This is a genomic window from Microbacterium paludicola (genome assembly GCF_039529675.1).
Lineage (GTDB): Bacteria > Actinomycetota > Actinomycetes > Actinomycetales > Microbacteriaceae > Microbacterium > Microbacterium paludicola.
Map to the genome: position 1 here is coordinate 223057 of NZ_BAAANG010000001.1, position 56540 is coordinate 279596.

A 56540-nucleotide genomic window follows, 5' to 3' on the forward strand; every position below is an offset into this window, starting at 1 on the left:
CGAGCCCGGTCGCCGGCGCACGCGCTATGCGCGCGCACTTCAGACGGTGCGCACGGCCTACGACGAGACCTTCGCGCAGCGCGCCCCGCGAGAGGAGGTGCCCGCGTGAACGACAAGTCGACCACCCCCGCCGAGGCGCCGCCCCTCTCCGACCTGCCGTTCTTCCGCGGCGCGCCGGGCGACGCCCAGAACGATGGCGCCCAGGCGGATGGCGCCCAGACCGAAGCTGCCCCCGCGCAGCCGGCGCAGTCCGCCGGCGCCGCGAACCTCGCCAGGGCGGCCGAGCACCTCACCCGTGCGGGACAGCGCAGCTCGCGCCGCTCCCCCGACGCTGCGGCCCCGGCGGCGGCCCCGGCACCGGCACCCGCGGCGGGCGAGCCGGCGTCCGACACCAACCCCATCCGCGTGCAGACAGTGCCGGCCGGCTCGGAGTGGCTCGCGTTCGCGCCGCATGAGCTGCTGCCGTCGACCCGGACCGTCGAGCCCGGTCCGCCCGGTGAGCCCTCGGCGTTGGCACGGCCCGGGACGTCCGAGGGCTGGAAGGGCTCGCTCGAGGAGCGCAGCCGCCTCCCGTGGGACGAGATCGACGCGATCACGGACGAGGTGTCGCGCGCTCTGTCGCAGCGTCTGACGGACGAGCCCAACCTCCCCGAGCCGCAGCGCGTGGCGATCGCGACCGAGCACATCGACGACCTCATCCGCACCCGGGTGGACGCGCAGACGCGTGCGGGCGACGGCGTCCACTCCCGCTGGCCCGCCCGCTTCCAGCAGGCGATCCGGCAGGCGGTGCTCGATGCGATCTTCCGCCTCGGCCGGCTTCAGCCGCTCGTCGACGAGGACGGCGTCGAGAACATCCACATCAACGGCTTCGACGACGTCTGGCTCTCCTATGCCGACGGCCGGGTCGTGCGCCACGAGTATCCGGTCGCGGAATCGGATGAGGACCTCACCCGTCACATCAACATGCTCGCCACGCGGTCGGGTGAGGGCGCGCGCAGCTTCACGTCGGCCAGCCCGCGGCTTCACCTCGACCTGCCCGGAGGCGCGCGCCTCGCGGCCGTCGCCGCCCCCGTCGCGGTGCGACCGACCATCGTGCTGCGCATCCACCGCCTCGTCGACGTCACGCTCGACGACCTCGTCGAGCGCGACACGATCACGCGCGACGCGGCCGACTTCCTGGCGGCGGCGGTGCGCGCGGGCGTCTCGATCGTCACCAGCGGGTTCCCCGGCGCGGGGAAGACCACGCTGCTGCGCGCGCTCGCCGACTGCATCCCTGCCGACGAGAAGCTCGTCACGATCGAGATGGAGCGCGAGCTCTACCTCGACAAGATCCCGCACCGGCACCCGCGCGTCACGTCGCTCGAGTACCGGCCCGGCGGCGGCGAGCCGCTTCCGGATGGTCGCCTTCCCGGCGAGATCACGCTCGAGGACCTCGTGTACGACACGCTGCGCCTCGACACCCAGCGCTTCGTCGTGGGCGAGGTCCGCGGTCCCGAGATCTACGCCATGATGCAGGCGATGCAGTCGGGTGTCGGCTCGCTGTCGACCCTTCACGCGGCAAGCGCCGACGACTCGATCGACCGCATGTCGGCGCTTATGCTCTCGCGCGGGCACAACTCGACGCCGACGTACGCGTACCGGATGATCGAGCAGAACATCCGGCTCGTGGTGCAGATCGCGAAGATGACGGATCCGGTCACGAAGCGTCCGCGCCGCGCGGTCACGGAGATCGCCGAGATCCTGCCCGGAGAATCGTCGAACGACGGCCGCCCCGTCGCGTCGCCGGTCTTCCGGTTCGACAAGCGCCTGCGGCATCTCGTGCGCGACACGCTTCCCTCGCCGCAGCTGATGGAGACCCTTCACGACGTCGGCTACGACGGTGCCGGGCTGAGGGGCGGCGAGTGACATGCCCCTGGTGATCCTGGCGCTGCTTGTCGCGATGGGAGGCGCGGTGATCGTGCTGCTCGCGATCGCCCTCCCTCCGCGCGCCGCCGCGGCCCGCCGCCGGACACTTCCCACCTTCACGCTGAGCCCCGCCCGGCGCATCCAGCTGCTCGTGGGCGCGGGCATCGGCCTGGTGGCGGCGCTGTTCACCGGCTGGGTCATCCTGATCGTCATCGTGCCGCTCGCTGTGATCGGCGTGCCGTGGCTGCTGAGCGCGCAGGGCGACGACCTCACGATCGCGCGCCTCGACGCTCTTGAGTCGTGGACGCGCAGCCTCGCCGGTCTGACTGTTGCCGGCGCGGGCCTCGAGCGCACGATCAGCGCGTCGCGCGCGAGCTGCCCGGCGGCGATCAAGCCCGAGGTGACGCGGCTCGTGGCGCGGCTGAACTCGCGTATGGCCACTGACGAGGCCCTGCGCCTGTTCGCCGACGAACTCGACGACGAGACCGGCGACCTCGTCGTCGCCCACCTGCTGCTGAAGGCCGAGCTGCGCGGCCCGGGTCTCGCGACGGCCCTCGAGGACCTCGCCGAGAGCATCCTCTCGGAGGTGCGCGCTCGCCGGCAGATCGAGACCGAGCGCTCGGGCCCCCGCAACGAGGTGCGCATGGTCGTGTACATCACGATCGGCGTGCTCGCGCTGCTGTTCGTCGCGCGCGACTACTCGGCCCCCTACAGCACCCCCCTGGGTCAGCTGCTGCTGGCGCTGTACGTGGCGCTCGACATCCTGCTGCTGTTCGCGCTGAAGCGCGTCGCGCGCAGCAAGCCGGGCCCGCGCATCCTCGTGCCGAGCGAGAGGGGAGCGCGCTGATGCCCCCGTGGATGATGCTGCTTCCCGGAGTGCTCGCGGGCGCGGGGCTCGCCCTTGTCGTGGCCGCCCTCGTGCCTGCCGCCCCCTCGCTGGGCGCGGCGCTCGAGCGGCTGAGCGGCCGGGGAATCGCGTCGGAAGTCGGAGGTCCGACCGCGGCGACGCTCAACGAGCAGATCGGCGCGCGCGCCATCCGGCAGCTCTCCGGCCTGCCCGGCTTCCGCCTCCCGCTCGTCGATCTCAAGCTGATCGGGCTCAGCACAAACCGCTACATGACCCAGAAGGTGCTCATGGCGGGCGTGTTCCTGGTCGCCCCGTTGGCGATCGGGTTCGTGTTCCAGGCGCTCGGTCTCGGCGCGTTCTACATCCCCGCGCTGTTCGGCCTGCCGCTTGCCATCGCCGGATGGTTCGTGCCGAACCTCATCGTGCGCGGCCAGGCCGCCGAGGCAAGGGCGGAGTTCTCGCGCGCGGTCGCCGTGTACCTCGAGCTGGTGGCGAGCGAGCGCAACCGCGGCGCCTCGCCGAGCCGCGCGCTCGAGTCGGCGGCGCGCGTCGGGCGCAGCTGGGTGTTCGTGCGTCTCAGCCAGGAGCTCGCCCAGGCCCGCTACGCCGGCATCGCGGCCTGGGATGCGCTCGAGCGGTTGAGCATCGAGATCGATGTGCCTGACCTCACCGAGCTCGCCCGACGGATGCGCCTCTCCGGCGAGGAGGGCGCATCCGTCTACGAGACCCTCCGCGCGCAGGGAAAGAGCCTGCGAAACCGCCTGCTCAACGAGCGCCAGGAGCAGGCGAACAAGTCGACGACGGCGATGGTCATCCCGATGGCGGCCACCGGCTTCGTCTTCCTGCTGCTCATCGGCACACCTTTTGTGCTCGACGCATTCCTGTCATCCTGATCTGTTCGCCCTATTCCGCCCACACGATCCATCCACACGATCCATCCACACGATCCATCCACACGATCCATCCACACGATCCATCCATACGAGGAGAGAACATGAGCACCATCAGCCGCGAGACGCGCAGCGCCCTGCGCGGTCGCATCCGCACCCTGTTCGCCGAATCCGAGCGCGGCGCCGTCACTCTTGAGCAGGTGCTCTGGGCGGCAGGCATCGGCATCGTCGCGGTGGCGGTCATCGCCGGCATCGTCGCGATCATCAACAGCTTCGCCGCGCAGATCCCCACCGGGCTCTGACGCGGGCCGATGCAGCGCCGGGCGCTCTTCGGCGACCGGATCCGCCTGCGCGGATCCGGTGATCGGAGCGCCCGAGAACGGGGAGTGGTGACGCTGGAGAACGTCATCATCTACCCGGCGATCCTGCTGTTCTTCGCGATCGCGCTGCACGTCGGCATCCAGTTCCATAACTCGAACGTCACGCAGGCGGCCGCGACGATCGCCCTGAACACTGCCCGCGTGGTCGGCGGCACGGGCGGCGCCGGAGAGGCCGCCGCACGCGACTATCTCGCCGGCACGCCGATGGACAGCGCGGCGATCCAGGTCGAGCGCGGGCCGGAGGTGACGACGGCCACCGTCAGCGGCGTGTCGACGAGCTTCGTGTCGTGGCTCGGCCAGCGGGTCGAACATCGCGTCTCGGCACCCACGGAACGGTGGATCGACTGATGCTCGCCCGCATTCGCCGCCTGCTGTCCCGCCCCGAGCGGGGCACGTCGACGCTCGAGGCCGCCGCGTGGGGCGTGCCGATGGCGCTGTTCCTCGTGCTGATGGGCGCCTCGGTGCGCATGATGACCGCCGAGCAGGCGGTGCAGAGCGCGGCGGCCTCCGCGGCCCGCGCCGCGTCGTTCGAGAGCACCGATGCCGCGGCCGTCGACGCCGCGCGCGCCTTCGCGCACACTTCCCTGCAGCAGTCGGGCGTCGAGTGCGCCGGCATGAACGTCACGGTCGAAGCGGTCGGTCTCCAGGCGGCGATCGGGACGATCGGTCGCGTCACCGCGCACGTGTCGTGCACCGTCGACCTCGCCCGCGCCGCGCTTGTCGGGCTGCCGGGGTCGCGCGAGCTGCGGGCGAGCGTGACCGTGCCCGTCGACGCCTTCAGGGAACGAGGTTGAGATGATCCGGATCCGCGAACGTCTCCGCGACGCCGCCGAGCGCGGCAACGTGACGATGCTGATGGTGGTGCTGATGATCGGCATCATCCCCCTGCTCGGGCTCGGCATCGACGGCGCCGCCAACGCCAACGCGCACACCCAGGCGTACGCGGTCGCGCAGGCCGCGGCGCGTGCCGGTGCCAACGTGCTCGAGGCGGCTGGCGCGATCGACAGCGGCAGCGTGCGCCTCGGCGACGCGGCGGCCGCTCAGGCGCGCAGCTACATGGATGCCGCCGGGTATGGCGGCTCCGCCGTCCGCGAGGGCGACAGCCTGCACGTGAGCGTCGAGAAGTGCCAGCCGACGCAGTTCCTGTCGGCGATCGGCATCGGCTGCCTGCCGGTGAGCGCGTCGGCGAGCGCGGACCTGGTGAGCCGATGAGGAAGATGAGGATGATGATGCAGACGATGGTGACTGCGACCCGGGGAGAGCCGCGGCAGCTGACGGCATCGGCCGCGTTCCCACGCTTGTTCGCGGTGATCGCGGCGCTTGTTCTCCTGATCGCCGTGCTGATGCCGGCAATGCCGGCGTCTGCCGCGGATCGGGGGGTCGTCTCCGCTTCTGCCGGAAACGGCCAGGGCAACGGGAACGGCGGCTGCTCAGGTCGCACCTGCGAGGTGGGCAACGAGGACGACGGAACCGGGGGCGGCCAGAACGACGGTGACCAGGACCAGGGGGGCGATTCCCAGGGCACGGACACTCCTGTGAAGCCCACGTGCACCCATAACGGCAAGGAGATTCCCTGCACCGTCGACGGCTGGAGCTGGTACTCTCCCCGCGACTGCTACATCACGCCCGTCGATCCGCAGCCGGCGGAGGGGGAGATGCCCGAGGGGTGGCACCCGCCGATGATCGATCCGTCGGGTGAGGGGCCCGGCACGTGGTACAACTGCGGCTCGATGTACTGCGAGCCACTTCACCTGCTGATCGGCCCGTGCGCGCCCGGATTTGTGTGGATCGCCGACGGCGAGCCGACCATCGACCCCGCGCAGGCGGCGGCCGCCGTGATGGCGAGGATGACCGTCAATCCGATCGAGATCGGCATGGCCCCGCGCAAGAACCCCGAGTGGGGGCACCGCCGTACACACGTGGGCGTGCCGGTGTGGATGTGGGTGGACAACCCTGGGCAGGGTACGTCGCAGACTTGGAGCGTTGCGGATTCCGAGGGCGGACTGCCCGTGAACGCCACCATGCGGGTCACGTCGTTCCAGTGGAACATGGGCGACGGCACGACAGTCACCTGCGGAACGGCCGGTCAGCCGTATCAGGCGGGATTCGGATGGCGGGAGTCGCCCGACTGCGGTCATGTCTACTCGCGCACCAGCGCGGATCAGCCGGACGACCGCTTCACAGTCACCGAGACGACCAACTGGGTGTTCGACTGGCAGGCGGGCGGGCAGTCGGGATCCATCCCGCTCACGACCACCTCGACGACGCAGGTGGAGGTCAACGAACTGCAGACGGTGAACACCTCGCCCGAGGGGTGAGCGGGAGGAGAGTCGATGAACAAGCGAGCGATGACGGTCTCGACGGTGCTGCTCGGCGCGGTGATGCTCGGCGGTTGCAGCGGCGAGCCGGCCGCCGGGCCCTCCGCCACACCAGACGCCTCGACGCCAACGCCGACCCCGACTGCTGTCGCGAGCGAGGAAGGCGCGATCGCCGCGGCGAACGACACCGCGCAGGAGTTCTTCCGGATCTGGGACGAGGTGACGCTCAGCGAGGACCCCACTGACGTGTCTCCGCTGGAGGAGGTCGCGCGGGATGCTGCCATCGACACGGTCCAGAACATCCAGAACTCGGAGGCTGAGGCGGGGTACACGGTGGTCGAGGGAGGAACCACGTGGTCGCTGCTGGACGGGCAGAGCTTCGCCTCTTCCTCGACGTTCGGCGGCGAGGAAGTGCCCTTCGGTGCGGTGACGCTGGTCGGCTGCGCCGACTACAGCGACACCGTCGCGAAAGACGCCGCGGGCAAGGAGGTGCCGCCGCTCGGTCCCTGGAAGGACCAGCTCACGCTCGCGTACTGGCCAGATGAGGAGCGCTGGTACGTCACCGCCTTCGACACCCTGCAGGACGAGTCGGACGAATGCGCCGGCTGAGCGTGCGTGAGGCCTGACCCCGGGCCGTCGTGCCCATCGCCAGGCGGGCGCGAGAGTCCTAGGGTCGACAGACAGGACGCATCCGAGACCAGGGCCCGCGTGGCTCATGGGGGGATAAGGAGAACAGGATGATCCGGATCGTGAAGGCGCTGCTCGCGCTGATTCTCACGGCGGTGCTGCTCGTCGGCATCCCGGCCGCGCTCGTGTTCCTCGCGGGCAACCCGATCCCGTCGTGGGACGAACTCGTGCGGGCGATGACGCTGCCCGACTACAGCGGGTCGTTCCTGCTCGGCACCGTGCTGCCGCTCGTCGGCTGGATCGCCTGGGCGACGTTCGCGATCGGGTTCCTCATCGAGATCCCGAACCAGCTCGCCGAGCTCGGAGCCGCGGGTCGCTCGCGGCGGCCGATCCGGATCGCGGGCCTCGGCTGGCAGCAGAAGGCGGCCGGCGTGCTGATCGCGACGATCCTCGCCGTCGGCGTGGCGCCGACCGCGGCGATCGCGGCGGACTCCCCCACCTCCTCGTCGAGCTCTTCGTCCAGCTCTGCGTCGGCGACCCAGGCGGCCGCGCCGCAGACGGTGGTGAAGAACCTGGTCAAGAAGGAGCAGGTCAACACGCTCGAGCAGCGCACGATCGTCAGCGGCGACACCCTGTGGGACATCGCGGAGGAGGAGCTCGGGGACGGCGCCCGCTACCCCGAGATCCACGCCGCATCGCAGGGGATCGATGATCCGGATCTGATCTTCCCGGGACAGACCGTCAACGTCCCGACGGTGAAGACCGTCACGACCGTGACCCAGATCGCCGTGCCCGTGGGCAACAGCAATGCTGGCGCGGGGACGGCGGAGAACGGCGGGGCGACCGGATCGGACGCCGGATCCGCCGACGCGGGAGCGGCCGCCGATCAGGGTGGAGGCGCGGGCGGTGAAGAGGTCGCGGCGGCCGCGGCCGCCGGCGGTGTCGGCGGCGTGCTCGCGGCCGGTCTCGTGGGGCTGCTCGCCGTGCGCCGTGCCCGCCGTCGGGCAGGATCCCTCGGAGCCTCCGCGGCGCCGCTGTCGGCGGCAGCCGTCGACTACGAGCGGCGGCTGGAGGAGGCCGCCGACCTCGCCGGCGCCACCGCGATCGACACCGTGCTCGGCCACCTCGCGGCGTGGGCGTCGCAGACCGGTGCGCCGCTTCCGGCCGTGTACGTGGCGCGCGCGGACGCCGATGCGCTGACCCTGTACCTCACCGAGCCCGCCGGCCTGCCGGCGCCGTACACGCGCGCGGACGACGCCGGTCTCGTGTGGTCGATCGGCCTCGGCCCCGCCGGCCTCGGCGAGCTTCCCGCGCTCGGGCGTGGGCTGCCGGCGCCGTACCCCGCCCTGGCGGGCATCGGGCGCGACGCGGCGGGCGGCATCCTGTTCGCCGACCTCGAGCGCCTCGGATCCCTCGCTCTCGTGTGCGCGAACGAGACGCTGCGCGAGAGCGTGCTGACCGCGCTGCTGCTGGAGGTCGCCCTCAACCCGTGGTCGGAGCAGCTGCGCGTGACGGTCGTCGGCGACGACGTCACCGTGCCCCGGGAGCTGTCCTCGCGCCACACCCGCTTCGTCGACACGGCGGCGGACGCGCTGCACGGGGTGGACGCCCTCGCCGCTGCGGCCGACGCGGGGCTCGCGCGGCTCGGTGTGCCGACGCTCAGCGCCGCACGTGTGCGTCCCGGGGGCGCCGAGGCGTGGGCCCCGGAGCTCATGCTCTTCAGCGAGCCGCTCAGCGACGCGCAGCGCGCGGCGATCCTGAACACGCGCGCCCGGTATGCCACCGCGCCGGTCTCGATCGTCGTGGACGAGGCGCATCCGGGATGGCGGATGGTCGTCGACGACGTGTCCAGCGCCCGGCTCGAGCTGCCGGGGACGCCGGTGTCGATCCCGTTCCACCCGCAGCTGCTGGGGGCGCGCGAGCGCACGGCCCTCGCCGAACTCCTCGCCGCGGCGACCGTCGACGAGGGCGACGACCTCGACACGCTTCCCGTGTCGATCGACTCCGCCCCGACCGCGATGGCCGCGCGGGCATCCGACAACGGCGACGACCGCCCCGCGGTGCTTGTGCTCGGACCGGTGCAGCTGCGCGGTGTGCGGGGCGTGCCGCCGATCAATCAGGCGACCGGACGCCCGTCGGGAACCGCGATGGCGCAGGCGCTCGAGCTCGCCGCGCTGCTCGTGACCTGGCCGGGTCAGCCCGCCGAGCGCGTCGCCGACCTGCTGATGCCGCACATCGAGGACGAGGCGACGCGGATGGCGCTGCTGCGCACCCGCGTGAACGACCTGCGTCAGTGGATGGGGACGGCCGACGACGGCACCCCGTACGTGCCCTACGCGGGCGACAGGATGAGCCTTCACCCCGACGTCGTCACCGATCTGACCGCGGTCGCGGCCGTGAACCGCTCCGACGGCGAGGGAGTGCATCCGGCCGCCGCCGAGCAGGTCCTCTCCCAGGTGCGCGGCACGCCGTTCACCGGACCCGCGGGCGTCTACGGGTGGGCGAGCGCGACGCGCGTCGACGAGGTGCTCGCGAGCCTCAGCGGCCGCGCCGCCGCCGCGAGTTGACAGCCCTCCGGGCGACTCCAGCCCGGCTCGGCACCGCCATCGGGGCGGCGGCGGTCGTCGGGGCCGCGCTCGGGCTCGCCGGCGGTGCCGTTCAGTGGATCGCGCTCGCCGCGTTCGTGCTCGTGGGCATCGCGCTCGCCGTGGTGGACGCGCGGGAGCAGCGGCTGCCCGACCTGCTGACCTTGCCGCTTGCGGCCTTCCTGGCAGCGCTGGTGTGGGTTGCGGCGATCGTGGGGAGCGACATCGCGATCGCGCTCGTCGCGACGCTGACGGCGGTGGGCTTCGCGCTGATCCTCTTCCTGCTGGGCCTTGCGGGAGGGCTCGGGCTCGGCGACGTGAAGCTCGGCCTCTCGATCGGCCTTCTCCTCGGCCTCGTCGCCTGGCATCTGCCGCTGATCGCCCTGCTTGCCGCGTGCATCCTCGCGCTCCCGCAGGCGATCGCGGGGCTGATCCGTCGGCGACGTCGCCCCGACGCCCCGGGCCACCTCGCGTTCGGCCCGTACCTCGTGGGCGGGACGGTGCTCGTGATGGCCGGGGTGCTCGTGTCGGCGCTGCAGGACTGATCGGGCCGCGGCGTCAGAACGGCGCGGGGCCGCCTCCTCCGATGTAGAGGATCGGGGTCGGGCCGTATGTGTAGTCGTATCCGGCGGGACTGTGGATGCGTGTGCCGCCGTGGGCGAGCTGCTCGAACCCCCATGGTGCGTGGTGCTTCATCGTGTGGTGGCCCTCGCAGATCGGCCAGAGATTCGTCACATCGGTGGGGCCGCCGCGGGAGTACGGGACGACGTGGTCGATGTCGCAGTGCTTGGCCTTGGTCTCGCATCCCGGGACCCGGCAGGTCTTGTCCCGGGCGAGGAGGAACCTGCGCTGCGCTGCGGTCGGCGTGTAGTGATCGACGGTGAGCAGCGCCCCGGTGTCGGGATCGAGGAACAGTCGCTCCCAGCCCGCCGTGCCGGCGGCGAGGCGGCGAGCCGTGTCCGGGTCGATCGGGCCGCTTCCGCCGAGGAGGGCGGGTGCGTCATCCAGGCCCGTCAGCGTGGCGACGGGGATCACGATCTCCACCGTCGCGGTGATCGCCTTGTCGAGGTCATGCCCCGATGGCTCGGCGGTGAGGAGGAGGTCGAGGGCGATGTCCGCGCGGAGCTGGGCGAGGTGTCGATCGTCGGTGTACTTCACGTACGCCGGGTCTTCCGGCGCCGGTTCGATGCCGTCAAGAGCCCGGGTGACGGCGCGGCGGTCGCGCTTCACGGCCTGCCCGCAGCCGGTGAGCCGGTCGTAGGCGGCGTGGATCGGCACGGCGGGACCGACGATCGTGAGCATCGCCTGCCCGTCCGGCAGGTCATCGAGCGAGACCGCTCGATCGGCCCGGGCCCTCTCATGCCGTTCGGCGAGGCTCACCGGGTGGTGCTGCTCGGCGATCTGCCGCGCGGCCGCCTTCGTGCGCTGCGGGGTGGTGTGCTCGGCGACACGGGCCGCGTCCGCTTCGTAAGCGCCGCGCGCGTCGTCGTCTCGGAGATCCGCTCCCGCCGCGGCGATCTCGCGGGCGTGGCGCTCGGTGATCCGGCCCGCCCGCAGGGCTGCATGCGTGGCGGGGAATCGCTCCACCAGTTCGTGGGCGCGGTCCATCCGCGACTGCATCGCCCGCGGCGACTCCCGAAGCGCGAGAGCGAGCTCGACGGCCATCGAGCGCACCGGAAACGCATGGGCGCTGCCGTGCGGATCGCGGGCGACCTGATCCAGGGCGATCCCCATCACCCCGGACAGCAGCTGCGCCTCCTGCGCGTCGAGCGCCGCTCGCGCTGCGCGGAGCGACGTCAGCTGCTCGATCGCGGCACGGGTGCGCGAGCGTTCAGCGGGGGTGAACCCCCAGCTGACGTCGTCTGAATCCGTGAACCGCGGCATGCCTCCATCATCCCAGAGACCTCGGACATTCGTTCGAAAGTCGGGCGGCTGTAGAGAACGCGCGGCGTCCCGGTGTCACCCGGTGAACAGCGGCATCACCGAGGTGATCGTCTGGACCAGCGCGTAGACGAGCGGCACTCCGACGATGAGCCACGAGACAACCAGGCGGACGGTCTGCGACGCGGGTGCACCCGATCCTGTGGTGTTCTGCTCGCTCACTTGGTCACCTCCTCCGCGACCGGCGCGGTCGCCTTCTGCGGCTCGTGGAACCTCGTTGCCACCGGGCGCACAAGCAGGTTCGCCACGAACCCGATCGCGAGCACGGCGACCATCGTCAGCAGCGCCGGCTGGTAGTCGACCGCCACCAGCTCGCCCGGCTTGCCCCGCGCGTCGAGGAATCCGTTGATGATCAGCGGACCCGCGATTCCGGCCGCCGACCACGCCGTGAGCAGCCGGCCGTGGATCGCGCCCACCTGGAATGTGCCGAACAGGTCGCGAAGGTAGGCCGGGATCGTCGCGAACCCGCCGCCGTAGAACGACAGGATGATCGCCGCGAGGGCCACGAACAGCAGCGTGCTCGAGGCACCCACGAGCGCGAGCAGCGTGTACAGGATGACGCCGACGCCGAGGTAGATCATGTAGATCGGCTTGCGCCCGATGTAGTCGCTCGTCGACGACCAGACGAACCGCCCCGCCATGTTGAACAGCGACAGCAGGGCGACGAACCCGGCGGCCGTCGTCGCGGTCACGAGCGAGGCCTCCCCGTCGCGGAAGAAGTCCTGGATCATCGGGCTCGCCTGCTCCAGGATGCCGATGCCGGCGGTGACGTTGCAGAACAGGACGATCCACAGCAGCCAGAACTGCCGCGTCTTGATCGCGTTGCGCGCCGACACGTTCGCCGTCGTGACAAGCGGCTTGCTCTTGACGGACGCGGGATCCCAGCCGGCCGGCTTCCAGTCGGGCGCCGGAGTGCGGACGTTGAAGACGCCCAGCATCATGACGAGGAAGTACGCGATGCCGAGCGTCAGGAACAGCAGCGCGACGGTCGATCCGGAGGCGACCGACGTCGAGTCGGACGGGTCGTAGGCGGGGTCGTACAGCGCCATCAGCTGCCGCGAGATCGGCGAGGCGACGAGCGCGCCGCCGCCGAAGCCCATGATCGCCATGCCGGTCGCGAGCCCCGGCCGGTCGGGGAACCACTTGATCAGCGTCGACACCGGCGAGATGTAGCCGATGCCGAGGCCGATGCCGCCGATGACGCCGTACCCGAGATACACGAGCCACAGCTGCGACGTCGCGATGCCGAGCGCGCCGATCAGGAAGCCCGCTGCCCAGAAGCAGGCCGACGTGAACATCGCCTTGCGGGGGCCGACCTTCTCGACCCAGGTGCCGAGCACCGCTGCCGACACCCCGAGCATGACGATGGCGATCGAGAAGATGATCCCGATCGCCGTGAGTGTGGTGTCGAAGTGGGCGACGAGCGCGTTCTTGTAGACGCTCGTCGCGTACGCCTGCCCGATGCAGAGATGGATGGCGAGAGCGGCCGGCGGGATGAGCCACCGGCTGTAGCCGGGCGGTGCGATCGTGTGCTGCCTGTCGAGGAACGACACAAGTACTCCCTTGTACTCCGGGCGACATGACGCTCCCCCGCGCCGGCCGCGATGCCCGGAAAGCTATCGGCGGTCTGCAGTCCCCACCATGGGTCGGACGACTCCCGTCCCGGTCAGTGGGAGATCGGGGGAGCGTCAGCGGCCGAGGAGGCGGCGGACGAGGCCGGTCGCCGTGCGCAGCTCCGGCGCGCGGACGACCGCCAGGATCGCGACGTAGACCACGAGCGAGACCAGGCCGATCACACACACGCCCAGGGCTCCCTGGACCGGCCCGGAGGTCATCCATCCGCTCTCGGCTCCGGCCAGGAGGTAGATGCCCCATCCGGCGACACCCGCAGGGATCGCGGCGAACGTGAAGCGCGCGAGCGCCCAGAGATTCGTGCCCATGCCGAGAGAGCCGAGCCGGCGGTGCAGCAGCCAGCTGGCGAGGACCACCTGGGCCAGGCTCGACAGCGACTGGGCGGCCGCCACGGCGGCGGCGAGAAGCTCCTGCGGCACGAACAGCGGCATGAGCAGGGCAAGACCGATCGCGATGGCGGCCTGGAAGACCGTGAAGAGGAACGGAGTTCGGGTGTCGCCGTAGGCGTAGAACGTGCGCTGCACCACGAACTGAACTGCGAGCGGCACGAGGCCGATGAGGAATCCGATCAGAACGCGGCTGGCGTCGACGGCGAGTTCGGCGTCGTCGGTGAAGATTCGAGCCGCCGGCACGGCGGCGGCGATCACGGCCACCGCGGCGATCACCACGAAGAGGCCGAGTGTGCGCACGCTGCGGCCGATGTCGGCGCGCACCTCGTCATCGCGACCGGCGGCCGCATGCTCGCTGAGCTGTGTGAAATACGGGGTACCGATGGACATCACGATGACCGAGTACGGGAGCATGAAGACGAGCCAGGCGTTGCCCCACACGGTTGCTGCCGGGCCCTCACCGGACGCGCCTGAGATGACGCCCTGCTGGACAGCTGAGACGCCCATCCCGATCAGCAGCATCGCGAATGTCCAGCCGGCGAGGTTCCGGATGGCCCCCAGCCCCATGCCACGCCATCGGAAGTCGATATGCAGCTTCAGTCCCGTGCGTCGCCAGAAGACGAGCAGGATCACGGTCTGGGCGACGATGCCGAATGTGACCAGACCGCCGAGTGCTGAGATCATCGCCGGATCCCACTCGTCCACGGGACGGCGGCCGCCGCCGAACACCCCGATGAACACAGCGAACCCGGCGATCGACACGAGGTTGTTGGTGATCGGCGCCCACGCATATGGGCCGAAGATCCGACGCGCGTTCAGTGTTTCGCCCAGCAGCGCGAACATCCCGTAGAAGAAGATCTGCGGGAGGCACCAGAGCGCGAACGTCGTGGCGAGGGCATGCTGTGCGCCGTCGTACTGGGCGGCGAAAGCCGACACGAGCAGCGGTGCGCACAGCATCGAGACCGCCGTGGTGGCGAGGAGGATCACGGATGCGAGCGTGAACAGCTTGGACAGATGAGTCCGCCCGCCGTCCTTCTCCGCAGACCACTTGACCACCTGCGGCACGATCACCGCGGTGAGCACACCGGCCGAGATCACCTGGAACACGTAGTTCGGCAACTGATTCGCGGTCGCGAACGCGTCGGCGCCACGTCCCGAGCCGCCGATGGCCAGCACCAGCACCATGTTGCGGACGAGCCCCGTGACGCGGGAGACGAGCGTTCCGGCGGCGATCATCGCGCTCGCGCGTCCGAGGCTATGCATCCGGGTGCTTCTCCGTCTTCTGGGGATCCGTGACCGAATCGTCGGTGCCATCCGCGGCATCCTGCGCTTCCGGATCCGTCTCGGCGGCGGCCGCGGTCGTGCGACGGCGGCGGAGGATCGTGCGGACGATGCCGGTGCCGATGAGGCCCACGACGAGGACGACGAGGATGCCGATCCCGATGCGCTCCCAGTCGGCGCGCACCGCGACCTCGACGGTCTGGCGCGGTCCGATCACCTCGCCCGTCGGGCTGAGGAGGGTCAGCTCGATGTCGACGTTGCCGCTTCCCACACGCGCCTCGACGGGCATCTGCACGGTCGTGCTGCTGGAGGGCTGGATGGTCACCGTCTTCTCATCGGCGACGTCGAGTCGGAGATCCTGCGGGTCGGCGTGCAGCGTGACCGTGACCGGATACGGCAGGTCGTTGCGCACCCACACGGGCAGATCGGCACCCGCGCTGACGAGGTTGACCGGCGTCGGATCCTGGATGCCGACGGCGTTGGCTCGCTCGCGGGTGCGCTGGCGGAAGGCGCCGAGCGCATCCTGCCACTCATCCGCCCGCTGCTCCCAGCCGACCCCGAGCGCCTGCAGCGCCTCGGCCCGCACGAGCCCCGTCAGGACGTCGGGCGTCTCGAGCACGGTTGCCGTGTGGGCGACGCGCTGCTCGGAGTCGCCGAGCTCCTTCACGAACGTGGTGCGCACGTCGCTCGGGGCGTTCTCGGCCGGCGCGATCCGACGGCGCTGCGCGTCGAGCAGGTCGGACAGGCTCTGTGCCTCGACCGCCGAGCTCAGCGTCACGACGTCGAGCGCCTCGTCCAGCTGCGCCTCGAGGTCGACGGGCGCCTCACCGGTCGTCTCGTCCGCGGCGGCCGCGAGGGCGGGGGTGGCGCGGTCGAGGGCGACGAGCACGGGCGCCCCGCCCACGTCGCGTCCCGCGAACCAGAGCTCCGCGGCGGCCGCAGCGGCGGCCGTGGCGCGCTCGCCCTCGTCGCGGGCCTTCGCGACCTCGTCGAGAGCCGCGGAGGCCGATCCGTCGTACACGAGGGCCGCTCCCCCGCCGGCGGTGACCCCGGCGGCGGCGACGCCGGCGAGGTCCGCCCCCTGCGCGGTCGCGGTGGAGGGCGTGAGCGTCACTGCCTCGGGGTCGGCGGCGTGGAGGCCGTCGATGACCGCCGCGGTCGCGTGTCCCGGGACCGGCCAGTACACAGACCCCGGGTCGTCGCCGATGTCGAGCAGATCGTCGAGGTCGAGCCCGTCCTGGTCGTCGTCGCCGGTGCTCGCGGGCGACTCGGTCGGTGTGGGCGTGGGATCCGGCTCGGCCGGCTCGGGCGGCAGATAGCCCTCGAGGGACAGGGGCTGCAGCGGCGCCGTCAGCCCGGCCTGCAGCTGCGCCGCGACATCCGCGTCACCGAACTGCAGGGCGAAGCGGTCGTTCGGGGCGAGCATAAGGCGATCGAGCCACTGCACCGCGCTGACGGGCGCCGTCTCGCCGAGGGCCCGGATCGCCGCCGGGATCGCCGGATCGATCGCGAGGATCGCCTCGGAGCCCGCCGCGGCGTCGAGCTGGGCAGTGAGCACGCCGTCGGTGCCGGTGAGCTGGGCAAGGCGGTCGGCGTCGAGCAGGCCGCGGTCGGCGACCGGGGCGGTGATCGGCATCACGAGCCCGACCGGCTGCGCGGCGGCCTGCGGCACGACCACCACGGTGTCGGCCGAGGCCTCGCCGTACTGCGCGCGCAGCGGGTAGACGCCGGGCTGCAGCCCCGCGAGCGCCGTGTGGTCGGCCGCGACGGTGATGCCGACCGTGTCGGTCTCGCCCGGGGCGATGTCGTCGGCGGGGCCGCTGCCGACGGGCGTGAGCTCGACCTCGGGGTCGGGGCCCTCCAGCCAGTCGTGCAGCGCGTCGCGGTCGGCGAGCGGCGTGCGACCGAGCTGCAGCCGTGCGCTCGACCCCTCGAGCGGCTCGTCCGCGGGGTTGGTGATCGTGAGCGTCGCGGTCAGCGAGGATCCGGTCTGCAGCACTCCGCGTGACGCCGCCGCAACCGTGAGCTGCGGGGGCTCCTCCTCGGCGACGGCGGCGTGCACCGGCGTCGCATACGACAGACCGAGGAGCACGGCGAACGCCGCAGCGGGGAGAGGGGCGTGGAGGCGGCGCCTGCTGCGCGCGGCCCGGCCCCGGGGAAGGTCCGTCGTCATGGTGAGCTGTGATCGCGGGTGCGCCGGAAGGCCCAGGCCACGGATCCACTCGATTCTACGGAGGCGCCTGTGGATCGACCGACAGGGGCACGGCCCCGTCGCCGGATCGCCCGCGTCGCTCAGGCGCTCTCGCGCACGACGAGCCGGGCCGGGATGACGGTCCGTGCCCCCGGCTCTCCGCCCGCGACGCGGTCGAGCAGCAGCGCGACGGCGCGGGCGCCGAGGGCATCGAAGTCCTGCGCGACCGTGGTCAGGGGCGGCTGGAACTCGGCCGCGTCGACCACGTCGTCGAAGCCGATGACGGCGACATCTGCGCGCCCCGCCTCGCGCAGCGCGCGCAGCAGGCCGAGGGCCATCTGGTCGTTCGCGGCGAACACGGCCGTGACGGCGGGATCGGCCGCGAGGGCGCGTCCGTGCGCGAATCCCGCGGCGGAGGTCCAATCGCCCCGCACGGGCGCGGGAAGCGCGGTGCCGGGCTGCGCCTCGCGCCAGCCGCGCTCGCGCTCGTCGGCGGCGTAGGAGCCGGTGGGACCGGCGAGGTGATGGACGATCGCGTGTCCGCCCGCGCGGAGGTGGCCGACGGCGGCGGCCGCTCCCCCGGCATGGTCGGACGAGATCGCCGTCAGCCCCGGCGCGGGCGCGGCATCCACCGCGACCAGAGGGAAGGCCGGCGCGGCGGCCGCCTGCACCGTGGGAGTCGCCTCGTTGAGCGCGATCACGCCGTCGACGCCGTGGTCGGCGAGGGAGGCGTAGGCCGCGTCGAGGGCCTCGGTGGTGTCGTCGCGGAGCGGCAGCACGAGCACCGCGTGGTCGCGCGCCGCGCCCGCGGTGACGACGGCCTCGAGCATTCGCGCGTTGCCGACCGAGGCGAGGGTGCGCACGAGCACGCCGATCGTGTGCGTGCGGCCCGTCCGCAGGGCGCGGGCGGCGCGGTTCGGGCGGTAGCCGAGCTCGCTCATCGCGGCCTCGACGCGCGCACGGGTCGCCGGATCGACGCGGGCCGAGCCGTTCGTCACGCGCGAGACCGTCTGCCCCGACACCCCTGCGAGACGGGCGACATCCGCCGCCGAGACACTGCGCGCCATCCTTGAACTCCGATCATGTGTTGCGGATGCAGCACCCGCAGGTCCTATCATGCATGTTGACGTCAACACGCGTCACTGCGACCAAAGGAATCCGATGACGTTCTCCGCGAACCCGCCCGCAGGGGCTCCCGTGCCCGAGGCGGTCGAGCTGGGCGCCGGCGTCGTGCGCCGCACCGCGCGGCTCGCCGACGGCCGCGAGCTGCTCTACTTCGACGACCCCGGCACGACGCTGCCGCCCGAGAGGCGCGTCGACGAGCGCGACCTCGCGCCGCGTCCCGAGACCGCGACGATGCGGCGCGACGTGCTGACGGGCGACTGGATCTCGCTCGCCACGTCCCGGCAGGGGCGCGTTGTGATGCCGCCTGCCGATCTGGATCCGCTCGCTCCGCAGTCGCCGACCAACCCGTCCGAGCCTCCGAGCAACTACGACGTCGCGGTGTTCGAGAACCGCTCGCCGTCGTTCGGCCCCGCTCTCGACGAGGCGACCGGCGACGCCCCCGCCGCCGTCGATCCCGCCCGCGGACTCGACGACCTCGACGCGCCGGGCCTCGGCCGCACCCGCTCGTCGGTCGGCCGGTGCGAGGTCGTCTGCTTCAGCCCCGAGCGCACCGGCTCGTTCGGCACCCAGACCGTCACCCGCGCCCGCACCGTGATCGAGGCGTGGGCCGATCGCACCGCGGCGCTCTCGGCGCTGCCGGGAGTGCGGCAGGTGTTCGTGTTCGAGAACCGGGGCGCCGAGATCGGCGTCACCCTGCAGCACCCGCACGGCCAGATCTACGCCTACCCGTATGTGACGCCGCGCACGCAGACCCTGCTGGCGTCGATCGAGCGGGAGGGCGCCGACCTGTTCGAGTGCATCATCGAGTTCGAGTCGGCGGGCCCGCGGGTGCTGCTCGAGGGCGAGCACTGGATCGCCTACGTGCCGTTCGCCGCGCGCTGGCCGATCGAGGTGCACATGGCGCCGCGCCGGCACGTGCCCGACTTCGCGGCGCTGTCGACGGCCGAGCGCGACGAGCTCGCACCCCTCTACCTGCGCCTGCTGCGCGGGGTCGACGCGATGTACCGCACCGACTCGAACATCGCGTTCGCCGGCGGCACGCCGTACATCGCCGCCTGGCACCAGGCCCCCGTCGAGATCGGGCGCGACACCGCTCGTCTCCACCTGCAGCTGACGTCGCCGCGCCGCGGGGCGGACAAGCTCAAGTTCCTCGCCGGATCCGAGGCCGCCATGGGCGCCTGGATCGGCGACATCCCGCCGGAGCAGTCGGCGGACAGACTGCGCGAGGCCCTCGCCACGATCACGGAGGATCCGGCATGGGATTCACTGAACCAGCGGAGCGGGTCGGAGTGACCGCGCTGAACGACGCCGAGGCGCTGTTCGCCACCCTGACCGGCCGCGGCGCCGAGGGGGTCTGGTCGTCGGCCGGGCGCGCGAACCTCATCGGCGAGCACACCGACTACAACGAGGGCTTCGTGCTGCCGTTCGCGATCCAGCACCGCACGTATGCGGCCGCCGGAATGCATGCCGACCTGGCGATCCGCGTCGTCTCGACGTTCTCGCCCGACCCCGTCGAGGTCGCGCTCGCCGAGCTCGAGACGCTGTTCTCCCGGACGCCCGGCGCCGCCGTGGCGAGTGGCACGGTGCCCGAGTGGGCGGCATATCCGCTCGGCGTCGCCTGGGCGGCGCTGGCGGCATCCGGCCGATCGGCGGCGGACGTGCCCGGCGTGGACATCGCCATCGCCTCGAACGTTCCGGTGGGGGCGGGTCTGTCGTCCTCCGCCGCCATCGAGGGCTCCGTCGCGGCCGCCCTCAACGACCTCTGGCAGCTCGGCCTGTCGCCGCTGGACATGGCGAAGGTGGGCCGTCGCGCCGAGAACGAGGCCGTGGGGGCGCCGACGGGGATCATGGACCAGGTCTCGTCGATCCTCGGACGGGCCGACGCCGCGACCTTCCTTGACTGCCGCACGCTCGAGACGCGCTCGGTCGACCTCGGGCTCGAGCGCGAGGGGCTGATGCTACTCGCGATCGACACGAAGGTCGAGCACGCGCACGCAAGCGGCGGCTACCGCGATCGCCGCGCCGCCTGCGAGCGCGGAGCGGCGGCCCTCGGGGTGCCGTCCCTGCGCGACCTGACGGAGGCGGATCTGGATCGCGCGCGCGACATCCTGGACGACGTCACCTTCCGCCGCGTGCGTCACATCGTGACCGAGAACCAGCGGGTGCTCGACACGGTCGACGCCCTCGCCTCCGGCGGGCCGCGCGCGATCGGCGACCTGCTCGTGGCGTCCCATGCGTCGATGCGCGACGACTTCGAGATCTCGGTGCCCGAGCTCGACACCGCGGTCGACGCGGCGCTCGCGGCGGGTGCCATCGGCGCGCGCATGACCGGCGGCGGCTTCGGCGGCTCGGCGGTCGCGCTCGTGGAGGCGGATGCGGTGCACGCGGTCGCCGACGCCGCTGCCCGCGCCTTCGCCGACCGCGGCTATGCGGCCCCGCACGCCTTCACGGTCGTTCCCTCGGAGGGCGTGCGCCGCGACGCGTGATCCGGCGCGTTTCGACTCCTCGCTGACGCTCGTCGCTCAACGAACAGGATGGGTTGAACCCTCTTCCGGTCGTTGAGCGAGCGAGGAACGAGCGAGTCGAAACGCCCCGAAACGCCCGTACACAGAAGGGGACCCGGACGGATCCGGGTCCCTGTGTCGTGCGTGAATGCGTCAGGCGGTCAGCTCGGGCGTGACCTCCTGGGCGCCGCCGACCGAGCGCTGCACCTCGATCTTGCGCGGCTTCGCCTTCTCGCTGATGGGGATGAGCACGCTCAGCACGCCGTTGTCGTACGTCGCCGAGATGCCGGCCGTGTCGATCCCCTGACCGAGGTTGAGCTGGCGCAGGAACGAGCCGGTCGAGCGCTCGCGGGTGATCCACTTCACTCCCTCGGCGCTGCGAGCGGTGCGCTCGGCGCGGATCGTCAGCAGCTGGCCGTCCACGTCGATGTCGACGCTGCCCGGATCGATGCCCGGAAGGTCGGCGCTCAGCACGTAGTGGTCGCCGTCGCGGTAGAGGTCCATCGGCATCAGCCGCGGACCCTGACGGTCGAACAGCTGCTCGGCCATGCGGTCGAACTCACGGAACGGGTCGAAGAACATCGCCATGGTGATCCTCCTCTGTCTGTTCGTGGCGCTTCAGACCTGGAGTCTTGAGGACTCGATATATGAATTAGCACTCTCGGGGTGAGAGTGCCAGAAGTGTGGCTGAGAGGAGATTAAGAAGTCGCCGAGAATGGAGGCGTGATGCCCCACCCCGATGCCGCGCTCTGCGCCGCGCTCGCCGCCGACCTGCAGGCCGCACGTTTCCGCTCCGAGGCGCTGCGCGCCGCGTGGGGCGTCGAGGCCGACGACGCGATCGGGCGCGGGCTGCGCGTGCCAGCCCTCCGCGGCCTCGGCGAACGACGGGATGCGCTGGCCACCCTCGGGCGGCTGCTCGTGCTCGGCGTCGCCCAGCCGCGCGCGGCCGTCGACGCCGCCCTGCCGACGCTCGGCGCCGACGGGCTCGAGCGGCTCGGTCTTGCCGAGGTCGGGGAGGAGGTCGTCCCGCGCGCGATCATCCGGCCCCAGTCGTACCTCGACACCGAGGGCACGGGCGAATGGTGGCTGGCGAGCGACCTGGACGAGATCGCCACGGGCGGCGGCGCCCTCGCCGAGGATCACGTGCTCGGCGTCGGCGGCGCCTCGCTCACCCTCGCCGGCCTCCAGCTGCCCACACCGGCGGGCTGCGTGCTCGACCTCGGCACCGGATGCGGCATCCAGGCCCTGCGCGCGCGGAGATACGCCGGATCCGTCGTCGCCACCGACCTGTCGGAGCGCGCCCTCGCCTTCACCCGCCTGAACGCCCTGCTCAACCGCGACGAGGGGATCGAGACCCGGCTCGGCAGCCTGTTCGAGCCCGTGGCGGGAGAGACCTTCGACCGGATCGTCACCAACCCGCCGTTCGTCATCACGCCGCGCGCGCAGGGAGTTCCCGGCTACGAGTACCGCGACGGCGGGATGGTCGGCGACGCGCTCGTCGAGCAGGTCGTCCGCGGCGTCGGCACGCACCTCGCGCCCGGCGGCGTCGCGCAGCTGCTCGGCAACTGGGAGACCCGCGGCGGCGTCGACGGCCTCGACCGGGTGCGCGAGTGGGTGGCATCCTCGCCCGTGCCGCTCGACGCGTGGATCATCGAACGCGAGCAGCTGGACCCCATCCAGTACGCCGAGATGTGGATCCGCGACGGCGGCACCGCTCCCGGATCGCCTCGCCACGACGAGCTGCTCGGCGCATGGCTCGACGACTTCGCCGAACGGGGCGTGACCTCGGTGGGCTTCGGCTACGTGCTGCTGCGGCGCCCTGAGGGCGCTCCCACGCTCGCCCGGTACCAGCGCGTGTCGCAGCCCATCCCGTCGGAGGGCGGGCTCGGCGCGCACCTCGCGCAGGCGCTGGAGGCGCACGACCGGCTCGCGCGGATGGACGACGACGCGCTCGCCGCCGCGACGCTGCGCACCGCCGCCGACGTCACCGAGGCGAGGCACCACCTGCCGGGCATCGGAGACCCGCAGGTCATCGAGCTGCGCCAGGGAGCCGGCTTCGGCCGCGCCATCCAGGCCGACCCCGGTCTCGCCGCCCTCGTCGGCGCGTGCGATGGCGACCTCGCTGTGGGCCCTCTCATCGCGGCGATCGCCGACCTCCTCGAGGCAGACGGCCCCGCGCTCCGCGCGGAGCTGCTCCCCCGTGTGCGCGAGCTGGTGGTGGACGGGTTCCTGAGTTTCTTTTAAGAAGCGGCTCGCACGCGCTCGGGCGACGCTCCGCGCCGCCGCTCGGCGAGCGAGGCACCGTCGCTGGCGCTCCGTTGCGGCAGCGCTTCGCGCTGCGGGGTCGCTTCGCTCCACGCTCACGTCGTTCGCACAGGGGTACAAGCGTTTGCCCAACCCCGGTTATCGAGCGAGCGGAGCGAGTCGAGATGACGGCTCGCACGGGCGGGCGGGTTGGGGTCGGTCGCTTCGGCTCGCAAGCTCGCTCAGCAACCGGTGGGGGGCACAGCGCTCCACCCAACCGCGGTTATCGAGCGAGCCTGCGAGTCGAGATGACCGGCTCGCACGGATGGATGGCTTGGGGCGGGTCGCTTCGGCTCGCTGGCGCTCGCTCAGCAACCGGTGGGGGTACAGGTGCGGCGTGTGCAGCTCAACGCGCCGCGTTCGACGCGTTCGCCGCACTTTTGCGCGCACGACCCTGGTTATCGAGCGAGCGGAGCGAGTCGAGATGACCGGCTCGCACGGGCGGGCGGCTTGGGGTCGGTCGCTTCGGCTCGCAAGCTCGCTCAGCAACCGGTGGGGGTAGAGGTGCGGCGTGTGCACCTTTCGCGCCGTCGTTCGGTGCGTTCGCCGCACCTTTGCGCGCACACAACCCCGGTTATCGAGCGAGCTTGCGAGTCGAGATGACGGCTCGCACGGGCGGGCGGCTTGGGGTCGGTCGCTTCGGCTCGCAAGCTCGCTCAGCAAGCGGTGGGGGTGCTTTCCTCTTCAGCCGAGGGCGACGAGGGCGACGGCCACCGCGCAGGCGGCGAGGCCGACGGCCTGGCCGCGGTGGATGCGCTCGTGCAGCACGAGCGCGGCGAGGATGACGGTCGCCGCCGGATAGAGCGACGCGATCACCGCGACGACCGTGAGCAGGCCCTGCTGCGCCGCGAGCAGGAAGAGCGTGAGTGCGATCGCGCCGAGCACACCGGGGATGAGCGCGAGCCCCGCGCGCCGCGGGGGAAGGCCGAGCGGCGCGCGCACGAGCAGCAGGATCCCCAGCAGGGCCACGACCGCCACGACCATGCTCGCGGCGTTCGGCCATAGGCCCGCCTCGTCGCGCACCTGGCCGATCGCGGCGAAGTACGCGCCGAATCCGGCGCCCGCGAGCATCCCGTCGCGCACCGACGCCCCGGCCGCGGCGCGCGATCCGCTCTCCGGATCCGGGGAGCGCGCGACGAGCCAGATCGCCACGAGGCCCACGGCGATCCCGATCCAGACGAGCGGCGCGGGCCGCTCCCCCGTGGCGACGCCGACGACGATCGGCACGGCCGCGCTGACGACGGCCGAGATCGGCGCGACGACGCCCATCCGCCCGCTCGCGAGCCCGCGGTACAGGAACGCGGTGCCGAGCGCCGATCCGACGCCCGCGACGGCGGCCCAGACCAGGTCCATGCCGGACGGGCGCCCGCCGATCCACAGGGCGAGCAGCCCGGCCGCCGCGAGTGCGCCGAGCTGCCCCCAGAACGCGATCGTCCACGCGCTGTGTCGCTTGGCGAACAGGCCCCCGAAGAAGTCGGAGACGCCGTAGGCGAGCGCCGAGGCGAGCGCGAGCAGGACCGCCGTCACGGCCGCAGCATCGACTTGATCGCGCGGCGCTCGTCCATCGCGGCGTATGCCTCGGCGACCTCGGCCATCGGCACGGTGAGGTCGAACACCCGTCCGGGCTCGATCGCGCCCGACAGCACCTCGGGCAGCAGCTCGTCGATGTAGTTGCGCACCGGCGCCACGCCGCCGCGCACGCCCACATTCGTGGAGAACATCGTGCGCACGGGCAGCTCGGGGCCGCCGTTCGGCACACCGACGAAGCCGACCTGACCGCCGGGGCGGGCCGAGCGGAGCGCCTGATCCATCGACTCCTTCGTGCCGACGCACTCGAGCACGGCGTCCGGCCCGATGCCACCGAAGAGGTCCTTCACCGCGGCCACGCCCTCATCCCCTCGTGCGGCGATGACGTCAGTCGCGCCGAACGCGCGGGCGAGGTTCTGCCGCGGCTCGTGACGCGACATCGCGACGATCCGCTCGGCCCCCAGGCGCGACGCCGCCAGCACTCCGCTGAGGCCGACCGCCCCATCGCCGACCACAACGACGGTCGATCCGGCGCGGACGCCCGCCGACACTGCCGCGTGGTGGCCCGTGAGGAAGACGTCCGACAGCGTCAGCAGGCTCGGGATGAGCGCCTCGTCGGGCATCCCGCCGGGCACGACCGTGAGCGAGCCGTCGGCGTGCGGGATGCGCACGTACTCTCCCTGGCCGCCGTCCGTCGGGTGTCCGGCGTGGTCCTTCGAGCCCCACCAGCCGATCTCGAGGCACGACGTCGAGAAGCCGTTGCGGCAGTTCTCGCACGTCATGTCGCAGTCGTAGAACGGGGCGATCACGAAGTCGCCGACCTTCACGCGCGAGACGTCGGATCCGACCTCCTCGACGATCCCGACGAACTCGTGGCCGATGAGCTGCGGCTCTTTCGCGGTGCCCGTGATGCCGCGATAGCGCCACAGGTCGGAGCCGCAGACGCAGGAGGCCACCACCCGCACGATCGCGTTGCGCGGATCGCGGATGACCGGATCCGGCACCTCCTCGAAGCGGACGTCGCCGGGACCGTGAAGCAGTGTCGCGCGCATGGGGTCAGGGTAACCGCCGCTGGGCGGCCTGCGGCCCCGACTACCCTGGAACCCATGCTCAACATGGCCGACGGTGTCGCGCGTCTCGGCGACCTGGCGGCCTCGCCCGTCGTGGCGACGCTCGCCCGCGCCTTCGCCGACGCCGGGTACGACCTCGCGATCGTCGGCGGCCCCGTGCGCGACGCACTGCTGGGACGCAGCACCCACGACCTCGACTTCACGACGGATGCGCACCCCGACGACATCCTGCGGATCGTGAAGCCGATCTCGACCGCGCAGTGGGACATCGGCCGCGCGTTCGGCACGATCGGCGCCCGCGTGCAGGGCGAGCAGGTCGAGATCACCACGTACCGCGCCGACAGCTACGACGGCGTCACGCGCAAGCCAACGGTCGAGTTCGGCGACACGCTCGAGGCCGACCTGGTGCGGCGCGACTTCACGGTCAACGCGATGGCGCTGCGGGTCACCGAGGTGAAGCTCGTCGACCCCACCGGCGGCGTCGAGGACCTGCTCGCCGGCGTCCTGCGCACCCCCATCGACCCGCGCATCAGCTTCGGCGACGACCCGCTGCGGATGCTGCGCGCCGCCCGCTTCTCGTCGCAGCTCGGCTTCGAGGTCGAGGAGGGGACGCGCGCGGCGATCGAGGAGCTGCGCGGCACCCTCTCGATCGTCAGCCCCGAGCGCATCCAGGGCGAGCTCACGCGCCTGCTGGGAACGGACGATCCGGTGCGCGGCATCCGGGTCCTCGTCGAGACCGGGCTGATGGAGGAGTTCCTCCCCGAGGTGTCCGCCCTGCGCCTCGAGGTCGACGAGCACCACCACCACAAGGACGTCTACGAGCACTCGCTCACGGTGCTGCGGCAGGCGATCGAGCACGAGGGCATCCGGTTCCCGGATCAGGAACCGGATGTCGCGCTGCGCCTCGCCGCGCTGCTTCACGACATCGGCAAGCCGCGCACGCGCAAGCTCGAGAAGGGCGGCGCTGTCACGTTCCACCACCACGACATCGTGGGAGCGCGGATGGCGCGCAAGCGCCTGCAGGCACTGCGGTTCGACGGCGCGACGATCGACGCGGTGTCGCGGCTGATCGAGCTTCACCTGCGGTTCTTCGGCTACGCCGAGGGCGCCTGGACCGATGCCGCCGTCCGCCGGTACGTGCGGGATGCGGGCGACCAGCTCGAGCGGCTGCACATCCTGACGCGCGCCGACGTCACCACCCGCAACAAGCGCAAGGCCACGCGCCTGGCGTCGGCGTACGACGACATCGAGGCGCGGATCGTGACGCTGCGCGAGCAGGAGGAGCTCGACTCCATCCGGCCCGAGCTCGACGGCAACCGCATCCAGGAGGTGCTCGGCATCCCGCCCGGGCCGGAGGTGGGCCGGGCGTACAAGTTCCTGCTCGACCTGCGCCTCGACGAGGGCGTGCTCGGGCCAGACGAGGCCGAGAGCCGCCTGCGGCAGTGGTGGGCCGCGCAGGCCTGACGCGGACACCCGCTCAGCCGCGGAACGACGCGGCACGCCTTCCGGAACGGAAGGGGCGAGTCGGATAGGCTCTGACTTCGACTTCCCGTCCTCTCGCCGCCGACCCCCGGGCGAGAGGCGATGCCGCCACGAACAGCACTGCGAGGCTCGAACGTGACCGACTCCCCCGTCCCGGACGCCCCCCGGAAGCCGTTGCGCGTCCTCATCGGAGCCGACACCTTCCACCCCGACATCAACGGCGCCGCCCGCTTCGCCGAGCGCCTCGCCGCCGGCCTCGTGCAGCGCGGGCACGACGTCCACGTCGTGGTGCCGAACACCCGCTACCGCGACGAGCCTCACCGCACCGAGACCATCGAGGGCGTGCAGATGACCGTGCACCGCCTGCCGTCGGTCAAGCTGTGGTGGCACGAGTGGCTGCGGTTCGTGTGGCCGTGGCGCGCGAAGCACCACGCCCGCCGCGTGCTCGATCGCGTCAAGCCCGACGTCGTGCACAGCCAGTCGCACATCGTCGTCGGCCGCGGCCTCACGCGCGAGGCGCGCAAGCGCGGCATCCGCGTCGTCGCGACGAACCATGTGATGCCCGAGAACATCCTCGACCACACCACGCTCCCCGAGTGGGCGAACCGGATCCTGGTGAAGCTCGCGTGGGCCGACGCGAGGCGCACGTTCGGCATGGCCGCGGCGATCACGACCCCGACGCGTCGGGCGGCCGACTTCCTCGAGAAGACGATCGACATCGCCGGCGTCATCCCCGTCAGCTGCGGCATCGACCGCACGCAGTACACCCCCGACCTCGGGCCCCGCACCGAGAACCGGATCGTCTTCGTCGGCCGGATCACGGCCGAGAAGCAGGTGGATGTCATCCTGCGCGCGGTCGCGAAGCTCGACCCGGCGCTCGACGCGAAGCTCGACCTCGTCGGCCAGGGAGACCAGGAGCCGGCGCTGCAGCAGCTCGCCGAGGACCTCGGGATCAAGGATCGCGTGTCGTTCCACGGCCGGTCGAGCGACGAGCACCTGCGGGCGACGCTCACGAAGGGCGCGGTCTTCGCGATCGCGTCGATCGCCGAGCTCCAGTCGATCGCGACGATGGAGGCGATGGCGTCGGGGCTGCCGATCGTCGCCGCCGACGCCGTGGCGCTGCCGCACCTCGTTCACGAGGGCGAGAACGGCTACCTCTTCGCGCCCGGTGACTCCGACGAGCTCGCCGCAAAGCTCACCACGGTGCTGACCGCGAGCCCCGAGGACCGGCTGCGCATGCAGCAGGCGTCACTCGACGGCGTGCTCGTGCACGACATCAACCGCACGCTCGACACCTTCGAGGCGATCTACCGCGGCGAAGCGCTGCCGGCCTGAGCCCGAGGGGTCCGCAGCTCATGCACGTCGTGATCTTCGCGGATCAGCACGTCGAGTCGCTCGGCGGCGCCCAGGTCTCGACCCGGCTGCAGCGCCGCTACCTCGAGCGGGCGGGACACGCCGTGACGATCGTCGCGCCGCGGCGGCATGGCGCGCGAGCGGTGGTGAACGCCGACGATCCGGCGTATCTCGACCTTCCCTCGATCCCGATCACCCTCGACCGCGAGTACTCGTTCACGTGGCCCGGTCGCGCGGCCGACCGCGCGATCGACCGCGGGATGACCGAGCGTCTGGCGCCCGACGTCGTGCACGTCCAGGCCGACTTCTGGGGCGCGTTCCTCGGCTACCGCTTCGCCGCGCGCCACGGGCTGCCTGTTGTGCACACGATGCACAACCGCGTGGATGTCGGAATCGAGGCGACGGCGCCATTCCCGGGGCTTGTGCTGCGCGCGCTGAACGGCTGGCGCCGCGCCGTGCTGCGGGGTCTGCCGGGAGGCGCGGCGACCGGTGCCGACGGCTGGGCGTACCTGCGCGGACTCGCGCGCGGGGCGCGCGCCGTGACCGCGCCGTCCGGTCACTTCGCCCGGCGTCTCGAGGCGCACGGGGTCTTCGACGCCGTCGACGTGGTGTGGAACGGGATCGACGACGAGGTGTTCGACCGCGTGCGCGCCGAGGCGCCGGCCGAGCGAGCCCCGGGCCCGCCGCGCTTCGTCTGGCTCGGGCGGATGAGCCCCGAGAAGCGGCTGCTGCCGTTCCTCGAGGCGCTCGCGCAGGCACACGTCGAGTGCGAGGTCGAGCTGATCGGCGGGGGCGGGCAGCTCGCCGCCGCGCGCAAGCTCGTGGACGCGCACGGCATGCAGGATCGCGTGCGCTTCGCCGGCAAGCTCGCCTACGACGAGACGCTGCGCCGGATCGCGGCGGCCGATGCCCTCGTGCAGACGTCGATCGGCTTCGAGACGCAGGGGATGACGCCGTTCGAGGCGGCATCGCTCGGCACGCCCGCCGTGATCAGCGATCCGGACATCGCCGACGAGATCGGCGAGGGAGTGTGGCGCGTGGAGGCGCCCGCCGACGAGCAGGGGCGGATCCGCGCGCTCGCCGCGGCCCTTGCCCGTGCCGCGGCCGACATCGCCGCGGGAACGGCGCCCGTGCCCGACCCCGGGATGCCGGCGAGGTTCCGCCAGTCGTCCCGCACGGCAGCGATGGTCGAGGTCTACGCGCGCGTCGCCACGGGTCGCTGAGGCCGGCGCGAGCGTCAGCGGTTTCAGCGCACCAGGCGCCGCGGATCCGTGCGCAGCGCGCGGTAGCCGTCGACGTGCACCTCGTGCACTGTGGCGGCGACCGCGACGACCGACAGGATCGCGAGAAGGATGAGAAGGATCATGGCAGTCATCCTGCGCTTGCGCGGATCCTGCCAACAGTGGCAGGATCGCCATAACCCGCAGGAATACTGCCACCCTCACTCCATCCCTCAGGAGCCCCTCATGAAGACCGTCGCGTGCATCGTGCAGGAGGGGTTCGCGCCCTTCGAGTTCGGCGTCGCCTGCGAGGCGTTCGGCCTCGACCGCACGGCGGAGGGGATCGAGAAGTTCGACTTCCGCATCGTCACGCCCGACCCGGGAGCCGTCACATCCAATCTCGGCTTCTCGATCAACGTGACCGACGACCTGACCTTCGCCGAGACCGCCGACCTCGTGGTGGTCTCGACGCAGCCGAAGTCGGCGTGGGGACGGATCGACACCCGGGTCGCCGCCATCCTGCGCTCCGCCGTCGAGCGCGACGCGTGGATCCTCAGCGTCTGCAGCGGCGCGTTCGTGCTCGCCGCCGCGGGCATCCTCGAAGGTCGCCGTGCGACGACGCACTGGCTGTACGCCGACACGATGGCGCGGATGTACCCGCGGGTCGAGGTGGATCCCGACGTGCTCTACGTGCAGGACGGCCGCATCATCACGAGCGCCGGCACCGCGGCGGGGCTCGACGCGTGCCTGCACCTGCTGCGCCAGGAGCTCGGCGCCGAGGCCGCCAACCGCATCGCGCGCCGGATGGTCGTCGCGCCGCAGCGCGAGGGAGGGCAGGCGCAGTTCATCCTGAAGCCGATGCCCGACCAGACCGGCCTCTCGCTCGCGCCGGTTGCCGACTGGGCCGTCGCCAACCTCCACCGCGACCTGACCGTCGAGCAGCTCGCGAACCGGGCGCACATGTCGCCGCGCACCTTCGCGCGCCGGTTCAAGGCCGACTACGGCACCACGCCGGCGGCGTGGCTCGCGCGTCAGCGCATCATCCAGGCGCAGCGGATGCTCGAGGAGACCGAGTGGGGCCTCGACCGCATCGCCGACGAGTGCGGCTTCGGATCGGCGGCGGTGCTGCGCCAGAACTTCTCGCGGGTGCTCGGCACCACGCCGACGGCCTACCGCGCGCGGTTCGCCTGCCCGCCCGAGACGAAGAAGGCCCGCGAGGTCGTCGCGGCCTGACCGCCCGTGCCCAGCGGCGGGGTCAGCGGCTGAAGAGCTGCACGACTGTCGGGTACACCCCGGCCCACAGCGCCTGCTGGATCAGCACGAACATGCAGTACCCGAGCGCGATGGCAGCGAGCCCCTTGCGGGGGTGCCGGAGGCCGAGCAACGCGCACGCCGCGCCGGCGAGCGAGAGCACAAGCGAGACGATCGCGACGACGGCGCTCACCGTGGCGTACGACCACTGCAGCTCGTACGACAGGATCGGCAGGAAGCTGCTCGCGGCGCTGAGGAGGATGAGCGCGCCGACGATGCTGATCGCGACGATCGCGAAGGTGTTGGCGCGTACCGGAGGCGCGGCGGGGGCGTAGGGCTCAGCGGTCATCCGTTGCTCCTCACAGCACCGAGGTCGCGGCGTGGATCATGAACTCGAGGATCGTGACGAAGCCCGAGATCACGGGGACGAGGCCCACGCCGACGGAGACGCCGGCGAGCACGAACCGCGCGCGCGACGCCATCCCGATCGACCCGGCGACGATGGCGCCGATCCCCAGCAGGGCGCTCGCGAGCTGCGTCGGCAGCGACGAGAGCCCGACGGTCGTCGGGTCGCCCGAGCTGACGGCCGCGGCGAGCACGAAGATCGCGACGAACCCCAGCAGCACAACGCCCGCGGCGAACCCGGCGGCGACGAGTGACGCGACGCCCCGGCTCGCGGGTCGCGCGGCGGGGGCGTTCCATGTCGCGGGCGGCGGCGGGTACTCGGGTGCGGTCACGGGGTCAGGCTAGCGAACGCCGAGGTCAGAGGAACAGCAGGATCGCGGCCAGCGTCGCGAGCGGGGCGAAGGCTCCGACGGCGATGCAGACGAGGCCCCTGCGCCGGGATGAGCCGAAGAACACGCCGATGCCGCCGAGGACGATCGCGACGGTTCCCGCGAAACCGGCGATCGCGAGGCCGAGCATCACGCCCATGTGCGCGACCCCGTGGACGAACAGGAGGGGGTACAGGGCGTACAGCAGGCCGAACACCGCGATGCCGGCGGCGACCTGCGCGGGCGTGATGACCATGCTGCCGACGTGCGGCCGCGACGGTCGCGCGGGAAGCCGCGGCGACGGGAGCGTGGTCATCCCTCCAGGATGGCGGCCGCGCCGCCGCGTGTCTGTCCACCGTTCGGAGGGCACGCCGCAGCCGGCGACGTCTTCCGCGACCCGCCTCGATCCGATAAACTTGAGCGAAAGCGACTCAAGTTTGCAGGGCTTCGGAGGCGGCAGTGGCAGAGCAGCAGCAGGATCAGCAGAGCGCACTCGAGCAGTTCGGCATCGACCTGACCGAGCGCGCCCGGCAGGGGAAGCTCGACCCCGTGATCGGACGCGACGGCGAGATCCGGCGCGTGAGCCAGGTGCTCACCCGCCGCACGAAGAACAACCCCGTGCTGATCGGCGAGCCCGGCGTCGGCAAGACCGCCGTGGTCGAGGGCCTCGCGCAGCGCATCGTCGCGGGCGACGTGGCCGAGAGCCTGAAGGACAAGCGCCTGATCAGCCTGGACATGTCGGCACTCGTCGCCGGCGCGATGTACCGCGGCCAGTTCGAGGAGCGGCTGAAGAACGTCCTGAAGGAGATCACCGAGTCGGAGGGCCAGGTGATCACCTTCATCGACGAGCTTCACGTGCTGATGGGTGCCGGCGGCGGAGAGGGATCCGTCGCGGCGTCGAACATGCTGAAGCCCATGCTCGCGCGCGGCGAGCTGCGCCTGATCGGCGCGACGACGCTGAACGAGTACCGCGAGTTCATCGAGAAGGACGCCGCTCTCGAGCGCCGCTTCCAGCAGGTGTACGTGGGCGAGCCGTCCGTCGAGGACACGGTCGCCATCCTGCGCGGGCTCAAGGGCCGGTACGAGGCGCACCACGGGGTGACGATCACCGACGGCGCGCTCGTCGCGGCCGCGGCGTTCAGCAACCGCTACATCCCGAGCCGGCAGCTGCCCGACAAGGCGATCGACCTGATCGACGAGGCGATGAGCCGCCTGAAGATGGAGATCGACTCCTCCCCCGTCGAGATCGACCAGCTCAAGCGCCAGGTCGACAGGATGCGGCTGGAGGAGCTCGCGCTCAAGAAGGAGAAGGATCCTGCATCGAAGGAGCGACTCGCCAAGCTGCGCGAACAGATGGAGGAGTCCTCGCGCGAGCTGGCCGAGCTCGAGGCGCGCTGGGCGCGCGAGCGCGGCGACCTGAACCGCGTAGGCGACCTCAAGAAGCGCCTCGACGAAGCGGTGACCGAGCGCGACCGCGCCCTGCGTGAGGCCGACTACGCGAAGGCGTCGAAGCTTCAGTACGAGACGATCAAGCAGCTCGAGGAGCAGCTCGCCGAGGCCGAGCGCCAGGCGGAGGCCGGCGCCGACGAGCCGCGGATGGTGAACGAGCAGGTCACCGACGACGACATCGCCCAGGTGATCGCGTCGTGGACGGGCATCCCCGTCGGGCGGCTGCTGCAGGGCGAGACCGAGAAGCTGCTTCACCTCGAGGCCGAGCTCGGCCGGCGCCTCATCGGGCAGAAGGAGGCGGTCGGCGCGGTGTCCGACGCCGTGCGCCGCTCGCGCGCGGGCATCAGCGATCCGAACCGTCCCACGGGCTCGTTCCTGTTCCTCGGCCCCACGGGCGTGGGAAAGACCGAGCTCGCCAAGGCGCTCGCCGAGTTCCTGTTCGACGACGAGCACGCGATGGTGCGTATCGACATGTCGGAGTACGGCGAGAAGCACTCGGTCTCGCGCCTCGTCGGCGCCCCTCCCGGCTACGTCGGCTACGAGCAGGGCGGGCAGCTGACCGAGACCGTGCGGCGGCGTCCCTACAGCGTCGTGCTGCTCGACGAGGTCGAGAAGGCCCATCCCGAGGTGTTCGACGTGCTGCTGCAGGTGATGGACGATGGACGCCTCACCGACGGGCAGGGTCGCACCGTCGACTTCAAGAACGTCATCCTGATCCTGACGTCGAACCTCGGCTCGCCGATCCTGATCGACCCGACGCTCTCGGCCGAGGTCAAGCGCGAGCAGGTCATGCACCTCGTGCGGCAGGCGTTCAAGCCCGAGTTCGTGAACCGCCTCGACGACATCGTGATGTTCCAGGCCCTCACGCAGGATGATCTCGCGCAGATCGTCGAGCTGCAGGTCGACCTTCTGCAGCGCCGGCTCTCGACGCGCCGCCTCACGCTCGCCGTCACGCCGGATGCCCGCGCGTGGCTTGCCGAGCGCGGCTACGACCCGGTGTACGGCGCGCGCCCCCTGCGCCGCCTCATCCAGACCGAGATCCAGGATCGGCTCGCGCGCGCGATCCTGTCGGGCGGCGTCCGCGACGGCGACACCGTGCGCGTCGACGTGGCGAGCGACGGCTCTCAGCTCACCCTGGTGAGCGAGGGGCAGGCGCCCGCGCGGGACGAGGACGACGACGTGATCGACGCCGAGATCGTCGAGGACTGAGCGGCCGCGCCGCGGGTCAGGCGTCGACCGTGCGGAGCGGGGCGCCGGCGATGCCGGCCTCCGCGCGGAACAGTGCCCCGGCGTCCGGGTCCTCGTGCGGCTCGAGGCCCTCGCGCGACGTCGTGATGTACAGCGTCGTGCCGGCCGGGCCGCCCAGGGTGCAGGACGTGACCTGCGCGGCGCCGACGTCGACGACCTCGGTCAGCGTCCCGGCGGCGTCGTAGCGGCGCACCGCCGAGCCGCCGTGGAGCGCGACCCACACGCCGTCCTCGACGTCCAGGCACAGACCATCCGGGCTGCCGACTCCCCCCGGGAGCGTGACGAAGGGGCGGCGCTCCCCCAGCTCGCCGTCCTCGACGTCGAACACGTCGATGCGGCCGGTCGGGGTGTCGTTGAAGTACGCGCGGCTGCCGTCGGCGGTGAACCCGAGGCCGTTCGAGATCGTAAGTCCGCCGAACAGTCGCTCGGTGGAGCGATCCGTGTTCAGCCGCCACATCGCGGCGGAGCCGGGCTTCGGGTCGTAGGCCATCTGCCCCGCGAGCAGCCGGCCCTGGGGGTCGACGGTGCCCTCGTTGAAGCGGATCGGGCCCTCCCAGAGATCGGGCGTGACCCACTCGCGGCGGTCGTTGGCGTCGTACGCGGCGAACGCGCGCTCGGTGGCGACGATGAAGCCGCCCGCGGTCCGCGGGCGCAGCATCGCCGCGACGGGCGAGTCGACGTGAAGCCGGGAGACGTCGCCGGTGCTCTCGTCGAGCGACAGGATGTCGCCCGCGAGAATGTCGACGAGGCGCAGGCCGCCCCATCCGTCGTGCCAGACCGCGCCCTCGCCGTGGTACGTGATCGGTGCGGTGATCTGCTCGGCGCGGGGCATCGGTCCTCCTCGGATCGCGGGTGGCGGCCGTGACCATTCTGTCGCGGCGGCCGGGCCGCGCGTACGGCAGGATGTCGCCATGGGGGAAGAGCCGCAGCAGAGCGTGCCCGCGCGGGGGCCGCTGTTCGATCCGCCCGAGCCGTCGTGCCGGGGCTGCCCGAGCTGTTCGGCGGCGGGCTCGGCGCGAACGCGGCGCCCGTCCCCGCCCCGCAGGAGCTGCCGCGGATCGAGCTCCCGGCCCTCCGGCTGCCGGCGCCCGTCGAGCCGGCGGGTGCGGTTCAGCCTCCCGGATCCGGCGCGCCGTGGGCGCGGGAGATCGCGGATGCGGCATCCGGCGTCGACATGGATGCCGCTCTCGGGGCGCTGAAGAAGGGCGACATCCGGGGCGCGCTTGCGCAGATCGGCGGATCGGCGAGCGAGATCGCTGCCGCCGACACACCCGCCGAGTTCGCGGCGGGGCTGGGCGAGACGGCGAGGGGGGTCCTGACCGACGAGCAGCGCGCGCGGCTGGCGGCCCACCGCGACCGGCTCAAACGCTCGGGCGAGGGGCTCGCGGCGCGCATCTCGACCACGGCCGAGGGATCCGCGCTCGTCGAGGCCGTGCGCGGCGATCTGCGCGACGGCGACTGGCAGTCGACGCGTCAGGCGGCGGCGACCGCGGCGCGCACCGCCGCCCGCCGCGCGGCGGGCACGGCGGCGCAGAAGGCGGCACGGGGATTCGGGATCGGGATGATCGCGGTCGGAACCGTGGCGGTGCTGCTCGTGCTGGGGTTCCTGCAGGACATGTGACCGGGCGCTGGATCGGGCGCGGCGCAGCGAACGACGAGGGGCCGGCGGGATGACTCCCGCCGGCCCCTCGTGACACGCGCGATCAGGCGTTGACGATGAGCGACTCCGCGATCGGGCGGCGCGTGCGCGGGGCGGTCTCGCGCTCGCGCAGGGCCTCGGGCAGGGCGTCGAGATCGCCGAACCCACCGAGGGCGGTCACGGTGAACGGCCGCTCGTTCTGCGGCAGGCCGAAGTGCGCGGCGACGGCGGCGGGGTCGAAGCCCGTCATCTGGTGCACGACGAGGCCGTCGTGGTGGGCCTGCACCGACAGGTGCGCCACGGCCTGGCCGAGGTCGTACAGCGCGGTGGGGATCTCGTTGCCCGCCGCGTCATGCGTGGTGGCGATGGCGACGATCAGGACGGCCGCGGCGGGCGCCCAGGCCTGGTTGAAGCCCATCAGCGACGCGCTGATCGCGGCGTGCTCGGGGGTGCCGCGGCGGGCGACGATGAACTTCCACGGCTGGATGTTGTTGGCCGAGGGCGACCAGCGGGCGGCCTCCAGCGCGCTCGAGAGCTTCTGCTCGTCGATCGGCGTGGTGGCGTCGAAGGCGCGGGGGCTCCAGCGTCCGGCGAGGACGTCGAGGACCGGGTGGTCGGTGGTCGCGGTGCGGTCGAACGTGGCAGCGTCCATGTGATTTCTCCTCGGGTTCGGGATGGTCAGGGCGCCGTTGCCCACGGGATGCAAGGCCCGCGCGGCAGATTCTATTCCGGTGAATCGAGTTGGTCCCGAATGCGACGAAGGCGCGTGACCTCCGGGGAGAGCACGCGCCTTCTTGTGTGCGGGTCAGCCGCGCAGGGCGTCCTTGAGCTTCACGCGTGCGCCCATCCGCAGCAGCGAGTTCTCGTAGATCTTGGCGCCGAGGCCGATCACCACGAAGCAGGAGGCGAGCAGGATGACGAGCGACAGCAGCGGCTCCCACCACGTCGCCTCGCCGAAGAAGAGCCGGATCGGCATCGCCACCGGCGCCGAGAACGGCACGTACGACATCACCGTCATCGCGACGGGGTTGTCCCCGAGGAACAGCACGAGGAAGTACGGGATCATCGTCAGGTACATCACGGGGGTCAGCGTCGGTCCCGAATCCTCCTGGCGGGACACGAGCGATCCGGCCGCCGCGAACATCGCCGCGAGCAGCAGGAAGCCGAAGACGAAGAACACCGCGAACCACACGAGCGGCGCGCCGAGGCCCTGCAGCAGCCCGGTCTGACCCGTGAGCACAAGGCCGACCACGGCGACCGCGACGAGCAGCAGGATCTGCCCGAACGCGAGGATCGTGTTGCCGAGCACCTTGCCCGCGAGCAGGACGCGGGCCGGGATCGCCGAGATCAGGATCTCGATCACGCGGGTCTGCTTCTCCTCGATCACGCTCATGCTGATCGGCGAGCCGAAGGTGATCGCCGACATCATGAACACCACGCCGAAGATGACGCCGAGCAGGTACCGCATCGGGCCCTCGCCGTCGGCATCCGGATCGAGCAGCTCGACCGTCGGCGCGACCGACAGCAGCGACACCAGCGAGTCGGGTGCCTCCTTGTCGGCGAGCAGCAGCACGCCCGTCGGCGACTGCGCGTCGGGGAGCAGCGCCGCCTCGACCTCGCCGTCGGCGACGAGCGCCTCGGCCTCGGCGCGATCCGCGACCTCGGTGACCTCGATGGCCTCGACCTCCGGGAGCTGACCGGCGACATCCGCCGTGGCGGCGACCTCGATCGTGCCGGCGGAGCCCGCCTGGAACCCCGACCACAGGATGCCGCCGAGAGCCAGGACGAGCAGGATCGCCGTGGAGATCAGGAACGAGCGGCTGCGGAGCTTGCCGCCGATCTCGCGCTCGGCGACGAGCCACACGCCCTGGGCGGGCGTGAGCGACGCCTCGGGGCGGACGGCGGTGGTGCGTGTGGTGGTGGTGGGAGTGCTCACTGGATGACCTCCTTGAAGATCTGCGCGAGAGAGGGTCGCTGAGGCGAGAACGAGGCGACGTCGCCGCGCCCGAGGGCGGCGCGGAGCACGCGCTGCGCGGACGCGTCGTCGTTCGCGTCGAACACCGCCCATCCGCTGTCGAAGTCGATGACCTCGATGCCGGGCTGCTCACGCAGCCAGCCCGCGTCGGCGGAGGAGACGAGCTCGAAGCGGCGCGACGCGTGTCGGTTGCGCAGCTCGTCGCGCGATCCGTTCGCCCGGATGGTGCCGCTCGCGATGATGACGAGGTCGTCGCAGAGCCGCTCGACGACATCCAGCTGGTGCGACGAGAAGAGGACCGACACCCCGGCGGCCGCCCGTTCCTGCAGGACGCTCGCGACGACATCCACCGCGAGGGGATCCAGGCCCGAGAACGGCTCGTCGAGGATCAGCACCTCGGGGTCGTGCACGAGCGCGGCCGCGATCTGGGCGCGCTGCTGGTTGCCGAGCGAGAGGGCCTCGACGTTGTCGTTCATCCGCTCCCCCAGGCCGAGCCTGTCCAGGATCGCCCGCGCGCGGGTGGTGGCGTCGTCCTTCGTGAAGCCGTGGAGGCGCGCGAGGTAGACGATGTGCTCGAGCACCCGCATCTTCGGATACAGCCCGCGCTCCTCCGGCATGTAGCCGAAGCCGCGGCGGTCGGCGGCCGTGAGCGGGGTGCCGTTGAGCGTCACCTCGCCGCGCTCGTGGGCCAGCAGGCCCAGGATGATCCGCATGGTGGTGGTCTTGCCGGCGCCGTTGCCGCCGACGAACCCGGTGAGGCGACCCGGCGCGATGTCGAACGACACGTCGTCCAGCACCCGCCGCTCGCCGTAGCTCTTCTCGATCCCGCTGAGCGTCAGCATCCGCTGCCCCTTTCGTCCATGCCCTTCACGCTAGGCAGGCGGCGCGGCCGCGGGATCCCCCGGGGGGCGGATCTTGCCTCTCCCCCGTGCGGCGGGGGCGGCTCCCTCGCGGCGGGTCCCGCCGGGCGGGAGCGGGATCGGTGCCGAGCGGCCCTCATTCGCGCGGGAGTGGGCCGATCCGCACCGACGTGGGCGCTGGCGCGCGGCGGCGGGGGCTCGGTGGCGCTCAGGCGAGCCCGTGGCGGTGGGCGTAGACGACCGCGGCGACGCGGTCTCGCGCGCCCAGCTTCTGCAGGACGTTCGACACGTGCGTCTTGACGGTCGCCTCGCCGATGAAGAGGCGCTCGGCGATCTCCGCGTTGCTGAGCGCCTCGGCGAGCAGCCGCAGCACCTCCCGCTCGCGGTCGGTCAGGCCGGGATCCGGCGCGCTCGCCGCGGTGGTGGGGCGCGCGTGGCGCTCGATGACCCGGCGCGTGACCTCAGGCGCGAGCAGCGCGTCGCCGGAGGCGACCACCCGGACCGCCGCGACGAGCTCCTCGGGGCCGGCGTTCTTCAGCAGGAAGCCGCTCGCGCCGGCATCGAGCGCGGCGAACAGGTAGTCGTCGCGGTCGAAGGTCGTCACGATCAGGATGCGCGGCCGCCGATCCTGGGACAGGATCCGGCGGGTCGCCTCGATGCCGTCCATGTCGGGCATCTGCACGTCCATCAGCACAACATCCGGGGCGATCTCCTGCGCGGCGGCGACCGCCTGCCGGCCGGTCGCGGCCTCGCCCGCGACCTCGATTCCCGACGCCTCGAGGATCGTCCGGAAGCCCATGCGCATCGTTGCATGGTCGTCCACGATCAGGACCCGCGGGGTCACGACGCGTCTCCGCGCGGCACCGGCACTCGCACCCTCACCAGGTAGCCACCGCGATCGCGGGGCCCGAACTCGAGCGAGCCGCCGGAGGCGATCGCCCGCTCCCGCATGCCGAGCTGGCCGAGACCCGCGCGCGCGCCGGGACGCACGCGGCCCGTGTTCGTGACCTCGAGCTCCACGGCGTCGCGGTCATACCGCAGCCGCATGTCGGCCGTCACGTCGGGCCCCGCGTGGCGCCGGGCGTTCGTGAGCGCCTCCTGCGCGATGCGGTAGAGGTTCACGTGGATGGTCTCGGGGACCTCCAGAGGCCCGCCCACGACGGTGAACGACGTGGGCGTCCCCGCGGCGGTCATCTCGTGCGCGAGCTCGGCGAGGCCCTCGAGGCGCAACGTGGAGGCCGCCTCGTCGGCGCCTCCCGGGGCGCGGAGCGTGTCGAGCAGCAGGTGCAGCTCGTCGATCGCCGAGCGCGCGGACTGCTCGACCGAACTCAATATGCTCCGCGCGGCATCCGGATCCCTGTCGAGCACCGTGCGCGCGGCTCCGGCCTGCACGCCCATGGCGGAGACGTGGTGGGCGACCACGTCGTGAAGCTCACGGGCGATGCGGATCCGGTCGAGCGTCACCGCCTGCGCGGCGGACATCTCGCGCTCCTCCTCCAGCTCGCGGGTACGGCGGCGCAGGGCCTCGCGGTCGCGGGCCGCGGCGTGCGCGCGATCGCCCATGTAGTACGCACCGCCGAAGTATGCGACGTTCACGAGCCACAGGATGAGCATGTAGGCGACGTAGGGCGAGAACGCGCCCGCGAACTCGGGCGTATGCTCCTCCGGCTGCACAGCGCCGAGATATGTCGTCACGAGCATCCAGACGAACATCCCGGCCATGATCAGCAGGCGGCCGATGGCGGCGCGCCGCCGGTCGTCCATCCACGCGCCCACCGTGTAGAAGGCGATGAACATGGTCACCTGGCTGACGTACAGCTCGGCCATCTCGAAGGACACACCCGCGAAGTACGCGGCCGCGATCAGGACCGCGACCGCGATCGGATAGCGCCGGCGCATCGCGAGAGGCAGCGTCGTGAGCGCGGCGAACAGGAGCGGCCAGGCGCCGGCGTCGTCACGGAACGCGAACATCTGCGAGACCGCGTTCAGTGCGACGCTCAGCACCGCGCTGACGAAAAGACCGCCCGCGAGCAGGACGTCCGTCCGCAGGTCTCGCGCGGTCGGGCGCTCGCGCGCCGTCGCATCGGAGGCGGCCCGGAGCGCGGGCGCAGGGGAGTCACGCGTGAGGAGCGCCATCCCTCCACGCTACGGATCCGGCGGAGCGTCGTCCTCCCCCGCGCGGTGGAAACCTCGCTGTCGGGCTCTTGACGCCTTACTTGCTTTTTGCAAGCATGTCGTCGTCGGCACCTCCACCCCGGACGCGGCCGGCGTCATCCACTCGCAAGGAAGCAGGAGAGAGCACCCATGGCCACCAACATCTTCGTCAACCTGCCGACGGCCGATCTGCCGAGGGCGAAGGAGTTCTACACCGCCCTGGGCGCCGAGATCGTGCCCGAGTTCACGGACGAGAACGCCGCCTGCGTGAAGTGGGACGACAACGTCTTCTTCATGGTGCTGACCAAGGAGTACTTCGGCACCTTCACCGACAAGACCGTCGTCGATCCTGCCGGCTCGGCACAGGTCATCACGGCGCTCAGCCGCGACTCGCGAGAGGACGTCGACACCATCCGCCAGGCCGTCCTCGACGCGGGCGGCAGCGAGCACAAGGACCCGCAGGACTACGGGTTCATGTACTCCGTCAGCATGGCCGACCCCGACGGCAACATCATCGAGTTCCTCTGGATGGACCCGGTCGCCGCCGAGAAGGGCCCCGAGGCCTACATGGCGGAGTCGGCGGAACAGGCTGGGGCCTGATCGCTTGGCAACGCGCAGCTACGGGCAGTACTGCGGCGTCACGACGGCCGTCGAGCTTGTCGGGGAGCGGTGGGCCCTGCTCATCGTCCGCGACCTGCTCGTCGGGCCGCGCCGCTACACCGACCTGAAGCAGGGGCTGCCGAGGATCCCGACGAACATCCTCAGCACCCGCCTCAAGGAGTTGCAGGAGGGCGGCGTCGTGCGCCGGGTGCCGATCCCGCGATGCGGCCTCGTCTATGAGCTCACGGAGTACGGCCGTGAGCTCGAGCCGATCGTGCTGGCGCTCGGACGCTGGGGGTTTCAGCGGATGGGCGACCCGGGAGAGAGCGACGTCGTGACGCCGGATTCCCTCACCATGGCGCTGCGGACGGCGTTCCGACCGGAACGCGCGGCCGACATGCCCGAAACCACATATGAGCTGGGGATCGGACCCGTGACGCTCGGTGTGCGCGTGTCGGCCGGTCAGCTCCAGGTGGGCGAGCTGGAGGTGTGGCAGATCGCGCCTCCGGCACCGCCGGTCCGAGGAGCGCTGCCATCCGGCGAGCCCGATGTGCGCATCGCGGCAGGACCCGGCATCCGCCGCGTCATCTCGGGGGAGCTGTCGCCGCAGCAGGCCGTCTCCGAGGGGCATCTTCATGTGGTCGACGGAGATGCCGCGCTGCTCGATCGGTTCGCCGCCACGTTCCACATCTCGCCGGGGATCGCTGCCTGAGGATCACGCCGTGTTACGCCGGGGGAGCCGGTACCGAACCGCCCCGGTGAGACTGGATGGATGACCCGCCCCCTCATCGGCATCTCGGCTCCGCTGCGCAGGCTCGACACCGAGCACGGGACCGACCTTCCCTACGCGGCACTCGGCACCGACTACATCGAGGCCGTCGAGGCCGCGGGCGGCATCCCGATCGTGCTGCCGCCGATCGGCGATCCCGCGCAGCTGGCCGCGCGGCTGGACGGCCTCGTGCTCTCCGGTGGGGGAGACGTCGATCCGACCCGTTACGGTGGCCGTCCGGAGCCGGGCGTCGAGTACAGCGCGCAGCGCGACGGGTTCGAGCTCGAGCTCGCCCGCGCCGCGCGGGATCTGAACATCCCGACGCTCGGCATCTGCCGCGGGCACCAGGTCGTGAACGTGGCCCTGGGTGGCACGCTCGTCGTCGACCTCGGGACGACGTCGGTTCACGCCCCGCTGCTCGACGCGGAGCGCCAGTTCCGCGTGCGCCACGACGTGACGCTCGCCCCCGACAGCCGCCTCGCCGGGGTGTACGGCGTCACGCGTCGGGCCGTGAACTCGCTTCACCACCAGGCAGTCGGTCGGGTCGCCGAAGGCCTTGTCGCCGTCGCGCAGGCGGACGACGGCGTGGTCGAGGCGGTGGAGGCGACGGACGGATGGGACTACGTCGGCGTCCAGTGGCACCCCGAGAAGCTGTCGGCCCCGGAGGAGTGGGCGTTCGAGCTGGCGCTGTTCCGGCGCCTCGTCGCGGCGGCCTCGGCAGGCTCGCCGGCGTTCGAGGTTGTGCTCACCGCCTGACGCCTGACGCCTGACGGCTGACGGCGGACGGCTGACGCTGGACGCCGATCAGCCGAAGATCATCGGGACGTCGTCGTCCTCGGCCTCGCCGGGGAAGTCGAGGTCGACGACCACCGGCACGTGGTCGCTGGGGGCGTCGCCCTTGCGCTCGTCGCGGTGGATGGCGGCGCCGGCCACCGCGTCGGCAAGCGCGCGCGATCCGAGGATGAAGTCGATGCGGAGCCCCTGGTTGCGCGGGAACTTCAGGGCCTTGTAGTCCCAGTAGGTGTAGCCCTCGGGAACCAGCGGGCGCACGACGTCGCTGACTCCGGCCGACTCGAGAGCCGCGAAGGCCTCGCGCTCGGCGGGGGAGACGTGGGTGGTCACTCCCTCGACCACCTGGGGGTCGCCGTTGTCGGCGTCGGTCGGCGCGATGTTGTAGTCGCCGACCAGGGCAAGCGGCAGATCCGGTCGTGCCGCGAGTGTCTGTCGCGTGTACTCCTCGAGCGCCTTCAGCCAGTGGAGCTTGTAGGTGTAGTGCGGGTCGTGCAGGGAGCGGCCGTTGGGCACGTACAGGCTCCACACCCGCACGCCGCCCACCGTGGCGCCGATCGCACGCGCCTCGAGCGGGGCATCCGGCCCGTCGTGATCCTTCAGGAAACCGGGCATTCCCGGGAAGGAATACTCCACGTCCTCGATGGGCTCGCGGCTCGCGATCGCGACGCCGTTCCACTGATTCAGGCCGTGCGCCTCGACGTGGTAGCCCGCCGCCTCGAACTCGGCATAGGGGAACTGCTCGGGCTTGCACTTGATCTCCTGCATCGCCAGCACGTCGATGCTCTCGCGCTCGGCGAAGGCGACGATGCGTCCGACGCGGGCGCGGATCGAGTTCACGTTCCAGGTGGCAAGCCGCATGGATCCAGCCTAGATCGGGGCACCGACGTCGCTCGCACGCGGCGGCTCAGCCGGCGCGAACGGGTGGTCGCGATCGGCGCCTCGTGATGGCGTTGGGTGCGGGGCGGTAGTGGCCGCGGGGGTCGATCCAGGGTGGTGCTTTGGTCTCGACGATGCCGCGGTTGATTCGGATGCCCCAGCCGGAGCGTTCGAGGTTGTGGTGGTGCCACCAGCAGAGCATCACCCCGTTGTCCGTGTGGGTGGGGCCGCCCTTGGCGTGATCGGTGACGTGGTGGATCTCGCACCAGGACGCCCGGATGCTGCAGCCGGGGATGACGCAGCCGCCGTCGCGGGCGGCGATGGCCTTGCGCTGGTGGGTGTTGAACAGGCGTTCCTTGGTGCCGAGGCGGACGATGCGGCCGGCGTTGTCGAAGACGATCTTCTGCACTGCTCCGGTGCAGGCGATCCGGTGGGCGAGGCTCGCCGGCATGGGGGTCTGGATGCCGTCGATGGACGCGACGCCGGTCGGGGAGAGGAGGTCCTCCGCCGCGACGTGGACGAGCAGTGTGGGGGCCGCGCCGCCGAGGGAGGGGGTGTCCTCGGCGCGGGCGGCGGTCTGGATGGCGGAGTGGAGGATGTCGTGCCGCTTCTGTGTCGGGGTGCGGTCGTCGGGGACGGTCTCGTCCGGGCCCCAGGGTTCGCCTGCCTCGGTGTCGGCGGGGTGGGTGCCGAACCGGACGGCGGGGTTGCTGTGCGCATCGAACAGCATCTGCAGTGTGCCGGCCGCTTCCGGGGTGACGTCGCCGCGCACCGGGTGGAGGCCGTTGCGGAGGGCGCCGATGGTGAACCCGCGGCGCTTCGCGGCTTCCTCGGCGGACGGCTCGAGACCGTCCTGATCCAGCCCGACACCTTGGGCGAGGACCTGCACGACGACCTCGTCGAACGTCCGCGGCTGCGTGGGATCGGTGGCCTGCCCGACGAGCCACGCTTCGGCATCGGCCAGCCGGACGGGGTCGGCGCGGTGGGCGACCCTCGCGAGCATCTTTCCGATCAGCCCGGCCGTCTCGAGTCCGAGCGTCCCGTCCTCCAGCGCTGCCCCGATCGCGGGGTGCTCGGCCGGCAGCTCCTCGCCGGTGAGCGCGAACCGGGGCCGCGTGCGCTTGTCCAGCACGATCCGCGCACGTACCGTCGCGGACGACACAAGAGTCAGTCTCTCCAGCAGCTCGATCCCGTTGCGGCACCCGTGCAGGGCGGACAGGCGCTCCTCGGCCCTCAGATCCGACCTGGCATCCACCTCGCCGGCGGCCCGCACCCGCAGCCCGTCCACGAGCCGCCCGAGGGCCTCGACCTGCCGTGTGAACGCGACGACGTCCGCATCCGCCAGCGAGCCGACCTGCGAGAACACGCCCTCCAGGGCGCCCGCCGCGGCGGCGACCGCCTCGCGAGGATCGCGAGACGGATCTTCGAACCACGGGGTCGCCGCCATGTACCGAGACTAGAACCAACCACCGACATTGTGATCGGCGCGGTTCCGTGACGCCTGTCTGATCCGGCGTCAGCCGCCTGGCGCCGGATCGTGCGCGTCTATGAACGCGATGAGCTGGGCGCTGATGCGTTCCGGCTGCTCGAACGGCAGCGAGTGGGTGCCGTCCCAGGCCTCGATCCGGATGTCGGGGACATGCGCACGAGCGCGCTTGAGCGCCGCGGCGGCGTCGGTCACGGTGCTCTGCCTCGCCGCACCTCGGAGGTGTCCCTCGCTCCCTGGTTTCCGATCACTGTCGCTGCGTCGAGGCCTTCGCCGCCCGCGCGAGCGGAGGAGAATCTGCCCGCGGGAGGAGGTCCGAGCCTCGAACGTCCTGCGATCGGCGCAACCTCCTCCGCCCGCGGCCTGGCGCGGCGGGCGACGTCGGTAGGGTCGTCAGCATGGTGGCGCCCGATCTCGACGTGACGGTCGAGCTCGCGCGAGAGCTGCTCGCCGAGCAGCATCCGGACCTGGCGGAGTTGCCGCTCGCCACCCTCGCGAACGGATGGGACAACAGCGTTCTGCGACTCGGTGAGGAGCTGGTGTTGCGCCTGCCGCGGCGCGAGGCGGCGGCCCAGCTCGTCATCCACGAGCAGCGCTGGTTGCCGGAACTGGCACGGACGCTGCCCGTGGAGGTGCCCGTGCCTGTGAGAGCGGGCAGACCGAGCTCCGCGGCCGGATATCCGTGGGCGTGGTCGGTGCTGCCGTGGATCGACGGAGCGCGCCTCGCCGACATCCCTCCGAGGGAGCGGCGTCACCTGGCAGCACCGCTGGCGGAGTTCCACCGTGCGCTGCATGTGCCGGCACCTGCGGCCGCCCCGGCGAACCCCGTACGGGGCGTGCCACTGCTGAGGCGCGCCGAGGCGTTCCGCACCCGCCTCGAGCGCGGACTTGTACCGGAACCCAACCGGCTGCAGGCGCTGTTCGACCGCTGCGCCGCGAGTCCCGGATGGAGGGGGCCGCCGATGTGGCTGCATGGCGATCCGCATCCAGGCAATCTGCTTGCGACCCCCGCCGGCGGCCTGGCCGTGATCGACTTCGGCGATCTCACGGCCGGCGACCCAGCGACCGATCTGGCTGTGGCATGGCTCGTCTTCGACACGAAGGGACGCCACGACTACCGCGCTCACCTCGCGGATCTCCACCCGCTTGACGACTCGGTCTGGATCCGCGCATACGGGTGGGCGCTCAACATGGCGACCGTCACCTTCGAGTCCACGGCGGCCGACGGTTGGATGCTGCAGATGGGAGAGCACGCGCTCGCCGAGCTGCTCTCGGAGGCGTAACCGACGGAACGCCCGCGCGAGCGGAGGAGCATGTGCCCGACGGAGGAGATCCGAGCCCCGAACGTCCTGCGATCGGCACATCGTCCTCCGGCCGCGGCCCTACGTGACGGGTCGATCCAACCTCCGGTCATCAGCGCCCGGGTGGAGGCCGCCCGGGCGCGCCCTCCTAGACTTGGGCGCATGGCCGCATCCGAGTCTCCCGCCGTCGAAGCCGACCGCCAGGCCCTCATCGGCCTCATCCAGGACGAGGCGGTGTTCCACGGTGACTTCACGCTCTCGAGCGGCAAGAAGGCGACGTACTACGTCGACATGCGCAAGCTCACGCTCGACCACCGTGCGGCGCCCGCGATCGGACGGATCATGCTCGACCTGATCGCGGACATCCCGGATGTCGTCGCGGTCGGCGGCCTGACGCTCGGCGCCGACCCCATCGCGAACGCGATCATGCACGAGTCGGCGCGCACCGAGCGTCCGCTTGACGCCTTCGTCGTCCGCAAGGAGCCGAAGGATCATGGCCGCGGCCGCCAGGTCGAGGGAGCCGACGTCAAGGGCAAGAGGGTCGTCGTGGTCGAGGACACCTCCACGACCGGCCAGTCTGCTCTGAAGGCGGTCGAGGCGCTGCGCCGCGAGGGCGCGGAGGTCGTCGCCGTCGCCGTGATCGTCGACCGGTCGACGGGAGCGCAAGCCGCGATCGAGGCCGAGGGTCTCGAATGGCGCGCTGCGATCGGCCTCGCCGACCTCGGCCTCGACCCGCAGTGAGCGAGACCATGGCCCGTTATGCGCTCGCCCTCGACCTCGGGGGCACGAAGCTCGACGCGGCGCTCGTCGCGGAGGACGGATCCGTCCTCGCCGCGAGCCGCAACCGTCGCCCCACGGGACGCGCCGCGACGCCGGCAGACCTCGAGTCGGCCATCGCCGAGACGGCGGCGCACGCCCTCGCCCGCCTGCCCGAGGACGCGGAGTTCGTCGGCGTCGGCATCGGCAGCGCCGGGCCCGTCGACGTCGCGACCGGCGCGATCCACCCGGTGAACATGCCGCAGCTGCACGGCTTCGGCCTCGCCGACGCGGCGCGCCGCGCCGTCGCGGGCGTGCTGGGGCACGATGACTTCGCCACCCGTCTGCGTCACGACGGCGGATGCCTCGCGCTCGCGGAGTCGTGGATCGGCGCGGCCGCCGGATCGCGCGCGTCGCTGTCGATCGTGGTGTCGACGGGCGTCGGCGGCGGCATCGTCGTGGACGGCGCGCCCATCGGCGGTGCCTCGGGCAACGCGGGGCACCTCGGCCAGATGGTCATCGGCGAGCTGACCCTCGAGGAGCTCGCATCGGGCCCGTCGAGCGTGCGCTGGGCGCAGGGCGAGGGATGGTCCGGCGAGACCGGCGAGGACATCGCCCGCGACGCCGCGGCCGGAGACAGGATCGCCCGTGCCGCCATCGAGCGGTCGGCCGCCCTGGTGGGTCTGGGGCTCGCGAACGCCTCCACTCTGCTGGATCTCGACGTGATCGCCATCAGCGGCGGGTTCTCGCGCGTCTCCGACGACTACGTCGACCTGGTGGCCGCCGCCGTGCGGCGCACCGCGGTGCTTCCCTACGCGCAGGCCACGCGCGTCGTGCGCAGCGCCCTCGGCGACGAGGGCCCGCTCGTGGGCGCCGCGGCGCTCGTCCTGCGCTGACCGCCGGCTCGCGGGCGCGGGCTTAACCGGGCGCCGAACAGCGCCCGGACGGTCGTCAGGCCGTCAGCGCGCGCCGGGTGAAGGGCGACGGATCGCCGAGCGAGAACGCGCTCTCGAGCACCTGACATCCGGCGCCCACCGCGGCGGCATCCGGCCCGAGGGCCGAGTCGACGATCGAGACCGGATGCGGCAGCACGAGCGCGGTCGAGGCGGCCACGCGGGAGCGCACGCCCTCGAGGGTGTGCCGCGCCGCCTCGGCCCAGATCGGCCCGCTCATCACGACGGTGGACACGTCGAGCAGATTCACGATCGGCGTGACGGCCTCGGCGATGTGCTCGGCGAGCTCGTCGAGCAGGCCGCGCACTGCCTCGTCCGCGTCGGCGCGGTCGCACATCGCCGCGAATGCGGTGGCGACCGCGGCGTGATCGGACGGGGCGACGGCGTCACCGGCACCGAGCGCAGCGGCGGCGTTCACGATGCGCGCGGGCGACACGGTGTCGCCCAGGCAGCCCCGGCGGCCGCACTTGCACACCGGCCCGTCGCTCGACACGCGCAGGTGGCCGATGTCGCCGAGGTTCGCCGTCGCGCCGCGCAGCGCCGTGTGCTCGAGGGCGATGCCGAGCCCGACGCCCGATCCCATGTAGAACACGGCGAGATCTCCGCCCGCCTGCTCATGTCCGCCGGCCCACAGCTCGCCGACCGTCGCCGACGTGACGTCCTTCACCAGGACGGTCGGCACGTCGAAGGCGTCGGCGAGGGCGTCGCGCAGGGGAACGTCGTTCCAGCCGGGAAGCAGTGGCGGGTCGTTGACGCTGCCGCGTTCGATGTCGACCGGACCGGGCGCGGCGACGCCGATGCCGATGATGCGGCGCGGGTCGACGTCTCCCTGCTCGATCAGCGACCGGGTCGTAGAGATCATGCTCTGCTCGACGTCGCCCGGCGCCTGGCCCCCGAGCGTCGCGGTGGAATGACGCGCGACCACGCGCCCGAGCAGGTCGACGATCGAATAGGTGATGCGCGCGGGATCGAGGTGGATGCCGATCGCGAGCCGCGCATCCGGCACAAGATGCAGGGTGGTGCGCGGCTTGCCGGGACCGGATGAGACCTTGTCTCCCTCGCGCACAAGCCCGCCGTCGAGGAGGCGGCGCGCGACGTTCGACACTGTCTGCGCGGAGAGGTCGGTCTGCGCGGTGATCTCGGTGCGGCTCACGCCGCCCGAGGCCCGTCGCACGATGTCGAAGACGACCGCCTGATTGAAGCCCCCGATAGTGGGGAGGTTGGCCCCTCGTCGCCGCATGAGGTCCTCGTCTCGTCCTATCCCCGAAGGATACTGCGCCAAGGGCCCGCGCGATCTGCCGCGGGCACTTGACACAAATTAATCAAGACGATTGATTAACTAGACGATCGGCCGTCAAGGGCTGACGCCCGATCCGAAAGGAACCACCACCCAATGCATGACGACATCCCGCTCACCGTCGGCCGCGCCACCCGGGTGCTGCGCGAGCGGATCCAGCCCGCCGTCCACGCGCGGCGTGTGCCGCTTGAGGTCGCGTTCGCCGAGCTGCCGGGCGAGCCGATCCCGCCGGGGGAGGGACTCGCGCTCGACTACGCGCCGTTCGAGGTCGGGTCGGTGTGGGGAGCCGCCTGGGGCACCACGTGGTTCCGCGTGCGCGGCACGGTGCCCCCCGAGTGGGCGGGACAGCGCGTGGAGGCGGTCATCGACCTGGGCTTCGATGTCGACAGGACGGGCTTCCAGTGCGAGGGGCTCGTCTACCTGCCCGACGGCACCCCCGTGAAGTCGCTGAACCCGCGCAATCAGTGGGTGCGGATCGCGGATGCCGCCGCGGGCGGCGAGACGGTCGAGTTCCTCGTCGAGGCCGCCGCCAACCCCGTGATCCTCGAGCATCACCCGTTCCTGCCGACGCAGGAGGGCGACATCCTCACCTCCTCGCCGAAGCGGCTCTACACAACGCGCCACTTCGACCTGGCGGTGTTCGACGCCGAGGTGTTCGAGCTGGGGCTCGACGTCGACGTGCTGCTCGAGCTGCAGGCGGAGCTGCCCGAGTCGAGCCCGCGGCGGATGCGCATCCTGCAGGCCCTCGACGACGCGCTCGACCTGCTCGACCTGCAGGACATCTCCGGCACGGCGGCCGCCTCCCGCGCGGCTCTCGCGCCGGCGCTCGCGTCGCCCGCCGAGGCGTCGGCGCACGAGATCTCGGCCGTCGGCCACGCGCACATCGACTCGGCATGGCTGTGGCCGGTGCGGGAGACCATCCGCAAGGCCGCGCGCACCACGTCGTCGATGACGGATCTGATCGGCGAGACGGACGACTTCGTCTACGGGATGTCGAGCGCCCAGCAGTATGCGTGGATCAAGGAGCACCGTCCCGAGGTGTACGCGAAGGTGAAGGCCGCCGTCGCGGAGGGGCGCTTCCTGCCGCTCGGCGGCATGTGGGTCGAGTCCGACACGGTGATGCCGACGGGCGAGGCGATGGTGCGGCAGTTCCTCTACGGCCAGCGCTTCTTCGAGGAGGAGTTCGGCATCCGGTCGAAGGGCGTGTGGCTGCCCGACTCGTTCGGCTACTCGCCGGCCCTTCCGCAGCTCATCCGGCGCGCGGGCTTCGAGTGGTTCTTCACGCAGAAGATCTCGTGGAACCAGGTCAACCGGTTCCCGCATCACACGTTCGCGTGGGAGGGAATCGACGGCTCGCGCATCTTCAGCCACTTCCCCTCGATGGACACCTACAACTCGCAGCTGTCGGGCGCCGAGGTCGCGAAGGCGTCGCGCCAGTTCCGCGAGTCGCGGCGGGCGAACGGATCCATCGCGCCGGTCGGATGGGGCGACGGCGGCGGCGGGACGACCCGCGAGATGACCGGAAAGGCGAAGCGCCTGGCGGATCTCGAGGGGTCCGCGAAGGTGCGCTGGGAGCATCCGGATGCGTTCTTCGACCGGGCGAAGCAGCAGCTTCCGCAGCCTCCCGTGTGGGTCGGCGAGCTCTACCTCGAGCTTCACCGCGCGACGCTCACCAGTCAGCACAAGACGAAGCAGGGGAACCGCCGCACCGAGCACCTGCTGATCGAGGCCGAGCTGTGGGCAGCCTCCGCCGCGTTCTGGACCGGCGCCGCGTACCCGTACGACGAGCTGGATGCGCTGTGGCAGCAGGTGCTGCTTCAGCAGTTCCACGACATCCTGCCGGGAAGCTCGATCGCCTGGGTGCACCGCGAGGCCGTTGAGCAGTACGAGCGAGTGGCGGCCGAGGCCGAGGCGCTGATCCGGCGCTCGCTGGCGGCGCTCGCCGGGGAGGGCACCGAGACGGTGGTGTTCAACGCCTCGCCGTACGACCAGCGCGGGCTCATTCCGCTCGGGGCATCGGTCCCGCGACGGGATGCCGACGCGGTGACGGTGGAGGAGTCGGGCGGCGGGTACATCCTGGACAACGGGCGGGTGCGGGTCACGATCACGGCGGAGGGCCTCATCACCTCGGCGATCGACCACCGCACCGGGCGGGAGGCGATCCCGGCCGGCACCGAGGCGAACCTGCTGCAGCTTCACCAGGACTTCCCCAACATGTGGGATGCGTGGGACGTCGACCGCTTCTACCGCAACCGGGTCGACGACCTGCGCGCGGTGGAGTCGCTGACGCTCGAGCAGGAGCCGGGCGCGGTGACCGTGGTCGTGACGCGCGCGTTCTCGCGGTCGCGGCTGACCCAGCGGATCACGGTGCGGGCCGGATCGCCCGCGGTGGAGTTCGCGCAGAGCACCGACTGGCACGAGACGGAGAAATTCCTCAAGGTCGCGTTCCCGCTCGACATCCAGGCCGAGCACACGGCCGCCGAGACGCAGTTCGGCTACACAAAGCGGGTGACCCACACGAACACGAGCTGGGAGGCGGCGAAGTTCGAGACGTCGATGCACCGCTTCGTGCACGTCGAGGAGCCGGGCTTCGGCGTCGCGCTGACCACCGACTCGACCTACGGCTACGACGTCACGCGCGACTCGACGCCCGAGCAGGGAGTGACCACCACCGTGCGGCTGTCGCTGCTGCGCGCGCCGCGCTTCCCCGATCCGGAGACGGATCAGGGCGAGCAGACGCACCGCTACGCCTTCGTCATCGGGGCGGGGATCGAGGACGCGACGGCCGCGGGGCTCGCGATGAACCTGCCGCCGCGCGAGGCGACGGGATCGCCGGTGGCGCCGGTGGCGCAGGCGTCGGGCGGAATCCTCGTCTCGGCCGTCAAGCTCGCGGCGGATCGCTCGGGCGACGTGATCGTCCGTGTGTACGAGCCGTACGGGCGTCGCGCCTCGGGCTCGCTCGTGTTCGGCCGTGCGGTGTCGGCGGTGTCGACCGTGTCGCTGATCGAGGACGACCCCCTCGAGGAGGTGTCGCTGGTGGACGACCGCGAGGTGGCGCTGTCGCTCACGCCGTTCGAGGTGCGCACGCTGCGCGTCTCGCTCTAGGCGGGGGAGGGGCGGCGTGTCCCCGAGGTGTCGGTTCGTTCCGGCATCACGGGGGCACGGGCGCTGCGGTGTCCCCGAGGTGCCGGTTGATTACGGCACTTCGGGGACGCGGCCGTCCTGCAAGACTGAGCGCGGGGGAGGAGGACGATCGAGGAGCACCCCGATGAAGCATCCCCGCAGCGGGCTCGCGCTGATCCTGACCGGCCTCCTGGCGACGGCCATGCCGGCCGCCGCATATGCCGACACGACGCCGACGCCCGGCTGGACCGTCGCGTACGAGACGACCTTCCCGGCGGAGGACATCGCCACCATACGGGTGCTCGACGAGCCGGCGTGGAAGAACGGCGAGATCCAGCGCTACGCGCCATCGCAGGTCGCCGCTCGAAGGCGGCGGCATGCGGCTGACGGCCGAGCGCTCGGGCGAGGAGTGGCTGTCCGGCGCCGTGGAGCTGCGGGACGTCATCGTCCGGCCGGGCTCGTACGTGACGGCGTCCGTGAAGCTGCCGGAGGGCCAGGGGTTCTGGCCCGCGTTCTGGATGTGGAACACGGCCGGCGGGCGCGACACCTCGGAGATCGACATCGTCGAGACCGCGAGCCCGTGGTGGAACGAGGCCGTCTCGTCGGTGCACGGCGCCAAGAAGACCGGACTCGCGTCGATCGTCACGCGCACCGACGGCTCCTGGGCCGAGGCGGTGCACGATTACGCGGTGTGGTGGGAGCGAGACGTCGTCGTGTTCTACATCGACGTCGTCGAGGTCGGGCGCTACGCGGGCCGGAACATCCCCACCACCGACATGTTCGCGGTGTTCAACGTCGCGATCGGCGGCGCGTGGGCGGGGATGCCCGATAAGACCACGCCGAGCCCCGCCGACATGATCGTCGAGGACTTCGCGGTCTACACCCACGGCACCGCGCGCCCGGCGGCACCGCCGGTGTGACGTCAGTCGAGCAGCGCAGCCGTGCGCGGCCCGAGGCCGAGGCCGACGGCGGAGTGCAGCTGGTCGGCGGTGTCGACGTCGCGGCGCAGGGTCGAGGTCGCGGGGATGTCGAGGGCGGCGAACCCGGCGCCGGCATGGCGCGCGGCCGAGCCGCCGCCGAAGGCGGGCTCGAGCGGCACGCCCGGCAGCGCCGCGAGGAGCGTCGTCCCGGTCCCCTCGGCATCCGGGACATACGCGCGGTCGTGCGTGGCCGCGAGCTCGAGCGCCGCGTCGACATCGGCAGGGTGAAGCGCGGGCAGGTCGCCGAGAAGCGCCGCGCGGTGCCGCGCCGGCTCGACGGCGGTGAGGCCCGCGGCGATGGCCGGATTGAGCCCGCCACCCGGGTCGGGCACAACCCGCACGAGCGGCCGGGAACCCGCACCGGCGTCGCTCACCACGCGGAGAGCCAGCTCGCCGTCGGCCGTCACCACCACGACCTCCGCCACATGCTCGGCGCGGCATACGGCGTCGATCGTGTCGAGGGCGATGGCGCTCGCAAGCTCCGCGCGATCCGGATGCTCCAGTCGGGACTTGCCGGACGAGCCCTTCACCGGGATCACGACCGTCCAGCCGGGTGCGCTCAACGGAAGCGCTCGCGCAGGCGCGGCAGCACCTGCTCGCCGTAGAGGCGCAGGAACGCCTCCTGGTCGTGGCCCGGGTCGTGGAAGACGAGGTGGCGGAAGCCGAGCTCGACGTAGGTGGCGATGGCCTCGATGTGCTGCTCGACGTCGTCCGACACGATGAACCGCGAGGCGGCCCGCTCGATGGGCAGCTCCTCGGCGCGGCGTTGCATCTCGATGGGGTCGTGGATGCCCGTCTTCTCCTCGGGCTTGAGCGCGAGGGGCGCCCAGAACCGCGTGTTCTCGGTCGCCTTGGCGAGGTCGGGACGGAAGGACACCTTGACCTCGATCAGCGTGTCGACGTCGTCGCGCGAGCGGTTCCCCTTCTGGATCCCCTCGTCGAAGGCCGGGAGGAGATTGTCCGTGTAGAGCGACGGGTCCTTGCCGCTCGTGGTGATCCAGCCGTCCGCCATCCGGCCGGCGAGGCGCGTGGCCGCCGGGCCCGATGCGCCGATGTAGATCGGCACCTGCGTCTCGGGACGGTCGTAGATCGTGGCGTTGCTTGTGGAGTAGTAGGTGCCCTCGAACGTGACGCGCTCCTCGGTCCACAGCTTCCGGATGAGGGTGATCGCCTCCTTCATCCGCTGGAAGCGCTCGGGCGACTCGGGCCACTCGAGGCCGAGGGTGACCTCGTTGAGGGCCTCTCCGGTGCCGACGCCGAGGATCATGCGGCCGGGGTGCATCGCCCCGAGGGTGCCGAACGCCTGGGCGACGACGCCCGGGTGATAGCGGAACGTCGGGGTGAGCACCGAGGTGCCGAGCAGCACCCGGCTTGTACGCTCGGCGGCGGCGCCGAGCCACGGCAGCGCCGCCGGGGCGTGACCGCCGTCGTGCATCCACGGCTGCATATGGTCGGAGAGGAATACCGAGTCGAAGCCCATCTCCTCCGCGAGGATGGCGTAGTCGAGAAGCTCGCGCGGTCCGAACTGCTCGGACGACGCCTTGTAGCCGAAGCGCATCGGGATGGGCATGTCGTGGCTCCTTGAGGGGTCAGGGGATGAGGGCGGGGTCCAGGATGTCGTCGCGCACCCGGGCGAGACGATCGCGGAAGTCGGCGACGGTGCCGGGCCAGAGCAGCGTGAGGCGCCCGGAGCGCGGGTCGGTGTACCAGTTGCGGCATCCGCCATCGACCCAGGGCGTGCCCGCGGCACGCTCGGCGATCTCGGCGGTGTATGCCCGCTCGGCCGCCGCATCCACGCGCACGGTTCGGCCGGACGCGATCAGGCTCGCGGCGAAGGACGCCTGGTGCTCCATGATCAGCACGGCGGAGTTGTGACCGAGCGAGGCGTTCGGTCCGTTGAGCACGTACAGGTTCGGGAAGCCGTGGACGAGGGTCGAGCCGACCGAGGTCATCCCCTCGGTCCAGTGCTCGTCGAGGGTCAGGCCGTGTTCGCCCCTGACGAGCCTCGCGTAGGGCTGCCGGGCCGCCTCGAAGCCCGTGGCGAGGACGATGACGTCGGCTTGGTGGCGGGCGCCGCCGGCGGCGACGAGCATGTTGTCGTCGACCTCGACGAGCGCCGACGGCTCGAGCCGCACCGCGCCGTCGGCGATCGCCGGGTAGAACTCGTCGCTGAGCAGCACGCGCTTGCAGCCGAACGCGTAGTCGGGCGTGAGCGCTGCGCGCAGCGCGGGATCGGGAACCTGGTGCGCGAGGTGCGCGAGCGCGACGTCCCGGGCCGCGGCGCCCGCCTCGGCATCGCCCGACCGCGACGCGAAGCGGGCCTCGCCCTCGACGTACAGCTCATCCCGCAGCCGCGCGATGGCGTCCGGATCGCCGCGCCATTCCTCGCGCTCGGCCCGGCTGTAGGCGCGATCGCGGCGCGGCATGATCCAGGCGGGAGTGCGCTGGAAGAGCGTGACATCCGCGCCGCGGCGGGCGAGCTCGGGCGTCAGCTGCACCGCGCTCGCCCCCGTGCCGATGACGGCGATGCGCGCGCCCTCGATGCGGATGCGCTCGTCCCAGCGCGCGGAATGGAACACCGCGCCGGGGAAGTCGGCGAGTCCCGGCACATCCGGGATCAGCGGCTCGGTGAGCCGCCCCGCGGCGAGGATCAGGTTCGTCGCGACGATCGGGGCAGGCGCCGAGCC

Annotated in this window: 54 protein-coding genes (2 of these 54 only partly in view); 29 read left to right on the forward strand and 25 right to left on the reverse strand. The window is 71.8% G+C overall.

Annotation, left to right across the window (positions count from 1 at the left end; genetic code table 11):
* From ABD161_RS01115 to ABD161_RS01170, 12 genes are all read left to right on the forward strand, one after another.
* Window positions 1–109, forward strand: partial view of a CpaE/TadZ family protein gene (locus ABD161_RS01115; RefSeq protein WP_343998865.1) — the end only. 704 nt of this gene lie to the left of the window's left edge; the window shows 109 of its 813 coding nt (coding positions 705–813); the start codon falls outside the window, past its left edge; the stop codon is at window positions 107–109.
* Window positions 106–1905 (forward strand): TadA family conjugal transfer-associated ATPase, encoded by a 1800-nt coding sequence (locus ABD161_RS01120; protein WP_343998867.1) that lies wholly within the window; start codon window positions 106–108, stop codon window positions 1903–1905. The genes ABD161_RS01115 and ABD161_RS01120 overlap by 4 nt, the downstream gene beginning before the upstream one ends.
* Window position 1906: 1 nt before the next feature.
* Window positions 1907–2752 (forward strand): type II secretion system F family protein, encoded by an 846-nt coding sequence (locus ABD161_RS01125; protein ID WP_343998869.1) that lies wholly within the window; start codon window positions 1907–1909, stop codon window positions 2750–2752.
* Window positions 2752–3645 (forward strand): type II secretion system F family protein, encoded by an 894-nt coding sequence (locus ABD161_RS01130; RefSeq protein ID WP_343998871.1) that lies wholly within the window; start codon window positions 2752–2754, stop codon window positions 3643–3645. Before ABD161_RS01125 ends, ABD161_RS01130 begins: the two co-directional genes overlap by 1 nt.
* Window positions 3646–3746: 101 nt before the next feature.
* Window positions 3747–3944: a hypothetical protein gene (locus tag ABD161_RS01135; RefSeq protein ID WP_135114615.1), complete on the forward strand. Its 198-nt coding sequence runs from the start codon at window positions 3747–3749 to the stop codon at window positions 3942–3944.
* A 9-nt stretch (window positions 3945–3953) separates the two neighbouring features.
* Window positions 3954–4370 carry a hypothetical protein gene (locus tag ABD161_RS01140; RefSeq protein WP_135114614.1) on the forward strand — a complete coding sequence of 139 codons (417 nt, stop codon included), beginning with the start codon at window positions 3954–3956 and terminating at the stop codon, window positions 4368–4370.
* Entirely contained in the window at window positions 4370–4816 is a 447-nt protein-coding gene (locus ABD161_RS01145) for a pilus assembly protein (protein WP_343998873.1), read from the forward strand. Before ABD161_RS01140 ends, ABD161_RS01145 begins: the two co-directional genes overlap by 1 nt.
* 1 nt (window position 4817) lies before the next feature.
* Window positions 4818–5234 (forward strand): pilus assembly protein TadG-related protein, encoded by a 417-nt coding sequence (locus tag ABD161_RS01150; RefSeq protein WP_343998875.1) that lies wholly within the window; start codon window positions 4818–4820, stop codon window positions 5232–5234.
* Between the two features lie 26 nt (window positions 5235–5260).
* The gene (locus tag ABD161_RS01155; protein ID WP_343998878.1) at window positions 5261–6340 is read left to right on the forward strand and encodes a hypothetical protein; all 1080 of its coding nucleotides are present in this window, start codon (window positions 5261–5263) and stop codon (window positions 6338–6340) included.
* A gap of 15 nt (window positions 6341–6355) precedes the next feature.
* Complete coding sequence (locus ABD161_RS01160; protein ID WP_343998880.1) at window positions 6356–6949, forward strand: hypothetical protein; 594 nt, start codon at window positions 6356–6358, stop codon at window positions 6947–6949.
* A gap of 128 nt (window positions 6950–7077) precedes the next feature.
* Entirely contained in the window at window positions 7078–9534 is a 2457-nt protein-coding gene (locus tag ABD161_RS01165; protein WP_343998882.1) for a LysM peptidoglycan-binding domain-containing protein, read from the forward strand.
* The gene (locus ABD161_RS01170; protein ID WP_343998885.1) at window positions 9531–10097 is read left to right on the forward strand and encodes a prepilin peptidase; all 567 of its coding nucleotides are present in this window, start codon (window positions 9531–9533) and stop codon (window positions 10095–10097) included. Before ABD161_RS01165 ends, ABD161_RS01170 begins: the two co-directional genes overlap by 4 nt.
* 13 nt (window positions 10098–10110) lie before the next feature.
* Here ABD161_RS01170 and ABD161_RS01175 read toward each other — a convergent pair whose 3' ends face one another.
* The 6 genes from ABD161_RS01175 to ABD161_RS01200 form a co-directional block, all read right to left on the reverse strand.
* Window positions 10111–11436, reverse strand: a complete 1326-nt coding sequence (locus tag ABD161_RS01175; protein ID WP_343998887.1) for an HNH endonuclease signature motif containing protein — start codon at window positions 11434–11436, stop codon at window positions 10111–10113.
* 75 nt (window positions 11437–11511) lie between these two features.
* On the reverse strand, window positions 11512–11655 hold the full coding sequence (locus ABD161_RS01180) for an MFS transporter small subunit (RefSeq protein ID WP_343998889.1): 144 nt from the start codon (window positions 11653–11655) through the stop codon (window positions 11512–11514).
* Entirely contained in the window at window positions 11652–13046 is a 1395-nt protein-coding gene (locus ABD161_RS01185) for an OFA family MFS transporter (RefSeq protein WP_343998891.1), read from the reverse strand. Before ABD161_RS01185 ends, ABD161_RS01180 begins: the two co-directional genes overlap by 4 nt.
* Before the next feature lie 135 nt (window positions 13047–13181).
* The gene (murJ, locus tag ABD161_RS01190; protein ID WP_343998893.1) at window positions 13182–14777 is read right to left on the reverse strand and encodes a murein biosynthesis integral membrane protein MurJ; all 1596 of its coding nucleotides are present in this window, start codon (window positions 14775–14777) and stop codon (window positions 13182–13184) included.
* Window positions 14770–16968 carry a DUF6049 family protein gene (locus tag ABD161_RS01195; protein ID WP_343998895.1) on the reverse strand — a complete coding sequence of 733 codons (2199 nt, stop codon included), beginning with the start codon at window positions 16966–16968 and terminating at the stop codon, window positions 14770–14772. Before ABD161_RS01195 ends, murJ begins: the two co-directional genes overlap by 8 nt.
* A gap of 119 nt (window positions 16969–17087) precedes the next feature.
* A complete protein-coding gene (locus ABD161_RS01200) occupies window positions 17088–18053 on the reverse strand; it encodes a LacI family DNA-binding transcriptional regulator (RefSeq protein WP_343998897.1) in 966 nt (321 codons plus the stop codon).
* Between the two features lie 94 nt (window positions 18054–18147).
* Here ABD161_RS01200 and galT point away from each other — a divergent pair, with 94 nt between their 5' ends.
* Both galT and galK read left to right on the forward strand, forming a co-directional pair.
* Window positions 18148–19404 (forward strand): galactose-1-phosphate uridylyltransferase, encoded by a 1257-nt coding sequence (gene galT, locus ABD161_RS01205; protein ID WP_343998899.1) that lies wholly within the window; start codon window positions 18148–18150, stop codon window positions 19402–19404.
* The gene (gene galK, locus ABD161_RS01210) at window positions 19368–20597 is read left to right on the forward strand and encodes a galactokinase (RefSeq protein ID WP_343998902.1); all 1230 of its coding nucleotides are present in this window, start codon (window positions 19368–19370) and stop codon (window positions 20595–20597) included. Before galT ends, galK begins: the two co-directional genes overlap by 37 nt.
* A gap of 171 nt (window positions 20598–20768) precedes the next feature.
* Here galK and ABD161_RS01215 read toward each other — a convergent pair whose 3' ends face one another.
* Window positions 20769–21203: an Hsp20/alpha crystallin family protein gene (locus tag ABD161_RS01215; protein WP_135114601.1), complete on the reverse strand. Its 435-nt coding sequence runs from the start codon at window positions 21201–21203 to the stop codon at window positions 20769–20771.
* Window positions 21204–21341: 138 nt separating this feature from the next.
* On the opposite strand from ABD161_RS01215, the gene ABD161_RS01220 reads away from it, so the two are divergent.
* Window positions 21342–22859, forward strand: coding sequence for a DUF7059 domain-containing protein (locus tag ABD161_RS01220; RefSeq protein ID WP_343999116.1), 1518 nt, complete (start codon window positions 21342–21344; stop codon window positions 22857–22859).
* Window positions 22860–23603: 744 nt separating this feature from the next.
* Here ABD161_RS01220 and ABD161_RS01225 read toward each other — a convergent pair.
* On the reverse strand, window positions 23604–24446 hold the full coding sequence (locus tag ABD161_RS01225) for an EamA family transporter (RefSeq protein WP_343998905.1): 843 nt from the start codon (window positions 24444–24446) through the stop codon (window positions 23604–23606).
* A complete protein-coding gene (locus ABD161_RS01230) occupies window positions 24443–25498 on the reverse strand; it encodes a zinc-dependent alcohol dehydrogenase family protein (protein WP_343998907.1) in 1056 nt (351 codons plus the stop codon). The genes ABD161_RS01225 and ABD161_RS01230 overlap by 4 nt, the downstream gene beginning before the upstream one ends.
* Before the next feature lie 54 nt (window positions 25499–25552).
* Between ABD161_RS01230 and ABD161_RS01235 the strand changes: the two genes are divergently transcribed.
* The 4 genes from ABD161_RS01235 to ABD161_RS01250 all read left to right on the forward strand — a co-directional run bounded on the left by ABD161_RS01235 (window position 25553) and on the right by ABD161_RS01250 (window position 30804).
* Entirely contained in the window at window positions 25553–26980 is a 1428-nt protein-coding gene (locus ABD161_RS01235) for a CCA tRNA nucleotidyltransferase (RefSeq protein WP_343998908.1), read from the forward strand.
* Between the two features lie 153 nt (window positions 26981–27133).
* Complete coding sequence (locus tag ABD161_RS01240) at window positions 27134–28333, forward strand: glycosyltransferase (RefSeq protein ID WP_343998910.1); 1200 nt, start codon at window positions 27134–27136, stop codon at window positions 28331–28333.
* Window positions 28334–28353: 20 nt separating this feature from the next.
* Window positions 28354–29574, forward strand: a complete 1221-nt coding sequence (locus ABD161_RS01245) for a glycosyltransferase (RefSeq protein ID WP_343998912.1) — start codon at window positions 28354–28356, stop codon at window positions 29572–29574.
* 243 nt (window positions 29575–29817) lie between these two features.
* Window positions 29818–30804: a GlxA family transcriptional regulator gene (locus ABD161_RS01250; RefSeq protein WP_343998913.1), complete on the forward strand. Its 987-nt coding sequence runs from the start codon at window positions 29818–29820 to the stop codon at window positions 30802–30804.
* 22 nt (window positions 30805–30826) lie between these two features.
* Here the strand turns inward: ABD161_RS01250 and ABD161_RS01255 are convergent, their stop codons facing one another.
* Genes ABD161_RS01255 through ABD161_RS01265 form a run of 3 tightly spaced genes read right to left on the reverse strand, consistent with a single transcriptional unit; the run spans window position 30827 to window position 31911 of the window.
* Window positions 30827–31171 (reverse strand): hypothetical protein, encoded by a 345-nt coding sequence (locus tag ABD161_RS01255; protein ID WP_343998914.1) that lies wholly within the window; start codon window positions 31169–31171, stop codon window positions 30827–30829.
* 10 nt (window positions 31172–31181) lie between these two features.
* Window positions 31182–31559: a hypothetical protein gene (locus tag ABD161_RS01260; protein WP_343998916.1), complete on the reverse strand. Its 378-nt coding sequence runs from the start codon at window positions 31557–31559 to the stop codon at window positions 31182–31184.
* Between the two features lie 25 nt (window positions 31560–31584).
* Complete coding sequence (locus ABD161_RS01265) at window positions 31585–31911, reverse strand: hypothetical protein (protein WP_135114983.1); 327 nt, start codon at window positions 31909–31911, stop codon at window positions 31585–31587.
* A 143-nt stretch (window positions 31912–32054) separates the two neighbouring features.
* Between ABD161_RS01265 and ABD161_RS01270 the strand changes: the two genes are divergently transcribed.
* Entirely contained in the window at window positions 32055–34253 is a 2199-nt protein-coding gene (locus ABD161_RS01270; protein ID WP_343998919.1) for an ATP-dependent Clp protease ATP-binding subunit, read from the forward strand.
* 16 nt (window positions 34254–34269) lie between these two features.
* On the opposite strand, the gene ABD161_RS01275 is transcribed toward ABD161_RS01270, so the two are convergent.
* Window positions 34270–35124: an SMP-30/gluconolactonase/LRE family protein gene (locus tag ABD161_RS01275; protein WP_343998921.1), complete on the reverse strand. Its 855-nt coding sequence runs from the start codon at window positions 35122–35124 to the stop codon at window positions 34270–34272.
* Between the two features lie 144 nt (window positions 35125–35268).
* Here ABD161_RS01275 and ABD161_RS01280 point away from each other — a divergent pair, with 144 nt between their 5' ends.
* The gene (locus ABD161_RS01280) at window positions 35269–35913 is read left to right on the forward strand and encodes a hypothetical protein (RefSeq protein ID WP_343998923.1); all 645 of its coding nucleotides are present in this window, start codon (window positions 35269–35271) and stop codon (window positions 35911–35913) included.
* 82 nt (window positions 35914–35995) lie between these two features.
* Here ABD161_RS01280 and ABD161_RS01285 read toward each other — a convergent pair whose 3' ends face one another.
* The 5 genes from ABD161_RS01285 to ABD161_RS01305 all read right to left on the reverse strand — a co-directional run bounded on the left by ABD161_RS01285 (window position 35996) and on the right by ABD161_RS01305 (window position 40902).
* Window positions 35996–36583 (reverse strand): nitroreductase family protein, encoded by a 588-nt coding sequence (locus ABD161_RS01285; RefSeq protein WP_343998925.1) that lies wholly within the window; start codon window positions 36581–36583, stop codon window positions 35996–35998.
* Between the two features lie 153 nt (window positions 36584–36736).
* Window positions 36737–37867 (reverse strand): ABC transporter permease, encoded by a 1131-nt coding sequence (locus ABD161_RS01290; protein WP_343998927.1) that lies wholly within the window; start codon window positions 37865–37867, stop codon window positions 36737–36739.
* The gene (locus ABD161_RS01295; protein WP_343998929.1) at window positions 37864–38748 is read right to left on the reverse strand and encodes an ABC transporter ATP-binding protein; all 885 of its coding nucleotides are present in this window, start codon (window positions 38746–38748) and stop codon (window positions 37864–37866) included. The genes ABD161_RS01290 and ABD161_RS01295 overlap by 4 nt, the downstream gene beginning before the upstream one ends.
* A gap of 226 nt (window positions 38749–38974) precedes the next feature.
* The gene (locus tag ABD161_RS01300) at window positions 38975–39610 is read right to left on the reverse strand and encodes a response regulator (protein ID WP_343998931.1); all 636 of its coding nucleotides are present in this window, start codon (window positions 39608–39610) and stop codon (window positions 38975–38977) included.
* Entirely contained in the window at window positions 39607–40902 is a 1296-nt protein-coding gene (locus tag ABD161_RS01305; protein ID WP_343998934.1) for a sensor histidine kinase, read from the reverse strand. The genes ABD161_RS01300 and ABD161_RS01305 overlap by 4 nt, the downstream gene beginning before the upstream one ends.
* A gap of 168 nt (window positions 40903–41070) precedes the next feature.
* Here ABD161_RS01305 and ABD161_RS01310 point away from each other — a divergent pair, with 168 nt between their 5' ends.
* Genes ABD161_RS01310 through ABD161_RS01320 form a run of 3 tightly spaced genes read left to right on the forward strand, consistent with a single transcriptional unit; the run spans window position 41071 to window position 43045 of the window.
* Window positions 41071–41520 carry a VOC family protein gene (locus ABD161_RS01310; protein ID WP_343998936.1) on the forward strand — a complete coding sequence of 150 codons (450 nt, stop codon included), beginning with the start codon at window positions 41071–41073 and terminating at the stop codon, window positions 41518–41520.
* Between the two features lie 4 nt (window positions 41521–41524).
* Window positions 41525–42232 (forward strand): winged helix-turn-helix transcriptional regulator, encoded by a 708-nt coding sequence (locus ABD161_RS01315; RefSeq protein ID WP_343998938.1) that lies wholly within the window; start codon window positions 41525–41527, stop codon window positions 42230–42232.
* Between the two features lie 60 nt (window positions 42233–42292).
* Window positions 42293–43045 carry a gamma-glutamyl-gamma-aminobutyrate hydrolase family protein gene (locus ABD161_RS01320; RefSeq protein ID WP_135114993.1) on the forward strand — a complete coding sequence of 251 codons (753 nt, stop codon included), beginning with the start codon at window positions 42293–42295 and terminating at the stop codon, window positions 43043–43045.
* Between the two features lie 48 nt (window positions 43046–43093).
* On the opposite strand, the gene ABD161_RS01325 is transcribed toward ABD161_RS01320, so the two are convergent.
* The 3 genes from ABD161_RS01325 to ABD161_RS01335 all read right to left on the reverse strand — a co-directional run bounded on the left by ABD161_RS01325 (window position 43094) and on the right by ABD161_RS01335 (window position 45638).
* A complete protein-coding gene (locus ABD161_RS01325; protein ID WP_343998940.1) occupies window positions 43094–43939 on the reverse strand; it encodes an exodeoxyribonuclease III in 846 nt (281 codons plus the stop codon).
* Window positions 43940–43985: 46 nt separating this feature from the next.
* On the reverse strand, window positions 43986–45404 hold the full coding sequence (locus tag ABD161_RS01330) for an HNH endonuclease signature motif containing protein (RefSeq protein ID WP_343998942.1): 1419 nt from the start codon (window positions 45402–45404) through the stop codon (window positions 43986–43988).
* A 69-nt stretch (window positions 45405–45473) separates the two neighbouring features.
* Window positions 45474–45638, reverse strand: coding sequence for a hypothetical protein (locus tag ABD161_RS01335; RefSeq protein WP_343998944.1), 165 nt, complete (start codon window positions 45636–45638; stop codon window positions 45474–45476).
* 203 nt (window positions 45639–45841) lie between these two features.
* Between ABD161_RS01335 and ABD161_RS01340 the strand changes: the two genes are divergently transcribed.
* The 3 genes from ABD161_RS01340 to ABD161_RS01350 all read left to right on the forward strand — a co-directional run bounded on the left by ABD161_RS01340 (window position 45842) and on the right by ABD161_RS01350 (window position 48396).
* Complete coding sequence (locus ABD161_RS01340) at window positions 45842–46726, forward strand: aminoglycoside phosphotransferase family protein (RefSeq protein ID WP_343998946.1); 885 nt, start codon at window positions 45842–45844, stop codon at window positions 46724–46726.
* A 180-nt stretch (window positions 46727–46906) separates the two neighbouring features.
* Window positions 46907–47485 (forward strand): orotate phosphoribosyltransferase, encoded by a 579-nt coding sequence (gene pyrE, locus ABD161_RS01345; protein WP_343998947.1) that lies wholly within the window; start codon window positions 46907–46909, stop codon window positions 47483–47485.
* Window positions 47486–47493: 8 nt separating this feature from the next.
* Window positions 47494–48396, forward strand: coding sequence for an ROK family protein (locus ABD161_RS01350; RefSeq protein ID WP_135115005.1), 903 nt, complete (start codon window positions 47494–47496; stop codon window positions 48394–48396).
* Between the two features lie 55 nt (window positions 48397–48451).
* Here ABD161_RS01350 and ABD161_RS01355 read toward each other — a convergent pair whose 3' ends face one another.
* Window positions 48452–49693, reverse strand: a complete 1242-nt coding sequence (locus tag ABD161_RS01355; protein ID WP_343998949.1) for an ROK family protein — start codon at window positions 49691–49693, stop codon at window positions 48452–48454.
* 153 nt (window positions 49694–49846) lie between these two features.
* Here ABD161_RS01355 and ABD161_RS01360 point away from each other — a divergent pair, with 153 nt between their 5' ends.
* Both ABD161_RS01360 and ABD161_RS01365 read left to right on the forward strand, forming a co-directional pair.
* The gene (locus tag ABD161_RS01360; protein ID WP_343998951.1) at window positions 49847–52855 is read left to right on the forward strand and encodes an alpha-mannosidase; all 3009 of its coding nucleotides are present in this window, start codon (window positions 49847–49849) and stop codon (window positions 52853–52855) included.
* Window positions 52856–53250: 395 nt separating this feature from the next.
* The gene (locus ABD161_RS01365; RefSeq protein ID WP_343998953.1) at window positions 53251–53793 is read left to right on the forward strand and encodes a glycoside hydrolase family 16 protein; all 543 of its coding nucleotides are present in this window, start codon (window positions 53251–53253) and stop codon (window positions 53791–53793) included.
* A 2-nt stretch (window positions 53794–53795) separates the two neighbouring features.
* On the opposite strand, the gene cofC is transcribed toward ABD161_RS01365, so the two are convergent.
* The 3 genes in view from cofC to ABD161_RS01380 are tightly spaced (at most 19 nt apart) and all read right to left on the reverse strand, a layout consistent with a single transcriptional unit that may run on beyond the window.
* Complete coding sequence (gene cofC, locus ABD161_RS01370; RefSeq protein WP_343998955.1) at window positions 53796–54416, reverse strand: 2-phospho-L-lactate guanylyltransferase; 621 nt, start codon at window positions 54414–54416, stop codon at window positions 53796–53798.
* Window positions 54413–55423, reverse strand: a complete 1011-nt coding sequence (fgd, locus tag ABD161_RS01375) for a glucose-6-phosphate dehydrogenase (coenzyme-F420) (protein WP_343998957.1) — start codon at window positions 55421–55423, stop codon at window positions 54413–54415. The genes cofC and fgd overlap by 4 nt, the downstream gene beginning before the upstream one ends.
* A gap of 19 nt (window positions 55424–55442) precedes the next feature.
* Window positions 55443–56540 carry the 3' portion of a flavin-containing monooxygenase gene (locus ABD161_RS01380; protein WP_343998959.1) on the reverse strand. Its footprint extends 408 nt past the window's final position, so only the last 1098 of its 1506 coding nucleotides appear in the window; its start codon lies beyond the right edge, outside the window; it ends in the stop codon at window positions 55443–55445.

Coding starts and splice junctions, on each gene's coding strand:
- ABD161_RS01125 (WP_343998869.1), top strand. CDS start 1,907: ATGCCCCTGGTGATCCTGGCGCTGCTTGTCGCGATGGGAGGCGCGGTG.
- ABD161_RS01130 (WP_343998871.1), top strand. CDS start 2,752: ATGCCCCCGTGGATGATGCTGCTTCCCGGAGTGCTCGCGGGCGCGGGG.
- ABD161_RS01135 (WP_135114615.1), top strand. CDS start 3,747: ATGAGCACCATCAGCCGCGAGACGCGCAGCGCCCTGCGCGGTCGCATC.
- ABD161_RS01140 (WP_135114614.1), top strand. CDS start 3,954: ATGCAGCGCCGGGCGCTCTTCGGCGACCGGATCCGCCTGCGCGGATCC.
- ABD161_RS01145 (WP_343998873.1), top strand. CDS start 4,370: ATGCTCGCCCGCATTCGCCGCCTGCTGTCCCGCCCCGAGCGGGGCACG.
- ABD161_RS01150 (WP_343998875.1), top strand. CDS start 4,818: ATGATCCGGATCCGCGAACGTCTCCGCGACGCCGCCGAGCGCGGCAAC.
- ABD161_RS01155 (WP_343998878.1), top strand. CDS start 5,261: ATGGTGACTGCGACCCGGGGAGAGCCGCGGCAGCTGACGGCATCGGCC.
- ABD161_RS01160 (WP_343998880.1), top strand. CDS start 6,356: ATGAACAAGCGAGCGATGACGGTCTCGACGGTGCTGCTCGGCGCGGTG.
- ABD161_RS01165 (WP_343998882.1), top strand. CDS start 7,078: ATGATCCGGATCGTGAAGGCGCTGCTCGCGCTGATTCTCACGGCGGTG.
- ABD161_RS01175 (WP_343998887.1), bottom strand. CDS start 11,436: ATGCCGCGGTTCACGGATTCAGACGACGTCAGCTGGGGGTTCACCCCC.
- murJ (WP_343998893.1), bottom strand. CDS start 14,777: ATGCATAGCCTCGGACGCGCGAGCGCGATGATCGCCGCCGGAACGCTC.
- ABD161_RS01195 (WP_343998895.1), bottom strand. CDS start 16,968: ATGACGACGGACCTTCCCCGGGGCCGGGCCGCGCGCAGCAGGCGCCGC.
- ABD161_RS01200 (WP_343998897.1), bottom strand. CDS start 18,053: ATGGCGCGCAGTGTCTCGGCGGCGGATGTCGCCCGTCTCGCAGGGGTG.
- galT (WP_343998899.1), top strand. CDS start 18,148: ATGACGTTCTCCGCGAACCCGCCCGCAGGGGCTCCCGTGCCCGAGGCG.
- galK (WP_343998902.1), top strand. CDS start 19,368: ATGGGATTCACTGAACCAGCGGAGCGGGTCGGAGTGACCGCGCTGAAC.
- ABD161_RS01215 (WP_135114601.1), bottom strand. CDS start 21,203: ATGGCGATGTTCTTCGACCCGTTCCGTGAGTTCGACCGCATGGCCGAG.
- ABD161_RS01220 (WP_343999116.1), top strand. CDS start 21,342: ATGCCCCACCCCGATGCCGCGCTCTGCGCCGCGCTCGCCGCCGACCTG.
- ABD161_RS01230 (WP_343998907.1), bottom strand. CDS start 25,498: ATGCGCGCGACACTGCTTCACGGTCCCGGCGACGTCCGCTTCGAGGAG.
- ABD161_RS01235 (WP_343998908.1), top strand. CDS start 25,553: ATGCTCAACATGGCCGACGGTGTCGCGCGTCTCGGCGACCTGGCGGCC.
- ABD161_RS01245 (WP_343998912.1), top strand. CDS start 28,354: ATGCACGTCGTGATCTTCGCGGATCAGCACGTCGAGTCGCTCGGCGGC.
- ABD161_RS01250 (WP_343998913.1), top strand. CDS start 29,818: ATGAAGACCGTCGCGTGCATCGTGCAGGAGGGGTTCGCGCCCTTCGAG.
- ABD161_RS01255 (WP_343998914.1), bottom strand. CDS start 31,171: ATGACCGCTGAGCCCTACGCCCCCGCCGCGCCTCCGGTACGCGCCAAC.
- ABD161_RS01265 (WP_135114983.1), bottom strand. CDS start 31,911: ATGACCACGCTCCCGTCGCCGCGGCTTCCCGCGCGACCGTCGCGGCCG.
- ABD161_RS01275 (WP_343998921.1), bottom strand. CDS start 35,124: ATGCCCCGCGCCGAGCAGATCACCGCACCGATCACGTACCACGGCGAG.
- ABD161_RS01285 (WP_343998925.1), bottom strand. CDS start 36,583: ATGGACGCTGCCACGTTCGACCGCACCGCGACCACCGACCACCCGGTC.
- ABD161_RS01295 (WP_343998929.1), bottom strand. CDS start 38,748: ATGCTGACGCTCAGCGGGATCGAGAAGAGCTACGGCGAGCGGCGGGTG.
- ABD161_RS01305 (WP_343998934.1), bottom strand. CDS start 40,902: ATGGCGCTCCTCACGCGTGACTCCCCTGCGCCCGCGCTCCGGGCCGCC.
- ABD161_RS01310 (WP_343998936.1), top strand. CDS start 41,071: ATGGCCACCAACATCTTCGTCAACCTGCCGACGGCCGATCTGCCGAGG.
- ABD161_RS01320 (WP_135114993.1), top strand. CDS start 42,293: ATGACCCGCCCCCTCATCGGCATCTCGGCTCCGCTGCGCAGGCTCGAC.
- ABD161_RS01325 (WP_343998940.1), bottom strand. CDS start 43,939: ATGCGGCTTGCCACCTGGAACGTGAACTCGATCCGCGCCCGCGTCGGA.
- ABD161_RS01330 (WP_343998942.1), bottom strand. CDS start 45,404: ATGGCGGCGACCCCGTGGTTCGAAGATCCGTCTCGCGATCCTCGCGAG.
- ABD161_RS01340 (WP_343998946.1), top strand. CDS start 45,842: ATGGTGGCGCCCGATCTCGACGTGACGGTCGAGCTCGCGCGAGAGCTG.
- pyrE (WP_343998947.1), top strand. CDS start 46,907: ATGGCCGCATCCGAGTCTCCCGCCGTCGAAGCCGACCGCCAGGCCCTC.
- ABD161_RS01350 (WP_135115005.1), top strand. CDS start 47,494: ATGGCCCGTTATGCGCTCGCCCTCGACCTCGGGGGCACGAAGCTCGAC.
- ABD161_RS01355 (WP_343998949.1), bottom strand. CDS start 49,693: ATGCGGCGACGAGGGGCCAACCTCCCCACTATCGGGGGCTTCAATCAG.
- ABD161_RS01360 (WP_343998951.1), top strand. CDS start 49,847: ATGCATGACGACATCCCGCTCACCGTCGGCCGCGCCACCCGGGTGCTG.
- ABD161_RS01365 (WP_343998953.1), top strand. CDS start 53,251: ATGCGGCTGACGGCCGAGCGCTCGGGCGAGGAGTGGCTGTCCGGCGCC.
- fgd (WP_343998957.1), bottom strand. CDS start 55,423: ATGCCCATCCCGATGCGCTTCGGCTACAAGGCGTCGTCCGAGCAGTTC.